This is a genomic window from Chryseobacterium sp. WG23 (genome assembly GCF_024586575.1).
In the GTDB taxonomy this organism is placed as follows: Bacteria; Bacteroidota; Bacteroidia; order Flavobacteriales; family Weeksellaceae; genus Chryseobacterium.
The window spans coordinates 173,015-230,685 of record NZ_JALCZE010000008.1; the positions used below are offsets into that span (position 1 = coordinate 173,015).

The 57,671-nt window shown below is 36.2% G+C and carries 48 protein-coding genes and 1 tRNA gene (2 of these 49 running past the window's edge); 31 read left to right on the forward strand and 18 right to left on the reverse strand.

Annotated elements, in window-relative coordinates; all coding sequences use genetic code 11:
* On the forward strand, positions 1–77 hold the 3' portion of the coding sequence (locus MP477_RS13880; RefSeq protein WP_202270897.1) for a GlsB/YeaQ/YmgE family stress response membrane protein. 184 nt of this gene lie to the left of the window's left edge; the window shows 77 of its 261 coding nt (coding positions 185–261); its start codon lies off the left edge, out of view; the stop codon is at positions 75–77.
* Between the two features lie 78 nt (positions 78–155).
* Here the strand turns inward: MP477_RS13880 and sppA are convergent, their stop codons facing one another.
* Positions 156–1,910, reverse strand: coding sequence for a signal peptide peptidase SppA (sppA, locus tag MP477_RS13885; protein WP_257190879.1), 1,755 nt, complete (start codon positions 1,908–1,910; stop codon positions 156–158).
* A 20-nt stretch (positions 1,911–1,930) separates the two neighbouring features.
* Between sppA and folK the strand changes: the two genes are divergently transcribed.
* The 6 genes from folK (at position 1,931) to fmt (ending at position 9,779) form a co-directional block, all read left to right on the forward strand.
* On the forward strand, positions 1,931–2,347 hold the full coding sequence (gene folK / locus MP477_RS13890) for a 2-amino-4-hydroxy-6-hydroxymethyldihydropteridine diphosphokinase (protein WP_230040791.1): 417 nt from the start codon (positions 1,931–1,933) through the stop codon (positions 2,345–2,347).
* A gap of 17 nt (positions 2,348–2,364) precedes the next feature.
* Positions 2,365–3,477, forward strand: a complete 1,113-nt coding sequence (locus tag MP477_RS13895) for an OmpA family protein (RefSeq protein ID WP_257190880.1) — start codon at positions 2,365–2,367, stop codon at positions 3,475–3,477.
* Between the two features lie 44 nt (positions 3,478–3,521).
* The gene (locus tag MP477_RS13900; protein WP_257190881.1) at positions 3,522–5,045 is read left to right on the forward strand and encodes an OmpA family protein; all 1,524 of its coding nucleotides are present in this window, start codon (positions 3,522–3,524) and stop codon (positions 5,043–5,045) included.
* A 219-nt stretch (positions 5,046–5,264) separates the two neighbouring features.
* The gene (locus MP477_RS13905) at positions 5,265–6,701 is read left to right on the forward strand and encodes an OmpA family protein (RefSeq protein ID WP_230040797.1); all 1,437 of its coding nucleotides are present in this window, start codon (positions 5,265–5,267) and stop codon (positions 6,699–6,701) included.
* A gap of 77 nt (positions 6,702–6,778) precedes the next feature.
* Positions 6,779–8,686, forward strand: coding sequence for an ATP-dependent DNA helicase RecQ (locus MP477_RS13910; protein WP_230040799.1), 1,908 nt, complete (start codon positions 6,779–6,781; stop codon positions 8,684–8,686).
* Between the two features lie 148 nt (positions 8,687–8,834).
* Positions 8,835–9,779: a methionyl-tRNA formyltransferase gene (gene fmt, locus MP477_RS13915; protein WP_257190882.1), complete on the forward strand. Its 945-nt coding sequence runs from the start codon at positions 8,835–8,837 to the stop codon at positions 9,777–9,779.
* Positions 9,780–9,862: 83 nt separating this feature from the next.
* Here fmt and MP477_RS13920 read toward each other — a convergent pair whose 3' ends face one another.
* The 3 genes from MP477_RS13920 to MP477_RS13930 all read right to left on the reverse strand — a co-directional run bounded on the left by MP477_RS13920 (position 9,863) and on the right by MP477_RS13930 (position 12,730).
* Positions 9,863–10,444 (reverse strand): Crp/Fnr family transcriptional regulator, encoded by a 582-nt coding sequence (locus MP477_RS13920; protein ID WP_257190883.1) that lies wholly within the window; start codon positions 10,442–10,444, stop codon positions 9,863–9,865.
* 92 nt (positions 10,445–10,536) lie between these two features.
* Positions 10,537–11,658 carry a 3,4-dihydroxy-2-butanone-4-phosphate synthase gene (gene ribB / locus MP477_RS13925; RefSeq protein ID WP_047490331.1) on the reverse strand — a complete coding sequence of 374 codons (1,122 nt, stop codon included), beginning with the start codon at positions 11,656–11,658 and terminating at the stop codon, positions 10,537–10,539.
* Positions 11,659–11,722: 64 nt separating this feature from the next.
* Positions 11,723–12,730, reverse strand: coding sequence for an LLM class flavin-dependent oxidoreductase (locus MP477_RS13930; protein ID WP_230040804.1), 1,008 nt, complete (start codon positions 12,728–12,730; stop codon positions 11,723–11,725).
* Positions 12,731–13,197: 467 nt separating this feature from the next.
* On the opposite strand from MP477_RS13930, the gene MP477_RS13935 reads away from it, so the two are divergent.
* Entirely contained in the window at positions 13,198–14,019 is an 822-nt protein-coding gene (locus tag MP477_RS13935; RefSeq protein ID WP_257190884.1) for a M12 family metallopeptidase, read from the forward strand.
* A gap of 40 nt (positions 14,020–14,059) precedes the next feature.
* Here MP477_RS13935 and MP477_RS13940 read toward each other — a convergent pair whose 3' ends face one another.
* On the reverse strand, positions 14,060–16,186 hold the full coding sequence (locus MP477_RS13940; protein ID WP_257190885.1) for a helix-turn-helix domain-containing protein: 2,127 nt from the start codon (positions 16,184–16,186) through the stop codon (positions 14,060–14,062).
* Between the two features lie 82 nt (positions 16,187–16,268).
* Between MP477_RS13940 and MP477_RS13945 the strand changes: the two genes are divergently transcribed.
* The gene (locus MP477_RS13945) at positions 16,269–16,721 is read left to right on the forward strand and encodes a hypothetical protein (RefSeq protein WP_257190886.1); all 453 of its coding nucleotides are present in this window, start codon (positions 16,269–16,271) and stop codon (positions 16,719–16,721) included.
* A gap of 184 nt (positions 16,722–16,905) precedes the next feature.
* On the opposite strand, the gene MP477_RS13950 is transcribed toward MP477_RS13945, so the two are convergent.
* Positions 16,906–17,442 carry a gamma carbonic anhydrase family protein gene (locus MP477_RS13950; RefSeq protein ID WP_230040812.1) on the reverse strand — a complete coding sequence of 179 codons (537 nt, stop codon included), beginning with the start codon at positions 17,440–17,442 and terminating at the stop codon, positions 16,906–16,908.
* Between the two features lie 167 nt (positions 17,443–17,609).
* Between MP477_RS13950 and MP477_RS13955 the strand changes: the two genes are divergently transcribed.
* From MP477_RS13955 to hemH, 3 genes are read left to right on the forward strand one after another with little or no spacing between them, the layout of a single operon-like run.
* The gene (locus tag MP477_RS13955) at positions 17,610–18,488 is read left to right on the forward strand and encodes a NifU family protein (RefSeq protein WP_257190887.1); all 879 of its coding nucleotides are present in this window, start codon (positions 17,610–17,612) and stop codon (positions 18,486–18,488) included.
* Between the two features lie 10 nt (positions 18,489–18,498).
* Complete coding sequence (locus tag MP477_RS13960; protein WP_257190888.1) at positions 18,499–19,026, forward strand: NADPH-dependent FMN reductase; 528 nt, start codon at positions 18,499–18,501, stop codon at positions 19,024–19,026.
* A 15-nt stretch (positions 19,027–19,041) separates the two neighbouring features.
* The gene (gene hemH / locus MP477_RS13965) at positions 19,042–20,076 is read left to right on the forward strand and encodes a ferrochelatase (RefSeq protein ID WP_257190889.1); all 1,035 of its coding nucleotides are present in this window, start codon (positions 19,042–19,044) and stop codon (positions 20,074–20,076) included.
* Between the two features lie 75 nt (positions 20,077–20,151).
* On the opposite strand, the gene MP477_RS13970 is transcribed toward hemH, so the two are convergent.
* From MP477_RS13970 to MP477_RS13980, 3 genes are all read right to left on the reverse strand, one after another.
* Entirely contained in the window at positions 20,152–22,101 is a 1,950-nt protein-coding gene (locus tag MP477_RS13970) for a M4 family metallopeptidase (protein WP_257190890.1), read from the reverse strand.
* A gap of 343 nt (positions 22,102–22,444) precedes the next feature.
* Positions 22,445–24,403 (reverse strand): M4 family metallopeptidase, encoded by a 1,959-nt coding sequence (locus MP477_RS13975; protein ID WP_257190891.1) that lies wholly within the window; start codon positions 24,401–24,403, stop codon positions 22,445–22,447.
* Positions 24,404–24,778: 375 nt separating this feature from the next.
* On the reverse strand, positions 24,779–26,005 hold the full coding sequence (locus MP477_RS13980; protein WP_257190892.1) for a DUF5103 domain-containing protein: 1,227 nt from the start codon (positions 26,003–26,005) through the stop codon (positions 24,779–24,781).
* A 70-nt stretch (positions 26,006–26,075) separates the two neighbouring features.
* On the opposite strand from MP477_RS13980, the gene MP477_RS13985 reads away from it, so the two are divergent.
* A complete protein-coding gene (locus MP477_RS13985; protein ID WP_257190893.1) occupies positions 26,076–26,714 on the forward strand; it encodes an MBL fold metallo-hydrolase in 639 nt (212 codons plus the stop codon).
* 115 nt (positions 26,715–26,829) lie between these two features.
* On the opposite strand, the gene MP477_RS13990 is transcribed toward MP477_RS13985, so the two are convergent.
* From MP477_RS13990 to MP477_RS14000, 3 genes are read right to left on the reverse strand one after another with little or no spacing between them, the layout of a single operon-like run.
* Positions 26,830–29,286, reverse strand: coding sequence for a TonB-dependent receptor (locus MP477_RS13990; protein ID WP_257190894.1), 2,457 nt, complete (start codon positions 29,284–29,286; stop codon positions 26,830–26,832).
* 24 nt (positions 29,287–29,310) lie between these two features.
* Positions 29,311–30,792 (reverse strand): trehalase family glycosidase, encoded by a 1,482-nt coding sequence (locus tag MP477_RS13995; protein WP_257190895.1) that lies wholly within the window; start codon positions 30,790–30,792, stop codon positions 29,311–29,313.
* A 1-nt stretch (position 30,793) separates the two neighbouring features.
* On the reverse strand, positions 30,794–32,023 hold the full coding sequence (locus MP477_RS14000; protein WP_257190896.1) for a sugar MFS transporter: 1,230 nt from the start codon (positions 32,021–32,023) through the stop codon (positions 30,794–30,796).
* A 123-nt stretch (positions 32,024–32,146) separates the two neighbouring features.
* On the opposite strand from MP477_RS14000, the gene MP477_RS14005 reads away from it, so the two are divergent.
* Positions 32,147–33,001, forward strand: coding sequence for an AraC family transcriptional regulator (locus tag MP477_RS14005; protein WP_257190897.1), 855 nt, complete (start codon positions 32,147–32,149; stop codon positions 32,999–33,001).
* Positions 33,002–33,303: 302 nt separating this feature from the next.
* Here the strand turns inward: MP477_RS14005 and MP477_RS14010 are convergent, their stop codons facing one another.
* Complete coding sequence (locus tag MP477_RS14010) at positions 33,304–33,858, reverse strand: thioredoxin family protein (RefSeq protein WP_230041200.1); 555 nt, start codon at positions 33,856–33,858, stop codon at positions 33,304–33,306.
* 319 nt (positions 33,859–34,177) lie between these two features.
* Between MP477_RS14010 and MP477_RS14015 the strand changes: the two genes are divergently transcribed.
* The 4 genes from MP477_RS14015 (at position 34,178) to MP477_RS14030 (ending at position 41,068) form a co-directional block, all read left to right on the forward strand.
* Positions 34,178–34,774, forward strand: a complete 597-nt coding sequence (locus MP477_RS14015) for a TetR/AcrR family transcriptional regulator (protein WP_230041201.1) — start codon at positions 34,178–34,180, stop codon at positions 34,772–34,774.
* A gap of 363 nt (positions 34,775–35,137) precedes the next feature.
* Entirely contained in the window at positions 35,138–36,298 is a 1,161-nt protein-coding gene (locus MP477_RS14020; RefSeq protein WP_230041202.1) for an efflux RND transporter periplasmic adaptor subunit, read from the forward strand.
* Positions 36,299–36,339: 41 nt separating this feature from the next.
* Positions 36,340–39,522: an efflux RND transporter permease subunit gene (locus tag MP477_RS14025; RefSeq protein WP_257190898.1), complete on the forward strand. Its 3,183-nt coding sequence runs from the start codon at positions 36,340–36,342 to the stop codon at positions 39,520–39,522.
* 133 nt (positions 39,523–39,655) lie between these two features.
* On the forward strand, positions 39,656–41,068 hold the full coding sequence (locus tag MP477_RS14030) for an efflux transporter outer membrane subunit (RefSeq protein WP_257190899.1): 1,413 nt from the start codon (positions 39,656–39,658) through the stop codon (positions 41,066–41,068).
* A 77-nt stretch (positions 41,069–41,145) separates the two neighbouring features.
* On the opposite strand, the gene MP477_RS14035 is transcribed toward MP477_RS14030, so the two are convergent.
* Both MP477_RS14035 and miaA read right to left on the reverse strand, forming a co-directional pair.
* Complete coding sequence (locus MP477_RS14035) at positions 41,146–41,778, reverse strand: histidine phosphatase family protein (protein WP_257190900.1); 633 nt, start codon at positions 41,776–41,778, stop codon at positions 41,146–41,148.
* Between the two features lie 146 nt (positions 41,779–41,924).
* Positions 41,925–42,836, reverse strand: a complete 912-nt coding sequence (gene miaA / locus MP477_RS14040) for a tRNA (adenosine(37)-N6)-dimethylallyltransferase MiaA (RefSeq protein WP_230041206.1) — start codon at positions 42,834–42,836, stop codon at positions 41,925–41,927.
* 94 nt (positions 42,837–42,930) lie between these two features.
* Between miaA and MP477_RS14045 the strand changes: the two genes are divergently transcribed.
* The 3 genes from MP477_RS14045 (at position 42,931) to nadA (ending at position 45,542) form a co-directional block, all read left to right on the forward strand.
* Positions 42,931–43,788 (forward strand): YicC family protein, encoded by an 858-nt coding sequence (locus tag MP477_RS14045; RefSeq protein ID WP_230041207.1) that lies wholly within the window; start codon positions 42,931–42,933, stop codon positions 43,786–43,788.
* A gap of 71 nt (positions 43,789–43,859) precedes the next feature.
* A complete protein-coding gene (gene gmk / locus MP477_RS14050; protein ID WP_257190901.1) occupies positions 43,860–44,426 on the forward strand; it encodes a guanylate kinase in 567 nt (188 codons plus the stop codon).
* A gap of 96 nt (positions 44,427–44,522) precedes the next feature.
* Positions 44,523–45,542: a quinolinate synthase NadA gene (nadA, locus tag MP477_RS14055; protein ID WP_257190902.1), complete on the forward strand. Its 1,020-nt coding sequence runs from the start codon at positions 44,523–44,525 to the stop codon at positions 45,540–45,542.
* Between the two features lie 76 nt (positions 45,543–45,618).
* On the opposite strand, the gene MP477_RS14060 is transcribed toward nadA, so the two are convergent.
* From MP477_RS14060 to MP477_RS14070, 3 genes are read right to left on the reverse strand one after another with little or no spacing between them, the layout of a single operon-like run.
* Positions 45,619–45,816, reverse strand: a complete 198-nt coding sequence (locus MP477_RS14060) for a hypothetical protein (protein ID WP_230041210.1) — start codon at positions 45,814–45,816, stop codon at positions 45,619–45,621.
* 42 nt (positions 45,817–45,858) lie between these two features.
* Positions 45,859–46,029 (reverse strand): hypothetical protein, encoded by a 171-nt coding sequence (locus MP477_RS14065; RefSeq protein ID WP_157969924.1) that lies wholly within the window; start codon positions 46,027–46,029, stop codon positions 45,859–45,861.
* A 52-nt stretch (positions 46,030–46,081) separates the two neighbouring features.
* The gene (locus tag MP477_RS14070) at positions 46,082–46,276 is read right to left on the reverse strand and encodes a hypothetical protein (RefSeq protein WP_257190903.1); all 195 of its coding nucleotides are present in this window, start codon (positions 46,274–46,276) and stop codon (positions 46,082–46,084) included.
* 344 nt (positions 46,277–46,620) lie between these two features.
* Here MP477_RS14070 and thrA point away from each other — a divergent pair, with 344 nt between their 5' ends.
* The 10 genes from thrA to MP477_RS14120 form a co-directional block, all read left to right on the forward strand.
* Complete coding sequence (gene thrA, locus MP477_RS14075) at positions 46,621–49,071, forward strand: bifunctional aspartate kinase/homoserine dehydrogenase I (protein WP_257190904.1); 2,451 nt, start codon at positions 46,621–46,623, stop codon at positions 49,069–49,071.
* Between the two features lie 14 nt (positions 49,072–49,085).
* Entirely contained in the window at positions 49,086–50,012 is a 927-nt protein-coding gene (locus MP477_RS14080; RefSeq protein WP_257190905.1) for a homoserine kinase, read from the forward strand.
* A gap of 24 nt (positions 50,013–50,036) precedes the next feature.
* Complete coding sequence (gene thrC / locus MP477_RS14085) at positions 50,037–51,341, forward strand: threonine synthase (RefSeq protein WP_257190906.1); 1,305 nt, start codon at positions 50,037–50,039, stop codon at positions 51,339–51,341.
* A 4-nt stretch (positions 51,342–51,345) separates the two neighbouring features.
* The gene (gene folB / locus MP477_RS14090) at positions 51,346–51,714 is read left to right on the forward strand and encodes a dihydroneopterin aldolase (protein WP_257190907.1); all 369 of its coding nucleotides are present in this window, start codon (positions 51,346–51,348) and stop codon (positions 51,712–51,714) included.
* 35 nt (positions 51,715–51,749) lie between these two features.
* Positions 51,750–53,114, forward strand: coding sequence for a DUF4403 family protein (locus tag MP477_RS14095; protein ID WP_257190908.1), 1,365 nt, complete (start codon positions 51,750–51,752; stop codon positions 53,112–53,114).
* Positions 53,115–53,153: 39 nt separating this feature from the next.
* Entirely contained in the window at positions 53,154–53,663 is a 510-nt protein-coding gene (locus tag MP477_RS14100; RefSeq protein ID WP_230041217.1) for an RDD family protein, read from the forward strand.
* Positions 53,664–53,721: 58 nt separating this feature from the next.
* Positions 53,722–53,792 (forward strand) — tRNA-Cys (locus tag MP477_RS14105).
* 1,383 nt (positions 53,793–55,175) lie between these two features.
* Positions 55,176–57,257, forward strand: a complete 2,082-nt coding sequence (locus MP477_RS14110) for an outer membrane beta-barrel family protein (protein ID WP_257190909.1) — start codon at positions 55,176–55,178, stop codon at positions 57,255–57,257.
* A 128-nt stretch (positions 57,258–57,385) separates the two neighbouring features.
* Entirely contained in the window at positions 57,386–57,604 is a 219-nt protein-coding gene (locus MP477_RS14115) for a hypothetical protein (protein ID WP_230041219.1), read from the forward strand.
* A gap of 66 nt (positions 57,605–57,670) precedes the next feature.
* Position 57,671: a 1-nt sliver of a radical SAM/SPASM domain-containing protein gene (locus MP477_RS14120; RefSeq protein ID WP_230041220.1), read on the forward strand. Its footprint extends 1,352 nt past the window's final position; just 1 of its 1,353 coding nucleotides falls inside the window; only part of the start codon is in view: it crosses the right edge, with 1 base visible at position 57,671; its stop codon lies off the right edge, out of view.

Genomic DNA, 57,671 nt, shown 5'->3' on the forward strand with positions numbered 1-57,671 from the left:
CAAGAAGCTGGATCTTATCTATTGGAGGAGCTTTAATCATTCTCTGGATTTATGGAATGGCTACAAAGAAAAGCTAATATTCAGCCAATACTTATTATAAAATAAAATCCCGGAACTGAAATCAGATCCGGGATTTTGTTTACAATATAATTTAGTTAGTCGATTCTAATCTGGTAAGGCATTGTCATCTTTACATCAGCCTGAAGTTTTTTATCCGTAATCTGCTGTAAGATTTCATAGTTGGCTTTTCCTATCTTATTTTTGATCAATTTCGCAGAAACATCGTCTTCATTCAGATCATTAAATATCTGTTCAAAAGGAGACATTCTTTTAGGAAATGAATCTACATGGTAAGACTTTAATCCTGCTTTCTGTGCCGCAAACTTTATGGCATCACTAAGTGTTCCCAAATCATCTACCAAACCAATCTGCTTAGCACGTACTCCACTCCATACTCTGCCACCGCCAACACTGTCTATCTGTTCAAAAGTCTGTTTTCTGTTTTGCGTTACAAAATGCACAAATCTCTTGTAAGTGCCTTCCACTCCCCTTGTCATCATATTCACTCCATAAGGCGTCACTCCGTTCAGCCCGGAATAATACATAGAGTTAGCATTAGTTGCAACAACGTCTGCACGAATTCCGTTTTTATTCGCAATATCTTTAAAATAAGGAATCACTCCAAAAACTCCAATTGAACCGGTAAGTGTATTAGGCTCAGAATAAATTTTATCCGCAGCCATCGCTACATAATATCCTCCGGAAGCAGCATAGTCTCCAAAAGAAACAATAAGCGGCTTTTTCTTTTTTAGCTGCTGAAGTTCAAATAAAATCTCATCCGAGGCATTCGCACTACCTCCTGGAGAATTGATTCTTAAAACAACCGCTTTCACTTTTTCATCATCCTGAAGTTTTTTGATGTATTTTACATATTTTTCAGCATAAATATCATTGTATCCGTCACCATTGTTAATAGACCCGGAAGCATATAATACCGCTACTTTTTCTCCTGATTTATCATCATCTGAATAAGAGCTTATATAATTAGCCAATGAGACCTTATTTAATTTTTCTTTGTCTTTCAGGCTTAGCTTAGACTTGATCATATCATCATATTCTGTCTTTTGAACAAGTTTATCTGCAAGCTTGTATTGTAATCCCAATTCAGGAATCATTCCGTATAAACTGTCAACAACCATTTTAAACTGAGCAGTATCAATTTTTCTTGAAACAGCCATTTTACCGGATGTATTTTTCCAAAGATCATTCAAAAGTGTACTTAGCTGCTCTTTGTTCTCCGGAGAAATATCATTCCTTAAAAAAGGTTCTACTGCTGATTTAAATTTACCATGACGTATAACTTCGATTCCTATCCCGTATTTATCTGCAAAATCTTTAAAGAAAGTAACTTCTGTGGACAATCCTTTCAGTTCAATACCACCGGCAGGATTCAGATAATACTGATCAGCTACTGATCCCAAATAATAAGAAGATTGTGAAACTCCATTTCCGTAAGCATACACAAACTTTCCACTTTTTTTGAAATCCTCAATAGCATTTCTGATATCATCAATCTGGGTAAGCCCGGCATTTAAGTCATCCACTTCAATACTGATCCCTTTAATATTATCATCCGTTTTCGCTTTATTGATTGCTTCCAACGCATCATACAGAAGAACACTCTTGTTCTGGTTGCTAATTCCGAACAATCCACCTTCCTCTTCAGTAGGGCTGTCTATGATATGTGTTTTTAAATTAATCGTAAGGACCGAGTTCTTTTTTACCGTCACAGACTTATCATTCCCCATAGAACTAAACACAAGCATCATAATGAAAAAGATGAAAAATAAAGCGCAAAGTATCACAATTGCAACTATATTTGCCAAAACATTTTTAAAGAAACTTCTCATAAATCAATCAATTTTCCAATATGTCGCAGCAAAAGGTGGTTTTGTTACTAGGAAGTAACCTTGGAGATCAAAAAAAAAATGTAGAGCTTGCCTTACAGAAAATTAGCGATGGTGGAAACAACATTTCACAAATTAGCGAATTTTTAATGTCCGAGCCCGTAGAATTTGTCAGTTCCAATATTTTTTGTAATATTGCAGCAGTAATATTCACTCATCTTTCGCCAATTCAACTGCTTGATTTTATTAAAGATATTGAAGTTGAAATGGGAAGAGTTAATGATTCAAAAGTATCTGGAGGCTATGCAGACAGAATAATAGATATTGATATCATTACCTATAATGAATTAAATTTTATATCAGAAAGATTAGAAATCCCTCATAAAAAACATCTTTTTGAAAGGGAATTTTCCAGAATATTATTAAAAGATTTTATTTAAAACATAAAACATACTGTATGAAATTAGGTTTATTATTATTGGCTACACTGCCAATTGCAGCTTATGCGCAAGACAACAGTACTACAGTTAATTCTTCAACTGAGTACCCTAATACTTTTTCTTCAGGTTCCGCTAATGTACAGCCATTCGACAACAAAGCCAGACGATTCAATGACTGGTCAATTTCTGTGGGAGGAGGTGCAGCATTTATGGTCCACTCGGATCTTACATCAATCAATAAAGACAAAACGAATTGGGGTTACAATGCTTACGTAAGCGTGGATAAGCAAATTTCACATACTTTCGCTTTAAGCGTAATGTATATGAGAGGAGAAACTAAGCAAACAGGTCAGCTTCCAGGTGCAGCAGGCCAGCTAGCAGGTGTAGGTACTGCTACAACCCAGTTTGATCAAATATCTTTATTAGGGGATATCAACTTCTCAAATTTATTAAGAAGAACTGACAATCATTCTCCTTACAGATGGGCATTCCATGGATATGCGGGAATTGGGGTTCAAGCATTCAGAACTTCACTGCATGACAATGATGAATTCAGATGGAGCAATAGTCCAAAAAGAGTTCCTCTATTTATCAAACAGGACATTGACATTAACTCTATCTTCTATCAGGGAGGTTTCGGAGTTAAATACAAGGTTTCAAAACTTATTGATGTTGAAGCAAGAACGATGTACCTCATAAGTGGTGATGATGAATTTGACGGTGGCGGATGGGCTGATGCCAATGATTATGATCCAGCGTCAAAAAATTCAAAATACAACATGCTTAATGCAAAAAGATCCGATAATGCATGGACAGTCAGCTTAGGAATGTCTTTCAAACTAGGAAAACACACTTCCCACTTAGCATGGCATGATCCACTTCAGGAAGGATATTACAGACTCAACGTTTTAGAAAATGCTACAAATGATCTTGTGGTATGTGAAAAAGGAGATGCTGATAATGACGGAGTATGCGACGATTGGGACAGACAACTTGATACTCCTGCAGGTGCAAGAGTAGATGGTGCCGGTGTTGCTCTGGATATGGACCTTGACGGAGTTATAGATTTATATGATAAATGCGTAACGGTTCCGGGACCTGTAGAAAACAACGGATGCCCAACCAAATAAGTTGACGAGCGTTTTATCAAAAAAATATCAAATAATAATACACGATGAAATTTAATTTAGCAATTGCTGCATTGGCACTGGCAATCCCTAGTGCTATATATGCGCAAGACAGCATTGCAGTTTCTAATGGAGAATATCCCAATACATTCTCTTCAGGATCTGCCAATGTTTCCCCATTTACCAACAAGTCTAAGAGATTTAATGACTGGTCGATTTCAGTAGGTGCAGGTGTTCCTCTCCTTCAATCATCAGATTTGACGTCTATTAAGAATGGAAATGGTAAAAACCTTTTCGGATACTCTGCTTATGTAAGTATCGATAAAGCCATTACCCATGCTTTTGGCCTGAAGCTACAATATGACAGAGGAGAAACAAGACAGGGTTGGTTCAATACTAAAGATGCCGCTCCCGATGCTGCGGCTGTAGGGGCAAGAACTCAGTACGATGCCATCTCTATCTTAGGAGATATCAACTTTTCTAACCTTTTAAGAAGAGTAGATAACCATTCTACTTACAGATGGGCTCTTCATGGATATGCAGGGGTAGGTACCATTGCTTACAGAGCATATCAGAAAAACAGCAAAGGACAGAGCCTAATGACTGAAGTAAAACCTTTTAAACTAGGTTCTATGTTTATGCAGGCCGGTACAGGTCTGAAGTTCAAAGTGAACAACAGAATCGACCTTGAAGGTAGATTGATGTATGTGATTACCGGTGATGATGAATTTGACGGTGGCGGTGATGCATACAGTGCTATCAACAAGCGTTCTGAGCAGGTTTCAGATAATTTCTTCAATGCTACTTTAGGACTTTCCATAAAGCTAGGAAAACACGAATCTCACTTAATGTGGCATGACCCACTTCAGGAAATCTATTACAAACTTGACGTTCTGGCTAACAAAAACCAGGATATTGAAGTATGTAAAAAAGGTGATGCTGATAACGACGGTGTATGTGATGACTGGGACAGACAGCTTGATACTCCTGCCGGAGCGAGAGTGGATGGTGCCGGTGTTGCTCTTGACACAGATCTAGATGGCGTTATTGACCTTTACGATAAGTGTGTAACGGTTCCGGGACCTGTGGAAAACAACGGCTGCCCTGTAAAGAAGGATAATAATCAGACAGCAGTAGAAGTAGAGAAAACACTTAAAGATATCTACTTTAACTTCAATAAAGCTACGATAAGACCTGAGTCTAACAGTAAATTAGATCTTGCAGCTTCAATTATCAAAGAAAACGGAGGTAATTATTTACTGACCGGTCACACAGATAGCAAAGGAAATGCAGCTTATAATCTTAGATTATCTAAAGAAAGAGCGGCTGCAGTAGTAGGTGCTCTTGAAAACAGAGGTATCAGCCAAAATGTACTGAAATCAAGAGGAGTAGGTTCTGCAGAAGCTACAATTCCTGCATCAGCTTCTGATGCCGAAAGATTAGCAGACAGAAAAGTTACTGTAAAATTTATAGAAGCTTCTGAATGGAATTCTATCCAAAAGAAAGACTATGAAGATGCTCCGGTAAAAAAATCAGTAAAAAAAGTTACTGGTAAGAAAAAGAAAAAATAATTTTTTATAACAAAAAAAAACCGAAAAGAATTCTTCTTTTCGGTTTTTTTTTCGATTTTGGATTTTTTTACCTATCTTTATATCATTTTCAGGGCTAAAACTCTGTTAATTGCAAATAATAATTAGTTAATTTTTAAGCAATTTAGAAAAAAATTAACATAAAATTAGTTTTTAATAAATAAAATCATTTAAAATAACTTAACTTAAAAAAATAACACTATGAAATTAAGTTTAGCAATTGTTGCTCTGGCATTAGCTATACCAAGCGCCAGCTATGCACAAGACTCAACGGCAGTTTCAACAGGAACGTATCCCAATACATTTTCTTCGGGATCTGCCAACGTTTCCCCATTTACAAACCAATCGAAGAGATTTAATGACTGGTCGATTTCAGTAGGTGCGGGTGTTCCTCTTCTTCAATCATCAGATTTGACGTCCATTAAGAATGGAAATGGTAAAAACCTTTTCGGATACTCTGCTTATGTAAGTATCGATAAGGCCATTACTCATGCTTTTGGTCTGAAGCTACAATATGACAGAGGAGAAACAAGACAGGGTTGGTTCAATACTAAAGATGCTGCTCCCGATGCTGCAGCTGTAGGGGCAAGAACTCAGTATGATGCCATCTCTATCTTAGGAGATATCAACTTCTCTAACCTTTTAAGAAGAGTAGATAATCATTCTACTTACAGATGGGCTCTTCATGGATATGCAGGGGTAGGTACCATTGCCTACAGAGCATACCAGAAAGACAGCAAAGGACAGAGGTTAATGACTGAAGTAAAACCTTTCAAACTAGGTTCTATGTTTATGCAGGCCGGTACAGGTCTGAAGTTCAAAGTGAACAACAGAATCGACCTTGAAGGTAGATTGATGTATGTGATTACCGGTGATGATGAATTTGACGGTGGCGGTGATGCATACAGTGCTATCAACAAGCGTTCTGAGCAGGTTTCAGATAATTTCTTCAATGCTACTTTAGGACTTTCCATAAAGCTAGGAAAACACGAATCTCACTTAATGTGGCATGACCCACTTCAGGAAATCTATTACAAACTTGACGTTCTGGCTAACAAAAACCAGGATATTGAAGTATGTAAAAAAGGTGATGCTGATAACGACGGTGTATGTGATGACTGGGACAGACAGCTTGATACTCCTGCCGGAGCGAGAGTGGATGGTGCCGGTGTTGCTCTTGACACAGATCTAGATGGCGTTATTGACCTTTACGATAAGTGTGTAACTGTTCCCGGACCTGTGGAAAACAACGGTTGCCCTACCACTACTACCGGACCTGTAGTAGAAACTGAAACTAAACTGGAAGGTATTGAATTTGATTTGAATTCTGACAGAATTTTACCATCAAATACTCCAATCTTAAATAATGCTGTTAACTATATCAATTCTTCAAATGGTTCTTACAGTGTAATTGGTGCTACAGATACAAGAGGTACTGATGCTTATAACCAAAAGTTATCTCAAAGAAGAGCTAATAATGTGAAGAATTACCTGATTAAAAACGGTGTTCAAAATGGTAAACTTAATGCAGTAGGAAAAGGTGAAAAAGACCTTAAATACCCTGAATGTGAGCCAGCTACAAAATGCCCTGAATGGAAAAACAGAGCGAACAGAAGAGTATACTTCGAAGCTAAATAATAAACTTATTAAGTATTATATGAAAGTCACGCATTGCGTGGCTTTTTTTGTTATATTACTTTCCTTATTTTTACCCTATGATTTCTCCGCAAGATTTTCAAAAGCTAAAGTATGATACTCTTAAGTATTTCTGGGGTTATAGCAACTTCAGAGATTCTCAGGAAGAAATTATCAATTCTGTTATTAACGAAAAAGATACACTGGTCTTACTACCCACAGGGGCCGGAAAGTCTTTATGCTATCAGCTGCCGGCATTGCTAAAAGAAGGAACATGCCTCGTCATTTCCCCACTGTTGGCATTAATGAAAGACCAGGTAAATCAGCTTAAATTCCGAAATATAGAAGCAGAATACCTGTCTTCAGAATTGGATGAATATGATGCGGAAGCTATTTATGGCCGATGTAAGGAAGGGCTGACAAAACTGTTGTATGTATCTCCGGAAAGGCTTACCAATACTCAGTTTTTACAGAATATTCAGGATATTCAGCTCTCGTTCATTGCTGTGGATGAAGCCCACTGTATTTCAGAATGGGGACAGGATTTCCGCCCCAGTTATCAGAATATAAAAGACTTCAGAAAAAACAATCCTGAAATTCCCTGTCTTGCCCTAACAGCTACAGCAACTCCAAAGGTGCTTGAAGAAATTAAAAACAAACTAGAACTTAGAAAGCCCTCCGTATTTCAAAAAAGTTTCAAAAGAGACAATATCAAAATTTTCACTGAAGAGGTTGCTGATAAATTTCAACGTATTTTTGATATCCTGAAATACAATACAGATTCAGGAATCATCTATGTAAGAACAAGAAAAGAAGCAGAACTGTTAGCCGAGTTCCTGAACAAAAATCAGTTGAAAAATGTAGATTATTTTCATGCAGGCTTAACGACAAAAGAGAAAAATACCAAGCAAAATATCTGGAACAGAAGTGATAATCATGTTCTTATTTCTACAAATGCCTTTGGAATGGGGATTGATAAAGATAACGTACGTTTTGTGATTCACTATTCCCCTGCTGCTTCTCTGGAGAACTATTATCAGGAAATAGGAAGATCAGGAAGAGATGGAAAAGACAGTTTTGCTTTTATGCTTTGGAATAAACAGGAGCTGCTGAACTTTGATCAGATCTTAAAAAACCAGATTCCCAATAAAGCTGAATTTTTAAAAATTATCAGTTATCTCTACTCTATTTTTCAGGTTGCCGAATTTGAACAGCCAGAAAAAACCTTTCAGCTGAATACTGTGGGAATACAGAATTTCACAAGACTGTCTAAGGCAAAAATTAATAATGTTCTTAATTTCCTCCACAATCAGGAAATCATTTATTATAATGATCATAAAAGCCTTTCTTCACTGGAACTTTTTATGAAAGCCGATGAAATAGATCAGCTGCCACAGAAAGACGCCTATTTTATTGAACTCCTTTTCCGGACTATATCCGGTCTCACCACTCATAAAGTAATGTTCAGTGAACAGCAGGTAAGCAACAAAATTGAGGTCAGTGTTCCTTTGATCAAAGAACGCCTGAAAGAACTTCAGCAGAAAAACTACCTGGAATATATAGATGGTGCGCTTGCCAGCATCAAGTTTTTAAAACCCCGTGACGAAAGAATCATCAATCATACCTACTGGAAACTTTTTGAGCATATTCAGAGAAATAAAATCCAGAAATGGGAGGAAATGAAATTTTACGTGGAAAATAAAGACTATTGTAAGATGAAGCTTATCCTCTCCTATTTTGGTGAAAAAAATTCAAAAAACTGTGGTCAGTGTTCTGTATGCGAAAAGAATAAGCAATCTATTTTCGGAAAAAATATTTCTCAGCAAATTATCAATCTACTGTCCAAGAGATCAGCAACCATTGAAGAACTTTCGGTACAGCTAAGCTACCATTCTAAAGAAAACATTTTAGAAAACCTGATTTACCTGCTGGATGCCGGAAAAGTAAAAATGCTTAATTTCAGAACATATGCACTGAATCATGAGTGATGAGGCGGATAAGACCGGAGACAAGAGATATGGAGACTTAGAGACTGGAGACCTAGAAGATGGAATAAGATTTTTTTGCCAGGCTGGATAGCGTTTCTTCTATCTAATTCAAACCTGCAACTATCCGCGAAAAACTTATCTTTGTGCTATGAAATCATTGAAAGTTGTTTTTTTAGGAACTCCGGAATTCGCAAAGACTTCTTTGGAGGCTATTCATCAATCTCATCATAACGTTGTAGGTGTTGTAACCGTTGCAGATAAAGCAAGTGGACGTGGGCAGAAAATTCACCAGTCACCTGTAAAAATATATGCTTCTGAAAATAATATTCCTGTTTTCCAACCTGAAAAATTGAGAAATCCTGAATTTTTAGAGGAACTTAGAAATCTTGAGGCTGATGTTTTTGTGGTGGTTGCTTTTAGAATGATGCCTAAGGTTCTTTTTGAAATGCCAGCTATGGGAACATTTAACCTTCACGCCTCTTTATTACCTGATTACAGAGGAGCAGCTCCCATCAATTATGCCGTAATTAATGGCGAAGAAAAAACTGGAGCCACTACATTCTTCATCAACGAAAAAATAGATGAAGGGAATATTCTTTTGCAGGAAGAACTTAAAGTTTTACCTGACGAAAATGCAGGAGCTTTGCATGACAGGCTGATGGAAATGGGTTCAAGACTGGTGGTAAGAACATTGGATGGACTGGCTGAAAATACCATTGAGGAAAGACCCCAGCCACAAGTAGAACATCCTAAAAATGCTTATAAAATATTTAAGGAGGACACCAAAATCAATTGGAATGCTCCTTCAAAGACCGTTCATCAGTTTATCCTTGGAATGTCTCCATATCCTGCAGCTTTCACCACTCTAAAAATTGGTGAGGAAGAAAAAGGATTAAAAATATTCGGGGGTAAATTTGAAATCTCAAATCACGGAAAACCTTCCGGAACTTTAGATATTTCAAAAAATGAGTTTAAAATTTATACCCAGGATGGAGTGTATTTTCCACAAGAACTTCAGTTGGAAGGAAAGAAAAGAATGACTGTAAAAGACTTTCTGAACGGCTTCAGAAATTTTGACGAAATAACATTATAAGCCTGGCTATATATTAAAACTTCAATCACAAAAGGCTTTATATTTTGTTTGAAATAAGATGGTAAGCCTTTTGTGGTTGAAGACTAACTCTTACTTACAATTTTTCTGCGTATTCGGCTTATAAACTCCGGAGTTACTCCCAAATATGCTCCAATCTGTATATTGGTAAGACGATGAGCTGTTTCAGGATATTCCTTAAGAAAGTCCAGATAACGTTCATCTGACGATTTGCTTAGATTATCAATAATCCTGCGTTGTAACGCAATAATTGACCTTTGAAACTTCAGTCTCATTAATTTTTCAATTTCAGGAATTTCAAGATAAAATTTTTCTTTATCTTTCTTTGAAATAAGAAGAATTTCACTGTCTTCAATAGCCTGAATATTGAGTTTTGATGGAACACCTGTAATAAAGCTGTCAATATCTGAAAGCCACCAGCCCTCAATTCCAAAGTACAGTATCTGTTCTGCGCCATGGGGATCTGTATGGGAAACTTTAAAACATCCATTCACTACAAACCCTTCAAATCCACAAATCTCCCCTTCTCTTAAAAGAAAATCCTTTTTCTTTATTTTCTGAAGATGAAAAGCATTACAATACTGATTCAGTTTTTCATCTGAAATATCTACATAACCTCTGATATGTGTTTTTAAAGACTTTGTCATGGTTTAAAAATAAAAAAAGGTTTAGAAAAATCCTAAACCTTTTTTGTTCTTCAATATTTTCTCAGCAAAGCTGATACTCTATTGATCATCTGTTATAACTGAACCAGCTCAGTAACTTCTACGTCATATCCTCCAACCTGAGGTTTGATATTAGGGTTTTGAGTGATTACTTTAAACTTATTAATTCCTAAATTCTTTAAGATCTGCGTTCCAATACCGTAATCTCTGTAGTTGTATGCTAAAGTAGGGTGTTGCTCCTGCCCGTCCTGATAATTCAGGAACTGCTGAAGTTTTCTCAATGTATTTTCAGAGTTGGAAACATTATTGATGAAAATAATAGCTCCTTTTCCTGCTTCATTTACCATACCGGTTACTTTTTCCAATAAAGGTTTTTCTCCGTTATTTAATCTAGTCAATACATCAAAATAAGAATCTGAAGACTGTACTCTTACTAAAACAGGCTCATCTACCGTCCATGCCCCTTTTGTCAAAGCAAAGTGGATCTGGTCATTCGAAGTTTCTCTGAACGCGTAGAAATCAAAATCACCGTAATGCGTTTTTACCTTTTTCTCTTCAAGTCTTTCAACCAGATTTCCTTTTTTAAGCTGATAATGAATTAAATCTTCAATAGAAACAATTTTCATATCATGCTTCTGAGCGAATGCGTGAAGTTCCGGTAAACGAGACATTGTACCATCTTCATTCATAATCTCACAGATTACTCCCCCTTCTTTCAATCCTGACAGATGAGTAAGGTCAATAGCAGCTTCAGTATGTCCTGCTCTTTTCAAAACGCCTCCTTTTCTTGCACGAAGCGGGAAGATATGTCCGGGTCTCATGAAATCCGTAGGTTTAGACTTTTCATCCATTAAAGCCAAAATTGTTTTAGCTCTGTCACCGGCAGAAATACCTGTAGAAGTTCCATTACCCAAAAGGTCAACAGATACGGTAAAAGCAGTTTCTTTAGGATCACTGCTTCTGCTTACCATGACCTCTAATCCAAGCTCATCACATCTTTTTTCAGGAAGAGGCATACAGATCAGTCCTCTACCGTGGAGGGCCATAAAGTTGATAATTTCCGGAGTTGTCAGTTCAGCAGCACAAAGAAAGTCACCTTCATTTTCTCTATCTTCATCATCTACTACTATGATTATTTTACCATTTTTAAGGTCTTCAATAGCCTCTGGAATAGTATTTAATTTAATATCGGACATTTTTACTTTTTATTTTTGCAAAGATACTTATAAAAATAAGCATCTGCCAATTAATATGAATGGTTTATTGTGCTTGAGATAAAGAGTTGACCGCTTCTCTTATGATTTCGTAAGATCTCAGTCTTTTCTGATGATCGTAGATATGAGAATTGATAATTAGCTCATCGACGTTGAATTTATTCTGGAAATCCTGAATTTTTTCCTGAATTTCCACCTTGTCTCCTATAAAAGTATACCTCAGCTTCTGTAAAACCATAGATTTTTCCATGGGTGACCAGATGTCATCCATATCATCTACCGGCGGTGCAAAAGGCTTTCTGTCATTTCTTACAATATTGATAAATGCCTGGAATAAGGTAGTAGAAAGCTTATGAGCCTCTTCAGAAGTTTCTGCTGCAACTCCGTTCACACAAGCCATTACATAAGGCTGACCTAAATATTGAGAAGGTTGGAAATGTTCCCTGTATATTGTAAAGGCCATTTCCATTTGCTCAGGAGCAAAATGCCCGGCAAATGCATAAGGCAGTCCAAGTTCTGCCGCCAGCCATGCACTGTCTGTGCTTGATCCCAATATATAAATTGGTATATCAAGGCCTTCTCCCGGAATAGCCCGTACCATCGCATCAGCATTTTCTTTGGAAAAATACCGTTGAAGCTCTATAATCTGTCTTGGAAACTGTTCATTAATAATCGCCGGATTTCTTCCCAATGCCTGAGCCGTTAATCCGTCTGTTCCGGGAGCCCTTCCTACACCCAGATCAATCCTTCCCGGAAAAAGAGACTCCAGGGTTCCGAATTGCTCTGCAATGATCAGAGAGCTATGATTGGGAAGCATAATTCCTCCTGAACCCACTCTTATTTTTTTTGTTCCATTGGCGATGAAACCAATTAAAACTGAGGTAGCAGAACTCGCAATACTTTCCATATTGTGATGTTCGGCAAGCCAGAATCTTGTATAGTTTAAGTTTTCAGTATGAGTAGCTAAAGATAAGCTATCCTGAAATGTATCATGAATGCTTTTTCCCTGCTTTACCGGAGCAAGGTCTAAAACAGAAATTTCAAAATTTTTCATAATTATAAATTGGGGCTTAAAAAACCAAACAAATTTAAAACATAAAAATTGCATTAGTTACTTTTTGTAATTGATAAGTCTGATCGCCAAGTTCAGGCAAAAACTATTGAAATTGAAGCTCTGTTTGATTCCTTTTGCTTACACAGATAAATACATTGCTTAAATAAATTTCAAATCATGAAAACAAAAATCATGTATATCGAAAACAAATCCTTGGGTCATCATGGTCCGGCATGAATAGGTTTTGTAAAATTTTCAAAATACGCAAAGAGTTACTATTCACACAACAAATAGTAAGAAAAAGGGATTGGCTGTAGTCAAAACCTTTTCTGTTTAATATTTCAATTAAAAATAAACAATTCTTACAAAAACAAATATTTCAATAAAAATAATTCATACATAAGAGAAATAAATTATTATATTAGTACTTAAATAAAATACACTTAAACACCACTAAAAATATTTTTATGAACAAAAAACTGACAAAAAAGACTTTCTTTATAGGTCTTATTATTGCTGCTACTTTAGCGTCTTGTAGTAAAAACAACGATGAGATTACTGCGGAGGCTCAAAACAAGGCCTTACAGCTCGAAAATGTTAAAAATGGACGACTGGAAGGGCAAGATATTACATACGAAAGGAAGAATGGAATGAATTTTTTCCAGGGAGATATTGTACTTTCCGACCAACAGCTGGCAGGAGACAACTCACTTAATAAAGGAGGCGCCAGTTTCTCAAGATGGCCGGGAGCTAAAATTTACTATAGTGTTGCCAGTAATATGGGCTCTATCAATGCTAATAAAATCACTACAGCGGTTAATGAGTATAATTCCAAAACCAATACCCAGTGGATTCCGCGCACCAATCAGGCTAATTACGTAGAATTTATTTTCGGAAGTTCATCAGGATCAGATGGATGGGCCCATATCGGGTATCAGGGTGGAAAGCAAACTATTTCTTTGGATCAATATATTTCTGTGGGATCTGTTATCCATGAAATGGGACATACTGTAGGACTTTATCATGAACATGCACGTAAAGACAGAGATCAGTATCTGAGTATCCAGTGGAACAATATTCAGGATGGGCAGGCTTATAATTTTAATAAGTATAATTCCGGAACAGATATAGGTCCTTTCAATATTAATTCGGTGATGATGTATTGGCCTAATTCCTATTCTAAAAACGGACAGCCTACTATTAAGAGGGCTAACAATACTACTTTTACCTACAACAGAACAGGTTTTACAACCGGAGATATTAATACAATCAATACGATGTATCCCTAGTTTTTACAACCAAGATATCAATTAAAAAGGAAAAGAATTCTTATGAATTCTTTTCCTTTTTATAATTATAATGATTGATCAGAATCCTGATCTCATTGAATTCAAAATTACTTGGCAATACATTCTTCCATTCTGTCAAAGTTTCTTGTGGATTTTTATAAAACTCTGTTTCAAAAGCTTTGATTTTATCGGAAGTAATTACTCTTGAAATATCCAGCAGCCCCTGTTCAGCAAATTTCGCAAGATGTCCGATTACGGTTTCTTTTACCAAACCTCTTTCCAAGGCAATTTCTCCGATGGTTTTCCCCTGTTCAAATAACTGAAAGGTTAAAACCTGTGAAGGCACTTTAGCAATTTTCAGATTGATTTCTTTATTATTTTTCTCCTCTAAAAGTTTCGTTTCAAGAAGGTGAATATCTTTCAGGCTATTCAAATATTCTTCTATATCTTCCAGCCAGTTTCTGAATTCATCGTTATATTGCTTTAAGCCTTTTGCTCCTTTTATTTCAGCATAAAACTCTTTTAACGGATTAAAAATTTTATCCCTGGTTTCCACGAAGAAAAAGTTAACAGCTCCTTTTGTTTTGCTTTCAATTTCAGACCATTCTTCTTTTTTCTCAATGAAATTATTAACCTTCTGGAAAATTATCCGCTCTAATTTTTCAAAAATCTTTCCAAGGTTTACGCTTTCATGTTTCAGCTGAAGGTACAGCTGATTGGTTTTAACATGGTCTAAATTTTTGGTAACAACAGACAGTTTATTCCAGTCTTCCACTTCTTTCAAAAACCATACACAATCTACCGTACGAAGTACTTTTCTGATGCTGTAATCATATTTTTCCTGATTCAGAATTGATTCAATATGGTCATTGGCCACAGTATCTGTATGGAAATGCAGAATCCTGTTATCTTTAAAAATAACTTCAGGAGTAATTTTTGATTTTAAAACAATTCCTTCCAATGTTCTGCAACGGGATAATGCTACATATACCTGACCGGCAGTAAAACTTTTCCCTGCATCAATGATCACCTTATCAAAGGTTAATCCCTGGCTTTTGTGGATGGTAACTGCCCAGGCTAGCTTTATCGGAAACTGCTCGAAACTCCCTAATACTTCTTCCTGAATGGTTTTATCGGTATCCAGAAAATATTTTTTCTGCTCCCAAGTCTCCCTTTTCACAGTGATTTCAAGTTCGCTTTCATCCAGAACAACCCGGATTTCATTTTCGTCCAATCCGATAATCTCACCCAATTTCCCATTGAAATATCTCTTTTCCCCGGAAATATCATTTCTGATGAACATAATCTGTGCTCCAATTTTCAATTCTAAAAATTGTTCATTAGGAAACTGATTTTCTTTAAAGTCTCCTACAAGTTTAGCTTCATAGGTTTGTGCATCCACTTTTATTTCTGCCAGCTTTTCCTGGTTGATCTCATCAGCCATTTTATTATGAGAGCACAAGTAAACGTAAGATTCTTTTCCTATATTGAAGTCAGGATCATACCTTTTATTCAGGTAATCAAAATCTATATTTGCCACATCCCCATCACGGATAGCATTCAGAATTTCTAAGAACTCTTCATCAGACTGCCTGTACACTTTCGTCAGCTCAATGGTCACTAAAGGAATATCTTTAATGGCATGGCTATCAAAAAAGAATGGTGAATTATAGTACATTTTTAGAATATGCTCATCCCTCACTACCGGCGGAAGCTGATAAAGATCTCCGATGAACAGCATTTGTACTCCTCCAAACCTTTGATTATTTCTTCTGATAAACCGTAAAGAAAAATCCATCATGTCCAAAACATCTGCTCTTAACATGGAAACCTCATCAATAATAATGATCTCAACTTCTCTTAAAAGCTTAAGTTTATCCTTTCGGTATTTAAAATGGGGCATCAGGTCAGCTATATTATTAGCCAAACTGGTATCTATCCTTTCTGTGGTAGGCAGAAAAGTTCTTAACGGCAATCCAAACATAGAATGGATGGTAACTCCCCCTGCATTGATTGCGGCAATACCGGTAGGTGCCACTACCACATGTTTTTTCTTTGTCCGTTTTACAAAGTCATTAAGAAATGTAGTCTTTCCTGTCCCTGCTTTTCCAGTTAGAAAGACACTTCGGTTCGTGTGCTCTAATAAGTCAAAAAAATGATTGTTCATCGTTGTCAAAAATACGGAAATGAATTTGATTTTCTTACCTTGGCATAAGTTTTGAAAATTCTTATAAAGAACAATGTCTATAATGAAAAAAAAATTTATCCTTATTCCTCTGCTAGTATTATGTACTACATTTACTCTTACTTCATGTAATACCTCGAAGAATGCAAATACCAATCTTCCGAAAGATATTTCTGAAAGACCTGCCGATCAGGACAGTCAAAAATACGACCAGGCTTTATTGGATAAATTAAAAGCATCCATTGAATCTGAGGTTTCAGGTGAAAAATGTACTGATGTGAATGAATGGGCATTTGCTCCAATGGGACTAAAGTCGTGCGGCGGACCACAGCAGTATATTGCTTACCCCAAGAAAATAGAAGTCTCTATCTTGTCGAGAATCAATGAATACACGGAAAAGGTCAGGATTTTTAATGAAAAATATAATATTGTGTCTGATTGTATGATGATCCCTGCTCCTACGTCTCTTAAATGTGTCAATGGAAAGATAAGGCTCATCACTCCGGATAACAATTAAAAATAAAGCAAAGGTTCTATACTCAAATCATTACAAATTCTTTTTAGGAATTTTTATACTAGGATGATATACAAAGCTCCATCAAAATATGGAGCTTTGTTATATATTGATGTAAAGATAAATGAAGTTTTGGTTTCAGAAGAGAAAATTATTCCATCCTGAAACCCGCAACAGATATCCTCGATTATAATTCGTAATCTTTTACATTTTCCTTATACCACGAAGAGTATTTTACATAATTATCTGCAATCCTGTTTACCTCTCCTTCCAGTAACTGGGCATTGATATCTTTAATTTTCCTGGCAGGAACGCCCCCCCAAACTTCTCCGGATTTAATATGAGTTCCCTGGGTCACTACAGATCCTGCACCTACGATGGAATTTTCTTCCACCAGGCAGTCATCCATTACAATAGCTCCCATTCCGATCAGGACATTATCTTTGATTGTACATCCATGAACAATAGCATTATGGCCAATGGAAACATTATTTCCGATATTCAAAGGATGTTTCTGGTAGGTACAGTGCAGCATTGCATTATCCTGAACATTTACTTTATCTCCCATTTTAATATAATGCACATCACCTCTGATTACTGCGTTATACCAAACACTGCAGTCTCTTCCCATGGTAACATCTCCTATAATGGTTGCTGTTTCTGCTAAGAAAGTATTCTCTCCGATCTGTGGTATTTTCCCTAAAAGTTCTTTTACAAGTGCCATAGTTTTAATTTGAAATTTAAAAAATAAGTTTGGTTGAAAATTATAATTTACCTCATTTTTATTTAGAGTATCAAACTTCTAAATTAAAGCGATAGCAAAAATCTAACTCCTAACTTTCAGCTTCTAACTTCTAATGCGTATTTTTGTATCTCAAATTTAACGAAAAAATGCGTACCGTACTTATAGAACCAACTGAAAATCCAAAAGTGATGAAATTTGTAGCAGATTACAATCTCATCCCGGGATCTTTAGAATTGGACCGAAACTCAGATATTTCAGAAATTCCTTTAGCACAAGAACTTTTCAATTATCCTTTTGTGGAAAGAGTTTTCATTACCGCTAATTTTGTAGCTGTAGCCAAACAGGATACCATAGAATGGGAACATGTTGCTGAAAGTCTGAAAAATGTGATTGAAGATGAGCTATTGGCAAACCCAAGAATTTATCTTCAGAAGAAAAAAGAGATGTATCAGATTTATTCTGAAATGACTCCTAACCCCAACGTGATGAAATTTGTGTCAAGCAAATTACTGATGGATGGTTTTGTAGAAGTAAAATCAAGAGATGCAGCCGCTGAAGTTCCTTTAGCTGAAGCTATCTTCAAAGAATTTGATTTTGCTACTGAAGTTTTTATTTCTGATAATTTCGTGGCTGTTACCAAAGATCATTCTGTAGAATGGCATCAGGTAATGATGACTGTTCGTGCCCATATTGCCGAATATCTTCAGAATGGAGGTGAAATATCAAAGGCTGAACCTCAGAAACATGAAAATCCTGTTGAAAAAATCATCAACAGAGATTATACGGATGATGAGCAAAAGATCTCTGATATCCTGAATGAATATGTTGCTCCTGCAGTAGAAAATGATGGCGGAAAAATTTCTTTAATGGAATATGATGAAGCGAGCAAGACTGCAAAAATGCTTTTACAGGGCGCTTGCTCAGGATGTCCAAGTTCTACGGCTACTTTGAAAAACGGAATTGAGAACATTTTAAAGCAATTTGTTCCCGATTTGGTGGAAAGAGTGGAAGCTGTCAACGGATAACAGAAATAAAATGCCTCCCGGAAATAAAATTGTAATAATTATTGGAAGTGCTTCAAAAAACTCCAGTAATCAGAAATTGATAGAACAGGTGCTGGAGCAGCATCCGCATGTTAATTTCAAAATGATTGAAGATCTTTCTGCTCTTCCTCATTTTGATACTGCATTAACGGATCGCCATACTCCGGAAAATATAGTAAGAATCAGAGAAGAAATTCAACATTCAGCGGGTGTTTTATTCTGTACACCGGAATATATTTTCAGCATTCCCGGGAGATTAAAAAATCTTTTGGAATGGTGTGTTTCCACGACTGTTTTTTCTGAGAAACCTGTAGCAGTCATTACTGCTTCAGCAAGTGGAGAAAAAGGTCACGAAGAACTATTAATGATTTTAAAAACTCTCGGAGCAACAATAGCAGCAGATCATCAGCTGCTGATAAAAGGAATAAAGGGGAAATTTAACAGTGATGGCTCAGTTGAAAATAATACCTTTGCCAGAGTCTCAGAATTAGTAACAGATTTTAACAGGTCTGTTTCATAATTAAAATAAAAAATATTGGATAAAAAAGGAATTTTACTGGTAAATCTTGGATCTCCAAAGTCTACAGCGGTAAACGATGTAAAAGAATATCTTGATGAATTTTTGATGGATGAAAGGGTAATTGATTACCGTTGGATCTTTAGAGCCCTTCTTGTTCGTGGGATTATTTTAAACACAAGACCTGCAAAATCTGCTGAAGCTTATAAAACAGTTTGGACAGATAAAGGGTCTCCTCTTATCGTTATTACTGAACAGATTCAGAAGAAACTTCAGAAAGTGGTAGATGTTCCTGTAGAAATCGGAATGCGATATGCTGAACCGAGTATTGAAACCGGTATTCAGAAGTTAGTGGATCAGGGGGTTTCTGAAATTGTTCTTTTCCCACTGTACCCTCAATATGCTATGAGTACAACCGAAACAGTCATTGAAAAGGCAGAAGAGGTAAGAAAAAAGAAATTCCCAAAAGTAAAGATCAATTATATCCAGCCTTTCTATAACAGGGATATTTATATCAACTGTCTTGCGGAGAGTATTAAAGAAAAGCTTCCTGAAAACTTTGATGCACTGCAGTTTTCTTATCATGGCGTTCCTGAAAGGCATATCTATAAAACAGATCCGTCCAAAACCTGTAAAATTGATGACGCCAACTGTATCAACAGTCAGGTAGACACTCACAACGCGTATTGCTACAGACATCAGTGTTATAAAACCACTGAAGCTGTGATTGCTAAGATGGGCCTTCCAAAAGAAAAAACTATTGTTTCTTTCCAGTCAAGACTGGGAAAAGACAAATGGATTGAGCCCTATACGGATGAAACCCTGGAAACTATTCCGAAAAAAGGAGTAAAAAACCTTGCAGTGGTTTGTCCTGCTTTTGTTTCAGATTGCCTTGAGACTTTAGAGGAAATTTCCGTGGAAGGAAAAGAGCAGTTCATGCATGGCGGGGGTGAAAATTTCCACTATATTCCATGTCTGAATGATGAAGACCGGTGGATCGAAGTGGTAAAAACACTTTGCGAAGAAAAACTTAATGATTTCTATTTGGTATAATCTCACTTCAATAAAAATATAGAAAAGGCCACAAGCAAATTGCTTGTGGCCTTTTTTAATCGACTATACTAAGGATTATTTTTTAATCAGATTTCCTGCATTCTGACCATTCACGGTTACAACGTATACACCAGGCAGGATATTAGGAAGTTGTATATTTATTCTGTTTTCTCCGTCAGTAAGATTCACTTTTTCAGAAAGCTCTCTTTTACCTGTTAAACTCACTACTTCTACCACTCCATTTCCGGCTTTCGTTTCAAATTCCACCATAAACCTGTCTGTGGCAGGATTCGGGCTGATTTTATATGGAGAAACTTTTGATGCAGAAGCAATAAGTCCTGCCGGAGAAGTGCCTCCTCCAACACCTACGGCATTCCAGGCATTGGTAACCTGTGTTACTTCATTACTTCCGGCTCCATATAAATCTGCCGCTGCCTGCAAAGAATACGTTCTTGCATTGGCATACGTAGAAGTAGACGTAAGATAAGTAGTCAATGTTCTGTAAGCAACTGCCCCTGCCTTATCCAATCCGATTGCAGAAACATTATAAGCAAACCCCTTGTCATTAGTTCCCGTTCCACCATTTACTAATAAATAATACCAGAAATTAAGAACTCCTGAATTTGTGTGAACTCCACATTGATCATTTAAGTTACTAGGCTTTCTACATCCTGAAACTGAAGCATCTTTCCAGTAAGTTCCCATATAGGTATCCGGTTGATTGTAAGCATTAGGGTTGGCCATATCTCTGATTGGATAATTGAAATCTTCTCCTACCTTCCAGCTTGCCTGTGCAGGTCTTGCCCAGAGCTCTATTGTATTACCAAAAACATCAGAAAAACCTTCATTTAATGCTCCTGATTCTCTCTGATACACCAGGTTTGCCGTTTTCTCAGTCATACCATGAGTGATTTCATGTCCACAAACATCAATAGCTGTTAATGGCATGTTCCCGTTTCGGGAATCTCCATCCCCATAAAGCATTCTTGATCCATCCCAATAAGCATTGAATAAATTCAGTTTGTAATGTACATATGATTTTATTGCAAAATTATTATTGTCAATACTCTTTCTGCCATATTTTGTGAAATAATAATCCAGTGTCATTTCCGCACCCCAATGAGCATCAGTAGCATATTGATCTTTATTAGTATTAACATTATTCCATGCATTATCAGTATCTGTAAAATCTACAGCTGCTGAAAAGTCAATTCCTTTATTCAAATTATAAGTTTCCACTGCGGTTCCACCATTTCTTCCAGTTTCTCTTAATCTATAGCTTCCGTTATAAGAATCAGCTATGATATTCCGATTTCCGCTATAAACGGTTGTGCCTGTTCCCGGGGTATTTATCTCATGGATGATTGCATTTGTTCCCAATATCTCACCGTTCTTAGCATCTACAAAAACATATTGTCTGCTTTCAGGCTTTTCTGCATAGATATCAAATTTATAAGCAAGCTTTACATCGGATAATTTTTCATCAGAAGGATTAGAGTAATAAACAAGCTCTCCTTTCGGGGCAAAAGTGGCATTAGGATCATTTGATTCTTTTTTAAGAAACTCTTCCTCTTCTTTATTCTGCCATTTATAAGATTCAGCTCCTACAAACGACAATGCATTTTGCAGAGCTACAGCTTCAGAAACATTGGCTTTTTTCGCTATACCGGCAGGAACTTTAAGAATCCATTTTCCTGATTCTCCAACAATTTTACCTCCTTTAGTCTGTACGGCCATCATTCCGTATTCTACAGGAATTCCGTCAATTGTTTGTTGAAATCTATGGGTTTCAAAGCCCAATGCATCTTTTTCTAATCCAAGTTTGCGGGCTTGTCCCGATGAAAGCCTTTGAGAGGCTTCATCAAATAAAACAGGCTGGCCTTTAAAATCGGGGCCATTTTTATCAAATCGCATAAATTCTGCGTGTAATCCGCTTTTACCCGGAAGTAATTTTGATGGTGTGTTTTGTCCAAAAACAAAAGAGCAGGCAGCAACGCTTGCCACTAAAATAAACTTTGTTCTCATAATAATATCTGTTAAATACAGGAACGAATTTATATATTTCCAACAACAAAAAGACATATTTAATAATTAAAATACAATTCATATTGCAAACTATTAAATAAAATACAATTATGATTTTATGAAAAAAGGAATTAATTAAAGATAATTTTATCATTAAGAAATACTTTAATTGATAATATTAATACAAATCAAAATTTTGTGAATTAAAACTTTAATTATGTACTACATTGTATTTTACACCTCAAATAGACCCCTATTTTCTTAAAACTCAGCATTCATGAGGTTTTACAAAAAAATAGGCTATCTCATCAGAGACAGCCTATTTTTTTAAATATATTAGAGATTATTTTTTAATCAGATTTCCTGCATTCTGACCATTCACGGTTACAACATATACACCAGGCAGGATATTAGAAGGAAGTTGTATATTTATTTTGTTTCCTCCATCAGTAAGGTTCACTTTTTCAGAAAGCTCTCTCTTACCTGTTAAACTTACTACTTCTACCACTCCATTTCCGGCTTTCGCTTCAAATTCCACCATAAACCTGTCTGTGGCAGGATTCGGGCTGATTTTATATGGAGAAACTTTTGATGCTGAGGCAATAAGTCCTGCAGAAGAAGTACCTCCTCCAACACCTACGGCATTCCAGGCATTGGTAACCTGTGTTACTTCATTACTTCCGGCTCCATATAAATCTGCTGCTGCCTGCAAAGAATACGTTCTCGCATTGGCATACGTAGATGTTGAAGTTAAATAGGAAGTCAACGTTCTGTAAGCAACTGCACCTGCTTTATCCAACCCGATTCCGGAAACATTATAAGCAAATCCATTATCATTGGTTCCTGAACCTCCTGTTACTAATAAATAATACCAGAAGTTAAGGACTCCTGAATTGGTATGAACTCCACAATAATCGTTTGTTGTTTGTCCCGGTACAGCGCAGCCTGTAGTGGTAGCATCTTTCCAGTATTTTCCTTTATAAGTATCCGGCTGGCTATATGCATTAGGATTCGCCATATCTCTGATCACATAGCTAAAGTCTTCTCCTAAAGTCCAGCTGGCCTGGGTAGGTCTTGCCCAGCGTTCGATAGAATTTCCAAAGATATCGGAGAATCCTTCATTTAATGCTCCCGGTTCTCTCTGATACACAAGATTAGCTGTTTTAGAAGTCATTCCGTGAGTGATTTCATGACCACAAACATCAATCGCAGTTAACGGTTTACCTCCATTTGTAGTGGAACTTCCATCCCCATAAGTCATTCTGGAACCATCCCAGAAAGCATTGAAATAATTGGTTGAATAATGAACATAGGATTTGATCGCAAAATTATTGTTGTCAATACTTTTTCTTCCAAATTTTGTATATAGATAATCTAAAGTCATCTCTGCTCCCCAATGGGCATCTGTAGCATACTGATCTTTATTCGTGTTAACATTATTCCATACATTATCAGTATCTGTAAAATCTACAGCTGATGAATAACTGGTCCCTTTTTTCAAATTATAGGTTTCTACAGCTGTTCCTGCATTTCTTCCGGTTTCTCTTAATCTGTAGCTTCCATTGTAAGAGTCAGCTACGATATTCCGATTTCCGCTGTAACCGGTAGTAGCCGTTCCCGGAGTATTTACTTCATGGATGATGGCATCTACGCCTAACACTTTTCCATTCTTAGCATCTACAAAAACATATTGCCTGCTCAATGGTTTCTCTGAATAGATGTCAAATTTGTATGCTAATACTAAATCATTCAGCTTTTCATCAGTAGGATCTGAATAATATACCAATTCACCTTTCGGGGCATAGCTGGCATTAGGATCATTTGAATCTTTTTTAAGAAAATCTTCCTCTTCTTTATTCTGCCACTTATAAGCGTCTGCTCCTACAAATGACAATGCACTTTGTAATGCTATATTTTCGGAGATATTTGCTTTTTTCTCAATTTTTTCAGGGACTTTAAGAATCCATTTTCCTGATTCTCCAACAATTTTGCCTCCTTTAATCTGTACGGCCATCATTCCGTATTCCACAGGAATATCATTTACGGTTTGTTGAAATCTGTGGGTTTCAAATCCCAGGGCATCTTTTTCAAGTCCCAGTTTGCGGGCCTGTCCCGATGAAAGCCTTTGAGAAGTTTCATCAAATAAAACCGGACCTCCCTGAAAAGTGGGTGCGTTTTTATCAAACCTCATAAATTCTGCGTGTAATCCGCTTTTACCCGGAACTAATTTTGATGGTGTGTTTTGCCCAAAAACAAAAGAGCAGGCAGCAACGCTTGCCACTAAAATAAACTTTGTCTTCATAATAATTTTTGTTAGTGTGAAAAACGAATTTATAAATTTTCATCAATAAAATGATTAATTTAATGAATAAAATTCAATAGATACTATAAATCGATTAATAAAACACAATAATGATTTTATAAAAAAAGGAATTAATTAAAGATAATTTTATGATTAAAAAAGGTTTTAATTAATAATATTAACACAAATCAAATTTTTGTGAATTAAAATTTTAATTATGTGTTACATTGTATTTTACCGCTCAAATAATCTAGTATTTTTCAGAGAAATCAGTATTCATATGGCTTTACAAAAAATAGGCTATCTCGTCGGAAATAGCCTATTTTTTTTTAATATACTGGATATTATTTTTATTTCTCAAAAGCAAAGAATTCTTTACCGTTTATTTCCAATTGGAGTCCTAAATTCTCCATATCCCATCAGACCGTCATAGTTTCTTCCGAATGGAGCATAATATAAAAATGCCTGATACAGGTTTTCTGTCTGCCAGAAATTTCCGTTTATTTCTCCAAAATTTAGAGATCCGTCACTTTCTTTAGTTGCCAGAACATAGTTATAAAATCCTTGCTTCAGAAAAATTTTAGCTACATATTGTTTACTGGCGGCATCATACTGCATCTGATTTTCTTTGCCCGGCTTATATCCGTTAAATCCTCCAAGAATATAAATGTCTTTATCTACAGGATCAGAATCCAAATAAAAGTAGACCCATGAATAGTCTGCTTCTCTTTCAGCATCTCTTTCTCTTCCTAAGTCATTTCTTCTGTAATACCATGCTCCGTTTACGTCGGGCTGATATTGATAATTTAAAGGGAAAGCCCAAACCGGATGCAAATACGTCTGGTTTACACCGTCTTTTATTTCTACAGTACGAACCATATCCGCAGGGGTATTCATATTTTTATTATCAAAATAATAAAATTCATTATCTCCCGGAAAACTGAGGTTCATCTGCTGAAAAAGCAACTGATTTCCTAAAACAGTACTTGCTTTCAAATTCGAAATGGTCGTATTTGGGTTGTTATTCTGCATCACATTCAGTGTCATAGAATTAACATTGGAAGAAAGATCACCGCCGCTGGGCACTGCTTTTACCTCTACTCTTTGATTGATATTAGGTTTTTTGGCATCTGCTATTCTTGAAATATTGAGAGCTAATGAAGCGGCATCTTCTACCAGATAAAAACGTCTTTTGAAAAGTGGTTTATCTGCAGAGTCTTTATAAACAATCAGCTCAAAGTTACCTGAAATTTTCGCTTGTATTTTATCATTGGGAAAAGTCAGTTTATAGTGAGTATAAGCCTGTAATGTATTAAAAGAATACTGGAACTGATCAAGAAGGCCATTCATGCTTCCTGTGGCAAACTCTGTAAAAAACAGGTTATCGTCATTCCAGTTTCTGTCGTAATGTTTGATCGTGTATCGATAAATTTCACTGGCATTGGTAAGGTCATCAAAAGTTAACACCAGTTTTTCATCTGAATTAAATTTAATGACAGGAGTTTCGTCATTCGTTTGTGGGTTGAATAATTGGATACTCTGGATATTTTGTCCATACACCAATCCGCCCAAAGAGAGTAAAAGTATTCGCAAAGTTTTCATTATGACGAAGATAACGAAAAATCGGCATTTTCTTAATAATATCGTATTTTTGAAATAAAAATATTCGGATATGCTTCAGATTCAGGGTTTCGTTTTCAATTTTGCGAGCGAAAATACATATATTGTCTACAACGAAAATAAAAACGCCTGGCTTATTGATCCGGGAAATATGAACGGACAGGAAACTCAGGCCATTGAAAAATTCATCACAGAAAATGGCTTACAAATTCAGAAAATCCTTCTGACTCATGCTCACATTGATCATGTTTTGGGACTTCAGTGGGCTTCTGACACATTTAAAGTACCGGTTAATATGCACAAAGAAGACCAGGAGGTTTTGGATATGCTTCAGGCAAGCGGATTAAGATTCGGAATGAGTATAGATCCTGTAAAAGTAGAGATAAACTATGTAAAAGAAGGTGACGAGCTGGATCTTGATGGAGAAAAGTTTAAGATCTATCATGTTCCGGGGCATTCTCCGGGAAGTGTAGTGTATCACAATGAAAATCAGAAGTTCATGATTTCAGGTGATGTTCTTTTTGAAGGCAGCATTGGAAGAACAGATTTATACAAAGGAAATTATGAGCAGCTTATCGACGGTATCAGAACTAAGCTTTTTGTTTTACATGATGATACTCAGGTATTTTCCGGACATGGAAACCCTACTTCAATCGGTTTTGAAAAGCAGTATAATCCATTTTTTAATTAGATGGGTACGGTATTCGGGTCAGCGGGTACAAACATCTGCCCGGTCTGTGAGAGCCTATAAAAAAAAGAAACCGCCAGAAAAATCCTGACGGTTTCACGTTATAAAGAAATAGAGTTTAAAAATCTAAAGTAACGGATGCCCTGGCTGCAGCTCCCATAATAGGTCTGGCCATTCTTATATTGGTACCGGTAACTGTTTGAGATCGTGGATCTCCTTCTGTAATTCCAATAGTATTAAAGATATTAGTTCCATCTACTGCAAAACGGATTTTTCCTAACTGATAAGACATTCCTGCGCCAAATTCTGTAAATGACGGCAGAATATTATCATCTGTATTTCCCTCATTCTGATAACGCTTACCATAATAATTCATACTAACATAGGTCCTCCATTCTTTCGTAATATTGACTGCTGGAGAAATATTGAAATAGAACTTAGGAATTCTTCTTACCAAATTACCATCATAGTCAAAGGTAGATCCATCATTATTTCTTCCTGTAAAATCTTTATATTTTGGATTTTGAATTGTTCCATTAAATGTCACCTCAAGAATATTATTGAATAGTCTTGTATACCCTTCAATTTCTACTCCAAAATTGGTTGTATTAGCAAATTTATTTTCAGAAGTTCCGTCGGAGAACACATCTGTAAACGAAAGGTTTTTAAGAGTCGAATAAAAAGGAATCACTGCAATATCAAAGGTACGCGAATAGTATTTGTATCCCACTTCCAACTGATTGGTCTGCACAGGCTTAATCTGGCTCAGGTCTGACATATTATTATAATAAGCTTCCTCATTTGGAGATCTGAAACCACTGGAAAAACGGGCATATACAGCATTTTCTCTATTAATCTTATAATTGGAGGCCAATGTATAAGAAACCTTATTAACATCGTAGTACCAATAGGTATATTTATTACCCAGTACTGCCATATTATCATCTGCCGTCGTAGTATTAAAACCATTTGTGCCATCTACCGTCAAACCAGAATTATTTAGGTTCGCAGTGGTTGTATTTACCCCATATCCTTTATAAAAATCGCGGCTGTAACGCATTCCTCCATTGAAACTCCATGCATCCGTAATATTATAATCCAGGTTCAGATAGAGATCGTTCAAACTTCCCTGAATTTGAGAATCTCTAATTAAGAAAGACATGTCCATTACGCCGTTATATGTCTTGGAGTATCCTACATCAGACGGATTAAGTGAAGGGTTTACCAGGTTCAACAATTGAGGTCTATCTGTAGCCGTAGTCAAAATATTACTCCAGTTCCAATATTGATGAGACTTCCAGCTCGACTTATAAAACCCTGCTGTTACATTTCCTTTGTCAAATTTATAATTAAGCTGTAAGTCATTCACAAAATTATTCATCTGCTTGTCGATGGCCCAGAAACCTAGTTTTTGGACATATTGAGGATTTACAGCAGTTCCGTTACTTACAAGAGAATATTGATAATTACTCATTCCTAATCCACCATCTTTTGGATCGTCCTTAGCAAAATTAGAAGCCAATTTCGGAGCTCCTGCAGGAAACATACCCGTATAATTCATATTGATATTGGTATATCTCGTCTTATTTAAAACACTGAAATTATTTCCCAGATCATATTTAAATTCTGCCCCTACTACATCCACTTTCGGGTGAATTCCATCTTCCAGATTTCTATTAAAAAATCCTCCTCCGGCCTGAGGGATATTCAACTGACTGATTGCCCTGTAGCTATAGGTTCCATAGTTAGGATCAAAGCCCGGAAATTCTTTTAAGGTATTCCCGTCCTGAATCAGAGGAATTGGGAGATAAAATGTATTTCTGTCGTCCAGTTTTTTATAATATACTTTCACATATCCTTTATCAAAGACATATTTCAGATTCATCCTGATCTGGCCTCCATTATTGGCTTTGAAACCGGTTTTTCTGATTCCGTCATCCGTTCTGTAGAAACCTCCTATGTTGAAGAACAATTGATCTTTTACCAATGCTCCTCCCACATTGAGGTCTGTACGCATTAATCCGTAAGTACTGGTTTCAATTTTCGCTGTTCCTTTAAAATCGTTGGTTCCTTCTTTAGTAATAAAGTTGATCAGTCCTCCGGGAGAATTATTGGCATAGATAGAACCTGACCCTCCTCTTAAAGCTTCCAGGCGTCCTACAGTATTATCTACACGGAAAAAATTATCAGCATTGGCAAATTGAAGCGCCCCATCTTCAAAAACCGGAAGACCATCCTCCTGTACCTGCACAAATTCATAAGCTCCCGCAGAAGGAATTCCTCTTGCAAAAAGGTTATTGCCTACCTCACCACCGGAGGTTTCTACTGCAAACCCGGGAACTCTTTGCAGCAAAGCAGCAGCACTGATAGGATTCTGTTTTTGAATTTCCTTAGCACTGAAAGTAGAAATCGCGGTACTGGATTCTATTTTTTTCTTTGGATTAGAATTTCCGGTAATAACGATCTGGTCGATGGAAGAGACTTTCGCGGAGTCCTGCGGTGTTTCCTGAGCATACACATTATTGAAGTACAATGTAGCTGTGGCGGCAATTAAAAAGATTGATTTATTTTTCATAGCCCTATTTTTTTGTTGTTAGTTTCAGTTTTGTTGTAATTTTAAATACACTCCATTCGTCCAACCGAATCCATCCTGATTGGGGTATTCCCCTCCACCTGCAATTGTTTCTGTATCTAATGCATTGTATTTTTCCATAAGTTTTCCGGTATTGTTGTAGACTCTTTCTACATTCGAACACCAGTTATTTTTTATTTTTTCAGCCAGCTCATTACACCCATAATTCTTCATAGCTTGAAAACCCAGCCACTGATAAGGAGCCCATGCATTGGGTAAATCCCATTGCTGTCCCGATTTTTTTGTTGTGGTAACCAACCCTCCCTGATACAGGAATTTTTCAGCAATAATTCTGGCAACTCCTTTCGCCTGTTCCCCATCTGCCAATCCCAGAAATAAAGGGTAAAGAGCAGCAATATGCTCAGACGGTGTTTTTGTGTTTTTTTTAGTATGATAATCCTTATACGTCATCGCTTTTTCATCCCAGAAGTATTTATTGATCATCTGTCTTCGCGTTGCTGCTCTTTCAGTAAAATAATTTTCCTTTTCAGTTAGATTCTGAAGTGCTGAAGATTTTGCCAGTGTGGTTTCCAAATGCCATAAGAGGCAATTCAGATCTACCTGAGCAAGGTTCAGCGTTTCTATAGTCTGTATATGTTCTCCGTCTGCAAACCATCTGCTGGAAAAATCCCAGCCGGATTCACAGGCGCTTCTTATATTTCTGTAAAATTCATCCCCGGAAGCATTTTCATGATCCTCAATATCGATCAGGTAACTTTCAGGACGTGGTGTATTTTCCGTATCATAATAACGGTTTAAAATATCACCATCCTTGGTTTTCACTACTCTTTTGATACATGAACCACTCTCCAGCTCTTCTTCACCATTCATCCAGAAAGCATATTCTTTTTCTAAAGTATCATGATATTGTATATAGATTTCATTATGATGGGTAGTTTCAAAAAGCAGATCCAGCATCAGCGAAAAATACGGAGGCTGGGAACGGCTTAAGAAATGAGTTCTGCTTGCATTCGGAACAAACCCTACATGCTGGATCAGATAAGCACAGTTTTCCACAATATTCTTCATCATTTCCACTCTCCCGGAAACCTGCAATCCAAGCATAATAAAATAGCTGTCCCAATAGAAAAACTCATTAAATCGCCCTCCAGGAACAATATAAGGTTTTGGTAATTTCAAGAGGGTTCCTTTTTCTTCATAGGCCGTACGGGTCAGTTCGTCCCATAATTTTTCAATATGCTCTTCAATAGGAAGATGATGTTCTCTCTGAACAGAAATTTTTGCCCCTAGAAAATCAAAATGGGCCATCACAAAATCTTTCAGTATAAAATCTTCAGCTTTTTTTGCCTCTTCATACTTTTTATTGATTTCATTGATCAGAAATAATGGAACCGCATCGGTCATCATTTTTTGATCTTCAAAAATCTTAGCCTTCTGTACCTCATCAAAAAGAGTCTGAATTTCCTTGATGTAAAGTTGATTACTCATTTTATTTTTTAGGATTTATTTTTAATTTATTCATGAAAATGGCTGACGTGATCAGGAGTGAAAGCGGAATTAATGAAAGGTAAAATGCCTGCTGCCCACTAAATTCCTGAAACACAAAACCGGTAATAATTGAGCCTATAGTTCCTCCGATTGCTGAAAACACAACAATAAGTCCGGACATGGCACTGTGTAAGTATTTCGGTATGGAAGCCAGAATTACAGAATTAATACTGGGATAAATAGGAGCCAGCAAACCACCCATTAACGGGAACAGATACACCACAAGAGGTGCATTCAGCCAATTAGTATCGGTACCAATATGAATATGATGGGTTAATGGCAATACCAAAAGTAAACTTACGGCAAAGCCAATTACGCAAAATGAAACAACATAAATCCAGCTAAACTTTTTCGAGAAGAAACCTGATAAAAACCTTCCCAAAGCAAAAGCCCCGGCTAAAACAGCTCCCGCCTGAATGCTCATTGAAGTTGGCACCTTTAAGATCTCTTTATAAAAAGTAGGTGTCCATGTCTGAAAACTCTGTTCTACCAACACAAAAAGGAAGGCACATAGTAAAAAGAACAATACTTTTTTATAACTGAATAAACTTGCACTGTTTTTTAAGTCGCCTATCAGATCTGTTTTATCACTTTTTGTCTCCTTCTCGTTCAGTTTTGAAAAGAATAAAAACAAAAATGAAAGTGTAGAAAGCGCTCCTAAAACCCAGTACACATTAAGCCAACGGGTAGATTTAGGATTATGATCATCAATATATAAACTGAACAGAAGATTTCCTGCCAGTACTCCAATCATAAAAAAGCCTTCCAGAAATCCCATAAAACTGGAATGTTCCTTATCGGTTTCTGTAACCAGTCCAATAGACGTAAAAACTGATATTTTAATAAGGGCAAAAGAAATCCCTACAATGGCAAATAATACTTTAAAGATCCAAAAACCACTTGCAAAAGGCATTACAAAACACATGCAGCTCACCATAAATAAAGCAGCCAGCATTGAGTTTTTGATCCCTATTTTCGGAAGAAATGAAGCCAGGATAAATGAACAAATGGCAATCGGAAGATCTTTAAACCCTTCCAGGATACTGGCAGACGATTTTGAAATTCCAAAATTCTGCTGAACCTGGAGAATAACTGTTCCCACAGAATTCAAAAGAATTGCGAAAACAAAATAATTTAAAAATAATACAGCCTTTATATTGAAATTTTTCATTCAGATCATTTCTTGTCGGCTAAGATAGAAGCATTTGTGTTAACGATAATTTAACACAGTAAATCAATATTTGAACAATATTAATATAATTAGTATTTTTAATGATTAAATATGATTAATTAAATGAAAGTTACTTTTGAAAGAGTCATTCCCAATGAGAAAAGCTCGTTCCGTACTATTCATAATAATTCCCCTATTTCGGAATTCAAATGGGAATATCATTATCATCCCGAAATTGAGCTGGTCTGTGTAATTTCCGGGAACGGAACCCGCCATGTGGGTTATCATAAAAGTAATTATACCCATGGAGATCTCGTTCTTATCGGATCCAATATTCCCCATTCCGGATTTGGTTTAAATTCCATTGATCCCCATGAAGAAATTGTACTTCAGTTTAAAGAAGAAATTCTTCAGTTCCCTGAACAGGAAGTAGAAGCCAGATCTATTAAAAACTTACTGGAACTTTCGAAATATGGCATTCACTTTCATCACAAAGTAAAAAAAGCAGTGCTTCCAAAACTTAAACTCATGCTTGAGTCTGATGGTTACAAAAGATATTTAATACTTCTTGATATTCTTTTCGAACTCTCTACATGTAAAGACTATGAGCTTTTAAATAAGGAAATCATGCCTTACACCATCATTTCAAAGAATAAAACCCGACTGGAAAATATTTTCACCTATGTAGAGCATCATTATGATAAAGAAATTAATATTGAAGAAGTAGCAAAACTGGCGAACCTTACTTTACCGGCCTTTTGCAATTTCTTTAAAAAAGCAACTCAGATCACTTTTACAGAATTTGTAAACCGATACCGGATTAATAAAGCCTGTCTTTTGATGGCTCAGGATAAAACCATTTCAGAATGCAGCTATAGCTGTGGTTTTAATAATGTGACCTACTTCAACAGGATGTTTAAAAAATACACAGGAAAAACACCTTCAGAGTTTATTAAGAACTATTCTCAAATAAGGTGAAATGTATAATAAAATTAATATTTTACAAACATAGGATGACAAATATTGCGCTTAGTTTACCCACATACTTTGTCATTCCGCAGGAATCCAAGCATAAAAATTCTCGCAGATTGAACTGTTGCTTGCGTTATAGGGTGATATAATTACGTTACTATCATTGTGCACCCGTTAAATCTGCGAGTGAAATAATAGCAGCACAATACACCTGAGAAATCTAAGAGAAAATAAAAAAGCTGTCCTTAAAAAGAACAGCCTTTATATCATGATACATAAGAAATGGCAATTAAAAGCCAATAACCTATTTATTTCCATTTAATATTACATCCCATGCTTGGTCTCTGAATTTCTTCCTGTGCTTCACCAGCCAAAAGATTTTCAAAAGCAATAATTAAATCTTCTCCGGTTACATCTTTATTATTCCCAGGTCTTGAATCATCCATCTGACCTCTGTAGACAAGGTCCAATTTATCATCAAAGAAATAAAAATCCGGTGTACATGCCGCTTCATAAGCTTTTGCTACAGCCTGGCTTTCGTCAAATAAATAAGGGAAATCAAAATTCTTTTCGATTTGGAACTCAATCATTTTTTCAGGAGAATCAGCAGGATATTTTTCAATATCATTCGCATTAATGGCAATGAATTCAATTCCTTTATCATTATAATCTTCATATAGTTCGTTGATCTTATCGATCACATGAAGAACAAATGGACAATGGTTACACATGAAGATCACTAATGTACCTTTTTCGCCTTTCAGATCTTCTAAAGACTGTATTTCATTCGTTTTTGATGGGTTTGGAAGCTCAAAAAAGGGAGCTTTGGTTCCTAATGCCAACATATTTGAGGGAGTATTCATACCTTATTTCTTTGTTCACAAAGATAAAAATTTCTTTTATTAATAAACTGCGTTCTGAATAAGACATTTTTATTTTTATTTAATAGAGGATGGAAGTTATATGCCACTTAAAAACTCTTGATCATCAATTGTATTGATTTTCACTTTACTTATTTTTTATAAGATTTTTAAATTACATTCAAAAAGAGGTCTCTAGCTCCCATTCTTACAGCTTTGAGCTACTTCTATCAATATCTATTAAATGTTAAAATTAAAATAACATTTGGAAGTTATGTTCAAAAGTTTGTAGTTTTGCTAACACTGTTAGTAAATAAATATCATGGGCCTACATGAACGCCGTCAAAGAGAAAAAGAATCCATCCGTGCAAATATTTTGCAGGCTGCTTTCACATTGGCGAAAACTGAAGGCTGGGCTTCACTATCCATGCGTAAAATAGCAGATGCTATTGAATACAGCGCACCGGTAGTCTACGATTATTTTGAAAATAAAGAGGCCATCCTATTTGAAATTTCTTTAGATGGCTTTCACAATTTACATATAGAATTATTAAAAGCTCAGAAGAAACATGACAGTCCGGAGGATCAGCTTGTGGCTATTGTAGATGCCTACTGGAATTTTGCTTTTAAAAATAAAGAATACTACCAGCTTATGTTTGGTTTGGGAATGCAGTGCTGTGGAAAAGGCCAGATGAAAAAAGAATTTTCATCTTTTCAGGAAATGATTTATGAATGTACCTATGAAATTATCAAGAAAAACGGATCCAATCCGGATAATGCATGTCATATGTCTCATGCCCTGTTTTCAGCAGTTCACGGAATGATTTCCATTATGATGATGCGTACGGCAGATATCCCGTCTACTATGAATAAATCATCTTTAGATGAAACTGTTTCGTCTTTTATCAGATCTTTATAGATTTTTTTTGAGCTAAAAATTAACACCGTTAGGAAATTTAACACTGAATTAATATAAATAATTCATTCAAACCTGATAAAAACTAAAATTATTATGTAAAACTTATACAATTTAATCGGTAAAAGTAAGGATTTTTTCTTTAAACATTAACACCGTTAGCAAAATTAACACACTTACACCTCACACCTTCATACATTATATATATTTTAAAAATTCAATTATGGGAACATTCAACTTTATCGGACATTAAAAATTATGTAATTTTTTTTGAACAAATTATTAACACTGTTAGGAAAAAAAACAGCATTTATTACAAGGAATATTACTTAAATCTAACACTTCATTAAAAAAATTAAACTCAAAATGAAAATACCTGGAAAAACAAAGTTTATTGTACTTATCTCAAGTATAATTCTTTTACAGAGTTGCACCAAGGCTGCCGAAGGATCTAACGCCGCACCGCCAGCACCTGAACTTCCGGTTTATACCGTTATCACCTCTCCTGCCACCACTTATCAGGAACTTCCTACTGCTTTAGAAGGAAAAAACAATGTAGAAATCAGATCTCAGGTAGATGGATATCTTGATAGGATCTATGTAGAAGAAGGAGCTTATGTAAGAGCCGGACAGCCTTTATTTAAAATAGACTCCAGAAGCTATGGTGAACAGATGAATATGGCACAAGCCAATCTCCAAGTGGCCCATGCTAATATACAGAAAGCAAAAGTAGAAGTTGACAGACTTCAGCCATTGGTTGCTGCAAAAGTAGTGTCTGATGTACAGCTTAAAACAGCGAAAGCCAACTATGAAGCTGCGGTTGCAGCGGCAGCCCAGGCCAGAGCATCAGTAGGAAGCGCAAGGATCAATGTAGGATTTACAACTATTACAGCACCGGTAAGCGGTTATATTGGAAGGCTTCCTTATAAAAAAGGAAGCCTGATCTCCAGAACAGATCCTAATCCATTGACTTTATTATCAGACATCAGTGAAATTTATGCCTATTTCTCTTTAAGTGAACTTGATTTTATTGCTTTTCAAAATAAATATCCAGGTGCTACTTTAGAAGAGAAACTGAAAAATATGCCAATGGTAGAACTGGTAATCGCCGATAACAGTATCTATCCTCAAAAAGGAAAACTAAGTATTGTAGACGGGCAGTTTGATAAAACAACCGGAGCTATCAGCGTACGGGCAGTTTTCCCTAATGCACAGGGATCTTTGAGAACCGGAAATACGGGAAGGGTACGTATGCCTCAACTATTATCCAATGCTGTAGTTATTCCACAGGAATCTACTTTTGAAATTCAGGACAAAACATATGTCTACATCTTAGGAAAAGACCAGAAAGTAACAAGCAGACCGATAAAGATTTCCGGAAAAACAGACAGCTATTACTTCATCTCTGAAGGTCTTCATTCCGGAGACAAAATCGTCTACACCGGAATAGGAAGCTTAAAGGATGGAGCTTCGATCAAGCCAAAAGCAATTTCGTCTGACAGCTTATTGAAAGCAAAACCTTTATAGTCCTTTTCCGAATACAGAAGACTTAAAAAAATAAACTTCTTATGTTAAAACAATTTATAGAAAGACCGGTACTTTCAACGGTCATCTCCATAATACTTTTGTTATTGGGAGCCTTGTCTCTCTTTAATTTACCGATTGCCCTCTTTCCGGATATTGCTCCGCCAAGTGTTCAGGTAACGGCTTTTTATCCGGGAGCGAATGCCGAAGTAGTGGCTCGTTCTGTAGCTACCCCCATTGAGGAAGCTGTGAATGGAGTTGAGAATATGACTTATATGACCTCCAATTCCAGTAATGACGGAACCATGACACTGAGTGTTTTCTTCAAACAGGGAGCTGATGCTGATAATGCAGCAGTAAACGTACAAAACCGTGTATCAAAAGCAATGAGCCAGCTTCCTCAGGAAGTAGTACAGGCCGGAATTTCAACACAGAAAGTTCAAAACAGTATGATTATGTTTATGGGACTTACCAGTGATGATCCGAAACAATACGACGAGCTTTTCTTACAAAATTACCTGAAGATCAATGTCATTCCCCAAATACAGCGTATTCCGGGAGTAGCACAGGCTCAGGTATTTGGAACAAGAGATTATTCCATGAGAATCTGGCTGAAACCGGATAGACTGGCAGCCAATAATCTTTCTCCTCAGGAAGTTCTCGCTGCAATCAAAGACCACAACCTTGAAGCGGCCCCAGGCCGTCTTGGACAGGGAAGTAAAGAAACTTACGAGTATATCCTTAAATATAAAGGAAAGCTGAACAAAAATGAAGATTACGAAAGTATCGCCATTAAAGCAAATAATGACGGATCATTCCTAAGATTAAAAGATGTTGCAAGAGTAGAATTTGGTTCTTATACTTATACTGCAACAAACAGAGTAGACGGAAAACCGGTTGCAGGATTTGCTATTTTACAAACTGCCGGTTCTAATGCCAATGAGATCCTTACAGAAATTGAAAAACAGGTTGATGTATTGAATACTACCCTGCCAAAAGGGGTAAAGCCAATTATCATGTATAACTCCAAGGACTTTTTGGACGCTTCTATTCATCAGGTTGTTGAGACATTGGTGATCGCTTTCATTCTGGTATTTATTGTGGTGTATATTTTCCTTCAGGATTTCAGATCTACGCTTATACCGGCTATTGCAGTACCGGTTGCTATTATCGGGACGTTTTTCTTCCTGCAGCTGTTCGGTTTCAGTATCAATATGCTTACATTATTTGCTTTGGTACTGGCCATTGGTATTGTAGTGGATGATGCCATTGTAGTAGTGGAAGCCGTCCATTCTAAAATGGAACATACAGGCATGCCCGTGGAACAAGCTACCATGAACTCTATGAGTGAAATTTCCGGAGCTATTATTTCCATTACATTGGTGATGTGTGCTGTATTTATTCCGGTAGGATTTATGCAGGGCCCGGCAGGGGTCTTCTACAGACAGTTTGCTTTCACTCTGGCAATTGCCATCCTGATTTCTGCAGTAAATGCATTGACATTAAGCCCCGCTTTATGTGCCATGTTCTTAAATGATCCTCAGGGTGAGCATGGTGAACATGGTCATAAAAAAGGTTTTGGAGCGAGATTCTTCAATGCATTTAATGTGAGCTTTAACAATATGACCAGAAAATACATTTACAGTCTTAAGTTTTTAATTAAAAATAAATGGGTGGCTGTAGGAGGTCTTGTCCTTATTACAGCGGTAAGTATTTTCCTTATTAAAAAAGCACCCTCAGGATTTATTCCGACAGAAGATCAGGGATTCGTATTATATGCCGTGAACACACCTCCGGGAAGCTCACTGGAAAGAACTCACAGAGCAACTGCACAAATTGATAAAATCATTAACGGCGAAAAAGCAACCAATCACCTTTGGGTAGCAGACGGGATGAACTTCATCAGTAATGCCAATGCTTCTCCTTATTCTGCAGGTTTTATCAAGCTTAAAGATTATGACAAACGTGGGGATATGAAAGATCCTGACCAGATTGCCGCAACGTTGACAGGAAAGGTAAGCCAGGTAAAAGATGCCAACGCATTCTTCTTCAACTTCCCTACTGTACAAGGTTTCGGTAACGTTTCCGGTTTTGAATTCATGCTTCAGGATAAGACAAACGGTACTTTTGAACAATTGGGAACCACCACACAGGCATTCATCGGAGAACTGATGAAACGTCCGGAAATTGCATTTGCCTTTACAACGTATGCCGCCGGAAACCCACAGTATACTATTGATGTAGATACAGACAAAGCCAACCAGCTTGGAGTTTCTATAACTGAATTGATGCAGACTATGCAGATTTATTATGGAAGTAGCTTTGTCTCGGATTTCAACAGGTTTGGTAAATATTACAGAGTAATGGCCCAGGCAGATATTCCTTATCGTACGGATATTAACTCTTTAGAAGGAATTTATGTTAAAAATAAATCCGGAGAAATGGTTCCTGCCAAGACCCTGGTTACTTTAAAAAGAACTTTTGGCCCTGAAACCGTAACAAGAAATAACCTTTTCAATGCCGTAACTATTAATGGAACGCCAAAACCTGGATACAGTACCGGTGATGCCATTAAGGCTGTAGAAGAGGTAGCACAGAAATCCCTTCCCAGAGGCTATGGCTATGAATGGACAGGAATTACCCGTGAAGAGATTAAAACAGGTGGACAAACTGTATTTATCTTCCTTTTAAGTATCCTCTTTGTATACTTCCTGCTGGCAGCTCAGTATGAAAGTTATATTCTTCCGTTTGCCGTTATCCTTACCATTCCTACAGGAGTCTTTGGGGTATTTGCCTTCACAGGATTAGCCGGAATTGATAATAACATTTATGTGCAGGTGGGGCTCATCATGCTTGTAGGGCTTTTAGCAAAAAATGCCATCCTGATTGTAGAATTTGCTGTTCAGAGAAGAAATGCAGGAAAATCACTGATTGAATCGGCTCTTCAAGCTTCAAGATTACGTTTAAGACCCATCTTAATGACCTCTTTTGCCTTTATCGTGGGTATGCTTCCATTAGTATGGACACAGGGTGCTTCTGCAAAAGGAAACCATTCCATCGGGTACAGTACTGTAGGAGGAATGCTTACAGGAGTTATTTTCGGAATTTTCATTATCCCGGTAATGTATGTGATCTTCCAATATCTGCATGAAAAAATGCCAAGCAGAAAAAAGAAAAGACTTCAGAAAAAACTACAGCAAGAGCAGGCTTTACCAGCTGTTCATTAAAATTATTGACAAATCTTAGGGATATAGAAACAATAACGTAACAAAAGGGTACACTTTAATTATTTTAAACTACAAGCTGTACCTCTATAAACTGTCCCTAAGAATTTTGTATCCTTTAAAAGCCTATTAAACAATGAAAAGAGTAAAAAATATTATATTAACGTTTGCGCTGGCTTTAGGCTCTGTTTCGTGTGTGTCCAAACTGGCATACACAGAACCGGACCTTCCGCTTCCGGAAAAGTTCCAGTATACAGCAACTGCTGATACGGCAAGCATTGCCAACCTGGAATGGAAAGAATTTTTCAGTGACTCTATTTTACAGGGGTTGATTGAAAAAGGAATTAAAAATAATTATGACCTTCAGATTGCATTAAAGCAGGTTGCCGCTTCACAGGAAAAATTGAAACAGGCAAAATATATGCAATATCCTGATGTGGGTTTTGGAGTGTCCGGCCAGATTTCTAAACCATCCAAAAACAGCATGAACGGGCAAAGCTTAAATTTATTTTTAGGACAAAGTCATGTTGAGGATTATAATGCAGCATTCAACCTTTCATGGGAAGCTGATATTTGGGGGAAGATCAAAAACCAGCAGGAAGTTTCAAGAATGCAGTATCTGCAGACTTATGAAGGCTCAAAAGCTATCCAGACCCAGGTTGTAGCAGCTATTGCTCAGGGATATTATAACCTGCTGATGCTTGATAAACAACTGGTAATTGCAAAATCCAATCTGGAATTGAGTAGTAATACATTGCTGATTACCCAGAAAATGTGGGAAAGCGGTGATACTACTTCTTTAGGGGTACAACAGTCTGCAGCGCAGAAGCAGGCAACAGAACTGCTGATTTCTCAATTGGAACAGAATATTGCTATTCAGGAAAATGCTCTAAGTATTTTGGTAGGAGAAATCCCTAGTAAAATAAACAGAACGATTGAAATGGTTGATACATCTTTACCACAGAATATAACTACCGGTCTTCCGGCAGCTATGGTAAGCCGCAGACCAGATGTACGCCAGCAGGAGCTTGTTTTACTGGAGTCCAATGCTTTTGTCGGAATTGCACAGGCCAATATGTATCCTGCCTTAAAGATTACAGCTAACGGAGGGGTCAATTCCTTCAAATTTGATAACTGGTTTCAGATTCCGGCATCATTATTCGGATCTGTTTTAGGAGGAATTACCCAACCTATTTTCCAGAAAAGGCAACTGAAAACGGATCTCGAAGTAGCCAAAATTCAAAGAGAAAAAAATGTTTTGGCCTTCCGCCAATCGGTATTGAATGCCGTGGGTGAAGTTTCTGATGCCCTGGTTTCTAACGAAAATTTAAAAATCCAGGAACAAAAAGCAGCGGAACAGTCTACTACATTAAAAGACGGAATTAAAAGTGCACAGCTTCTTTATAGAGGAGGTTCAGCCAATTATCTCGAAGTAATTACCGCACAGGGCAACTCACTTCAGGCAGAGCTGAATCTGGCTTCCATTAAAAGACAGAGATTAAGCAGCATTGTAGATTTATACAGAGCGCTTGGTGGCGGTTGGAAGTAGTAAATTAAATTATATTGTTATCATGCAGTCCTCTTTCAGGACTGCATTTTTATTTAAACCCATAATGTTCTGACAGATCAGGGTGTGCTTTGACCATATTTTTTTTGAACTGCAAATACGGATCCCGCTGTAGCAGAGTTTTTTGTAATAAATATATTATCAAACTGGGTTTCACTAATTGTCACATTCAATGTGTTATTACTCAATACTTTTACCATATCAGGAACTGTATTTGAATGCCCAACAATAACTACAACTTTCCCCTGATTTTGGGCAAGAATGCTGTTGATAAATAATTGAGTAGCAGCAATGGTAGTAGCTGGTGTATATTCTTTAATCGTAATTCCTTTGCTCACCGCTAATGGGCTGGCTGTTTGCCGGGTGCGGTTATATGGGGTGGTATAAATATTATCTATATGAACATTTTCCAATAAGCGCTTTAATTCATCTGCCCTCAACTTCCCGGCACTGGTAAGATTAGGATCAGTTCCAAAATTTTCTTTTTCTGCATGTCTCAATAGAATGCATACCGTTTCTGTACTGCTGATTTCTGACGGAAGAGGAATTCCTAATGGATTCTCAATTCGCATAGCTGTATTCGCAATGCGGTTTTCTGCGGTACCTTGTTGATTTTCCTGGCTGGAAACTCTTTCACAACTTGTGAAAAAGACCATAATAAATGCCAATCCTGAAATAATTAATTTCTTCATAATGGTGTTAAATTGTGTTTTTAAAAATCTCTTATGTATTAGTAAGGAAATTTAATATAAAAAACACATATAAAGCTAATTACGAAAAAAAATAATGATTATATCAATGATATATTAAGTATTTCTCTAAAATCAATATTATCCCATTATATATTTTGAATAGAAAGATATTCAATTAAATTATTGAAATCATTTTGGCTGTAACCTAATGATAAATAGTAGATATCATCTGCTTTTCTATACCAGGTCAGCTGGCGTTTAGCATACCTGCGGCTGTTTTTTTTAATTTCAGATACCGCAAAATCCAGATCCCATTCTCCGTCAAAGTATTTGAATAATTCAGCATAGCCTACCGTATTTAAAGCTGTCAGCCCTTTGAATTTTTCAAGCCCTTTCACCTCTTTCAGTAAGCCTTTCTCCATCATTATATCTACCCTGCGGTTGATTCTGTCATACAATTCTTCTCTTGGAGCCTCTATTCCAATTCTGATCACCTTAAAATCTCTGGAATCCTGGGAAGTGGCAATCAGTTCAGAATATTTTTTTTGAGTCTGCCAGATCACATCAATGGCACGAAGAAGTCTCCGGTGGTTGTGAATATCCACTACTTCAAAATACTCCGGATCAAGCTCTTTTAAAATCTCCTGAAGCTTTTCTATACCTTCCTGCTCCATTATTCCCTGAAGCTTTTCCTGGTTTTCAAGATTAGCTTCCGGCAGATCATTTAAGCCTTCAATCACTGCTTTTTCATACATCATACTGCCACCCACAAGAATTACGGTATCGTGATCTTTAAAAAGTTCATTAAGTTTTTGCAAAGCATCTTCTTCATATTGCCCGATAGAATAATATTCTTCAACGGAAAGATTCCCTATAAAATGATGAGGAGCTTCAGCCAGTTCCTCTTCAGAAGGAGAAGCTGTCCCAATTTTCATTTCTTTAAAAAACTGTCTGGAATCACAGGAAACAATCTCTGTATTGAAATATTGAGCCAGGTCAATTGCCAATCTTGTTTTACCAATTCCGGTGGGTCCTACTACAGAAATCAAATTTTTCATCAGTTCACATTCATTATTTTATCGGTCAGATAGAATCTTTACAGATTTCACAGTGCTAATTTAAATGTTTATCTTTGTAGAACAATAAAAAACTATGATTTTATCAATGACTGGCTTCGGTAGAGCCGAAGGTGTTTTTGAAGGAAAAAAAATAACAATAGATATTAAATCATTGAACAGCAAGAGCTTTGATTTAAATATCAAGATTCCTTTACGTTATAAAGAAAAAGAATTTGAAATCAGAAAAATTCTTAACGATAGAATTATCCGTGGAAAGGTAGACTGCTACGTTAATCTGGAGAACCTGGAAGAGTCTAACGATGTAAAAATCAATAAAAATTTAATTGATTCATACATCAATGAACTTAAAACCATTACTTCAGACGGGCCTGATTATGAATATCTTAAAATGGCAGTAAGACTTCCTGATGCCATTACTTCAAGACCTGATGAACTTACAGATGGGGAATGGGAAGCTTTGGCAAAAATTGTCAGTGCAGCTATTGACCGTTTTGAAGAGTTCAGAAAAACTGAAGGAAGCATTTTACATGAAGAATTAAACAGAAACATCCAGAATATTGATAAATATCTTGGTGAAGTGATTCCTTTTGAAGAAGAAAGAATTATCAGTGTGAAAGAACGTTATCAGAAATCTTTGAAAGAATTTGAAAATGTAGATGAAACACGTTTCTACCAGGAAATGGCTTACTTCACAGAGAAGCTTGATATTTCAGAGGAAAAGGTAAGACTTACCCAACATTTGAAATATTATAAAGAAGTAATGGATAATGAATCTTTCAATGGAAAAAAACTGGGCTTTATTTCTCAGGAAATCGGAAGAGAGATCAATACATTAGGTTCAAAAGCCAATCATGCCCAAATTCAGAAGCTTGTGGTTATGATGAAAGATGATTTGGAAAAAATTAAAGAACAGACGTTAAACGTATTATAGACGATAGACCTATAGACATGAGATGAGAGATTTGGTCTCCTGTCTCTCATCTAAAAATCTCTAAAATCTAAATGGATAAAGTAATTATATTTTCAGCACCATCCGGGAGCGGAAAAACTACATTGGTAAAGTATTCTTTGGAAACATTTCCGGAGCTGAAGTTTTCAATCTCCTGTACAACAAGACAACCGAGAGGAAGTGAGGTTCATGCAGTAGATTATCATTTTTTAACTCCTGATCAGTTTAGAGAGAAAATTGCAAAAGGAGCTTTTGTAGAATATGAGGAAGTATATACTGATAAATATTACGGTACTTTAAAATCTGAGGTAGAAAAAATCTGGAATCAGGGAAAAGTTGTTATTTTTGATGTAGATGTAAAAGGAGGGATTTCTTTAAAAAAATATTTTGGTGAGAAAGCACTGTCTATTTTTATAGAACCCCCTTCCATTGAAGAATTGGAACGAAGATTGATTTCAAGAAATACAGATGATGCTGAAACCATCAAAACCCGCGTAGCAAAGGCAGAAGAAGAAATGTCCTATGCAAAGGATTTTGACAAGATCGTCATCAACAGTGATCTTGACCAAGCTAAAATAGAAATAGAAAGTTTAATAAAAAGTTTTATAGAAAGAAACTAGAATGTAGACATAGAAGTCAGTTAAAAATATGTGGATCACTTTTTACAGACTACAATCTACCTATACCTTCTATAAAGAAAAAAAATTGAGGTTGATATGAGTACCGAAACATTAGAAAAAGCTAAATCTGCAATTCCTGTAAAGGGATTTCTGGATATAAAGGATATAGCAATTCCTCAGGGTGAAGAATTGGTAAAAGCCATTCTTAAACTTAAAGAAGAGAAGAATGCTGTCATTCTTGCCCACTATTACCAACCGGGAGAAATTCAGGATATTGCTGATTTCCTTGGAGATTCTTTACAGCTGGCAAGGCAGGCTAAAGATACAAATGCTGATATGATTGTATTCTGTGGAGTGCATTTCATGGCAGAAGCTGCAAAAATTCTGAACCCAACTAAAAAAGTAGTTCTTCCAGACACTATGGCAGGATGCTCTTTGGCAGACGGATGTTCCGGAGAAGGATTGAGAAAAATGCGCGAGCAGCATCCCAATGCCTTAATTGCTACTTACATCAACTGTAACGCAGAAACAAAAGCGGAAAGTGATATCATTGTAACAAGTTCAAATGCGGAAACCGTAATTGAAGCATTACCGACCGACCGGCCGATCATTTTTGCCCCGGATAAAAACTTAGGAAGATACTTATCTAAGAAAACCGGCCGTGATATGATCCTTTGGGATGGAAGCTGTATAGTACATGAAGCATTTTCTATGGAGAGAATTGCCAAGCAATTAGCGGATAATCCTGATGCCAAACTGATAGCGCACCCGGAAAGTGAAGAAGCCGTACTAAAACTGGCTCACTTTATTGGTTCCACATCCGCTCTATTGAATTATGTAGAAAAAGATGACTGTCAGAAATTCATCATTGCCACAGAAGAAGGAATCCTTCATGAAATGAGAAAACGTGCTCCTCATAAAGAATTGATCCCGGCATTAGTTTTCGATGAAAGCTGTAACTGTTCGGAATGTTTCTATATGAAACGCAATACAATGGAGAAACTGTATTTGTGTATGAAATATGAACTTCCGGAAATTCTTATCGACGAAGAATTAAGATTAAGAGCATTAAAACCCATTGAGGCGATGCTTGATCTTTCAAAAAGCATAAAATAAGCAAAAAGCACTGTTGTCACAGTGCTTTTTTTATATTCGTCGTCTATCCGGAGATAGTAATTAAATCAGTTTTCAGTTACCAATCTCCAAAACAATAAATACTTACTCTTACACAATTCCTTTCTTTGCAGTATTCGGGTAAGGCAAAATAATTATCGCAAGTTTGGTTGTATTCAGGACCAGGGCCATACTTATTTTGAGTAGGACATCCTGCACAAATAGATGAATCGGCACCTTTAATATTCTTCAGTTTATTTCTTGATAACTTTTTCATATGATATTCATTTTAATAGGTTAAGCTTACAATATTTTTTGTTTATAACATAGGTGCATAACATTTTCCTCCAGGTTTTAGCCAGCATCCCCATCTACCGCCTCCCATAAAACATACAAACTGTTCACCACCACATGCTTCAATCTGGATTTGTGTTGCACCACCATTAATCATTTTTTTCTCGTCTCTTGATAATTTTTTAATTGTTTTCATAATGTTATTATTTAATGATTTGTAAAAAAAGATAGGCATTTCTTATATTAAATTAATGAGGATCAAAGCACTCATAGCTTACCAACACTCTACCTTTGCAGCACTCCGGTAACCCGTGATAGTCGCCACAGGATTTTGGCTGGTCAGGTCCATACGGTCCATCAGGACAGTATTCATTACAAACACCAATACCTCCGCCATTCACAGACTTTAGATTTTGTCTGTGGATTTTTTTTAAATTTCGCATGCTTATTTTTATTATGGTTAATACACTAAAAGTAAGATTTTTAATTAGTTAAATCTAATATTTTAACAAATATTTCTCCAAAAAAGGAATTAAAATAAACTATCTGAAATAATTTGCCATTTCAAATTAATTTGTACATTTGTCTTGTAAATGAATTTATTAAGAAACATATCTGATATTTCTGCTCTGAAATTACCTATTTCAGGCATATCTTCTGTTTCTACATTTACAACTACAACAACTACCCCATAACGGGGTAAATTTTCACATATTATTTCCGGTACCTGTACTCTTTTTTCTAAAGAGTAAACATTTTGTTTTATCCAACCTTAAATAAATAATTGATGAAAATTTTAAAATTTGGCGGAACATCAGTCGCCACCTCCCAAAATATTTTGCTGGTAGAAAATATTATAAAAAGAGAATCATTGCAAAGCAGAGCAGTCGTTGTAGTATCCGCACTTCATGGTGTAACGGATCAGCTGATTAAAGCAGCTGAATATGCCTCTCAAAAAAATGAAAATTACTTGCAGCTTATCAAGAATCTTGAAGAGAAACATTTAATCTTGGTCAAAGAGCTTATCCCTGTTTTAGAACAAAGTTCATGGCTGAGTTTTGTTAAAAAACATTTTAATGATCTGGAGGATTTTTATAATGGCATTTTTGTATTAGGTGAATTTACCCCCAGAATAAAAGATAAAATAGCTTCATACGGAGAATTTTTATCTTCAAATATTATTGCAGCAAGACTTCAGTCTGAAGGTTTAGACTGCCTGTGGATGAATGCTGGAGAACTGATTAGAACCGACAGCAGTTTTACCAATGCTAAAGTACATTTTGATCATACAGGAGACAATCTGAAAAAATATCTCAGCGAACATCAGAATCAAATCATTATCTGCCCCGGTTTTATTGCCCGTGATGAAAAAAACAATACAACAACGTTAGGGCGGGGAGGTTCCGATTACACTGCTTCTATCATTGCTGCGGCCATTCAGGCTGATGAACTTCAGATATGGACAGACGTAAACGGAATGATGACTGCCGATCCCCGTTTGGCATCCAATGCAAAACCTATTGCAGAAATCTCTTATCATGAAGCAATGGAACTTTCCCATTTCGGAGCTAAAGTGCTATACCCACCTTCCATCCAACCTGTGATGATAAAAAATATTGATCTTAAAATCAAGAATACTTTTGATCCTGATGCCCGGGGAACATTGGTATCCCATCATCTAACAGCTTCGGAGAATGATGAAAAACAAATTGCAGTAGGAATATCAAACATGAGTAGTATTGCTCTTCTTACTTTAGAAGGAAGTGGAATGGTAGGTATCCCGGGGATTTCTGCAAAGCTATTCCAATGCCTGAGCCATGAAAAGGTTAATATCATTCTTATTACCCAGGGTTCTTCGGAACATTCTATCACCATAGCCATTAATGAAAAGGATATTTTTTATGCAGAAGCTGCCATCAACGCTTCTTTTGCAGATGATATTAATCTAAAAAGAATTGCTCCGGTAAAAATAGAACCCGGGCTTTCTATTATTGCCCTGATAGGAGAAAATATGAAAAGCAGAAGTGGTGTGAGTGCTAAAATGTTCGGGTGCCTTGGAAATAATGGCATCAATATAAGAGCTATTGCACAGGGCTCCTCGGAAAGAAATATCAGCATAGTCATTTCAGAAAATGACACCAAAAAAACAGTCAATATCCTTCATGAAGAATTTTTTGAATCTGAAATAAAACAAATCCACCTTTATATCTGTGGAACAGGTAATGTAGGTTCCAAACTGATACAGCAGATTTATAATCAGAATCCTTATCTGAGAGAAAATTTCCTGATTAATTTAAGAATTGCCGGGTTGTCCAATAGCCGTCACATGATATTTTCAGATCAGGGAATAAGCCGGGAGGAATATTCGGACTGGAAAGAGCAGGGTGAAAAAGCTTCTGCCCAAAGATTTGCAGAGGAAATTATATCCCGTAATCTTCGGAATTCTGTTTTCGTAGATGTTACAGCAAGCTCTAAAATCCCGGAAGTCTATGAAAGCCTGTTAAAAAGGAGTATTAATATTGTTGCCTGTAATAAAATAGCAGCCTCATCAGATTTTGAAACCTATAAAACATTAAAAAATGCAGCGAGAAACCACAGTTGCAGTTTCTATTTTGAAACGAATGTAGGGGCTGGGCTTCCGGTTATAGGCACTATCAGTGATTTGATCAAGAGTGGTGATAGAATTACATCAATTCAGGCCGTACTCAGCGGAACATTAAATTTTGTCTTTAATAATTATGATGGAAGCAGAACTTTCTCCGAGGTGGTTGCACAGGCTCAGAAAGAAGGATACACAGAACCTGATCCCAGACTTGATCTTTCAGGAACTGATGTAGCCCGCAAGATTTTAATCCTCGCCAGAGAAGCCGGATATCCGCTCCAATTTGAAGAAATAGAAAATACCAGTTTCCTTCCTGAAGAATGTATGCAGGGAAGTGTAGAAGATTTTTATGAAAAGCTTACAAAACATGAAGACCATTTTAAAAATCTGCTTAATGAATCCCGAAAAGCCGGCAAAATTTTAAAATATACTGCCGAGTTTAAAAACGGAAAAGCCAATGTAGGGTTACAGCATGTAGCTCCGGAAAGTGACTTGTTTCATCTTTATGGCAAAGATAATATAGTCATTTTTCAAACGTTACGATATTCCGAACAGCCATTGGTGGTAAAAGGAGCCGGGGCTGGGGCTGAGGTAACGGCAAGCGGTGTTTTTGCAGATATTATGCGCTCAATTTAAAAAAAACAGAAATTATGAAAAGAATACGATTAAAAATACCTGCTACAGTGGCCAATCTGGTTTGTGGGTTTGATATTTTAGGAATGGCTATACATGATCCTTATGACGAAATGGAGCTGAGAATATTAGATGCTCCCGACATTATTATAAAACATGAAGATCTCTTCGGACTTCCTGAAGAACCTTTAAAAAATGTGGCAGGCATTGTATTGCTGAAGATTCAGGAACACTTTAACCTTTTTCATGGTTTTGAAGTGATCATTCGTAAACATATAAAACCGGGAAGCGGGCTCGGCTCCAGTGCGGCAAGTGCCGCCGGAGCTGCCTTTGGTGCCAATGTGTTATTAGGAAATATATTATCTGCGGATGAGATGATTCATTTTGCCATGTTTGGAGAAGAGCTTGCTTCGGGAGTACGTCACGCAGACAATATTGCCCCTTGTATTTATGGTGGAATCACATTGGTAAAATCCACCCATCCTCTCGACATCATCCCGTTGAATACTCCTGAGCTTTTTGTAGCCGCTGTACATCCTCAGGTTGAAGTAAAAACATCGGACTCGCGACAAATCTTAAAGAAAAATATCTCTTTAAAAAGTGCTGTTGAGCAATGGGGAAATATCGCCGGGTTAATAGCTGGGATTCAGAATAACGATTTCTCTCTTATTGGCAGAAGCCTTAATGATGTTATTATAGAGCCTGTCAGAAGTATTTTAATTCCAAAATTTGATGAAATTAAAATGAAAAGTATAGAAATCGGTGCCTTAGGAGGTGGAATTTCAGGGTCAGGACCTTCTATTTTTATGCTGGCCGAGAAAAAAGAAACAGCAGAGGAAATTGCCCTGATGATGAAGTCTGTTTACGATGAAGCAGGGATTGAAAGTTTGGTATATGTATCCAAAATAAACCCTTCAGGGATTGAAATCATTGAAAAAGTATAATTAAGAATATAGAAGATAATACAGATGAACTATTATAATTTAAAAGACAGCTTAGAAAAAGTTGATTTCAGAACAGCAACTATAAAAGGCCAGGGAAAAGAAAAAGGATTGTTTTTCCCCGAAAGCATTCCTCAGTTTGAAGAGGAGTTTATTCAAAATCTTCATCAATATACTCATGAAGAAATTGCTTACAGGTGTATGAGAGATTTCGTGGGAGATGAAATTCCCGAGGAGATATTGTGGGAAATTGTTTCAGAAACGGTCAGTTTTGATATTCCTTTGAAAAAAATTAACGATAAAATATCCATTTTAGAACTTTTTCATGGTCCTACTTTAGCATTCAAAGATATTGGAGCCCGATTTATGAGCCGGTGTCTTTCCTATTTTTTAAAAGATCAGGGAAAAAAAGTGACGGTACTTGTTGCCACTTCAGGAGATACAGGAGGTGCCGTTGCTCATGGTTTTTATAAGCTTCCGGAAATTGATGTAGTTATCCTTTATCCCAAAAACAGAGTAAGCCCGGTTCAGAAAAAACAACTCACAGCACTTGGTGAGAATATTTCAGCACTGGAGATCAACGGAAGTTTTGATGACTGCCAAAGCCTGGTAAAACAAGCATTTTCAGATAAAGAAATTAATGATCATTTATTTTTGACGTCCGCCAATTCTATCAATGTGGCAAGATGGCTTCCCCAACAGATGTATTACTTACTCGCCTTAAAACAATGGAACCAATATGAAACTGAAAAACCTGTAATATGTGTTCCCAGTGGAAATTTCGGGAATATTTGTGCCGGGCTTCTGGCTCATTTCCGGGGGCTTCCGGCGGAGCATTTCATCGCGGCATGCAATGAAAATGACACAGTTCCGGATTATCTGAATACTCAAAATTTTATCCCTCAAAAAGCAATAGCTACCCTATCCAATGCAATGGATGTAGGAGATCCCAGTAATTTTGTGAGGATCTTAGAGCTTTTTGATCATCAGTTTGATCATTTAAAAAATAAAGTCTCCGGATATTCAGTAGATGACCAGCAGACTTTAGAAACTATTGCTGATGTTTATAAAAAATATCATTACATTCTTGAACCTCACAGCGCCGTTGCCTTCACCTCACTGGAACAGTACTTAGAAGTAAATCCTGGCAAGAAAGGATTTATTCTCGGAACTGCACATCCTGTAAAATTTCCTGAAGCCGTAGAAAAAGCTACTGCTGTAAAAGTGGAAATTCCCGAAGCATTGAGTGACCTTATGAAAAAGGAGAAAAAAACTGTAGAAATAAGTTCGGATTTTGAAGAATTAAAGCGATTTTTGCTTAGTAAAATTTGAGACAATGAGTAAAATATATCTTGAGGATGTAAAAATATATGCCTACCACGGTGTACTCCCGGAAGAGAATATTATAGGAACATATTATATTCTAAACCTGGAGCTTCACACTGATCTTTGGGAAGCTGCGGAATCCGATAATCTGAATGACACCATAAGTTATGCAGATATCAATGACATTATTCATACCGAGATGAAGATCAAATCAAAACTTCTGGAACATGTGGCAGGAAGAATAATATCTAAAATCCATGACAACTTTCCTCAGGTTGACTACATCAGACTCAGAGTAACCAAAACGGCTCCTCCTATGCAGGGAGAGATGAGAGGAGCCAGCATTGAGCTTGAAAAAAGTTTTAAACCGGGAAATTAAAATTCTTATTTTCGTTTCATAAAAAAGATAGACCGTTGAAATTCATTAAAATATTATTTTTAGTAGCATGTATCAATGCTTTTGGCCAGGCCAGCGTTGATAACCAATTAGCCAGTTACAATTTTCCAAAGATCAAATCCAGTATTACAATGCCGGTAACGATCCCTCTTTCGGAACTTAGTAATATGATCAATGCTTCGGTAAAAGAGCTTGTGTATCAGGATGACTCTTATACCGATAATAATAACGACCAGTTTAAAGTAAAGGTATGGAAAACCAGGCCTATTCGTCTGGTAGGAGGAACCAGCCAAAACTTATTAATTGAAGTTCCTTTAAAAATATGGGCAGAAAAAGGCATTGGAACATTAGGCGTGTATACGTATCAAAATACAACCTTTGAAACGGTGATGTCTTTTAATACGACCGTAAGCTTAAAAAATAACTGGACCATTACCACCAATACACAGCCCAATGGCTTCAGATGGGTTACAAAACCTGTCCTGGATTATGGAAGAATACAAATTCCTATCACACCTATTGTTGAAAAAAGCCTCCGGGAACAACAGCAAAAATTCTGTAAAACCATTGATCAGCAAATGGCTACCCAGCTGAACTTTCAACAATATGCATTAATGGCCTGGAATACTTTTCTACAGCCGTTCAATATTTCTGAGGAATATAATACTTGGCTGAAAATAAGCCCTGTTGGGGTCAATATCACTCCTTTAAAATTCTACGGGAACCAGATCAATGCCACACTTGGAATGGATATTTATTCTGAAACTTTTACAGGAAGTAAGCCTGTGGCCTCTCAACCTGTAACTGCAGTAACGAATTTCAACTTCTCTCCTACTGTTGCAGATAAATTCCTTTTGCAGACTACAGCCAATATCCCTTTTACAGAAGCCAGCAGCATGGCCAGAAAGACTTTCTTAAATAAAGAATTTGACATACGGGATTCTAAAGTAAAAGTAACAGACATCAGAGTCTACGGTGTTGATAACCGGGTTATCCTCGAAGCCCAAACCGACGGCTACATCAAAGGAACAGCTATCATTTCAGGGATTCCGGTGTATGACGAAGCAAAAAGAAAAATTGTTTTATCAGAAACCAAATTTAAACTGAAAACCACCAATATCCTGCAAAAAACAGCTTCCGTATTATTTCAGGGGAAAATTGTCAAAATGATTGAAGAGGAATACGGTATCCCAACTCAGGAACTGGAAGAAGCATCCAGAAAAAGTATTGAAGATGCTTTTAACAAAGAATATTATAAAGGGTTAAAGATGAATGGAAAAGTTTTTAATCTTAAACCCAGTAAAATCCTGCTGAACAGCACAGGAATTACCGCTGTAATTGATACAAATGCAGCATTAAAACTTCTTGTCAACGGATTTTAAACTTCAAATAAAATTAATTATAAAAACTAATAACCAACTATGAGAAAATATTTAGTAATTGTGGATAGAAACAGATCCCAAAAGTGGACAAGGTTCGCTAATTTTGTTATTGACAGGCTTGTCATTACTTTGGCATTTCTTGCTCTTGGGTTTATTTCATCCCTACTATATCAACTTGCAAACATTGACTTTTTCATCAAAATTATTTATAAAATGTCACAAATGAATAGATTTGTTGATATACTGATAACCTCTTTAATTTATTTTATATACACCTTCCTTATTGAATACTTTACCAAAGGAAGATCCATCGGTAAGTATATTACAGGAACTAAAGTTATTTGTATTGATGGTACAGAACCTACCTTCAATGATTATCTTATCCGGAATATCTCCAGAATTGTTCCTTTTGATGCCCTCTCTTTTTTAGGTGAGAATGGCTGGCATGATAAATGGAGCGAAACAAGAGTTATTAACATCAAAAATTATCAGACTGAAATTCAAGCAAAAAGCGAAATTGACAGTCTTGGAAAGAAAGAAATTGCCTGAAAACTTTTGTTCATTAAGAAATTTCACTATATTTGCACACCTCAAAAATGGTAAAAATGGTACTTTGGCCGAGCGGCTAGGCAGTGGTCTGCAACACCATCTACAGCGGTTCGAATCCGCTAGGTACCTCTTCAAAAACCTCTAAATTTTATTTAGAGGTTTTTTTATGATTTAACGAGTATATTTAAAAATTTACGCTTTTTCCATATTGTAAAATTGTTATCTTTTAACATTCAGAAGAACCTGAAGCATCAATGTTTTCAAAAAAAAGCCTCCCGGAAAGAATGGGAGGCAGATAAAAGATAAATATGGATGATAATAATGTTTTATAAAATTAAAAAAGATTGAGAGAGGTAATTATGAGTATAATCATAAAATTAAAAACCCCGGACTTCTCCGGGGAACAATTCAAATAAACGGGCGATGAAAAACTTGTTATCGAAATTACAATACTTTATAGTACTGCTTTTATGAGTAAGGTCATAAAATATGGAAACAAAAAAACCTCCCATTCAGGAGGTTAACAATAACTTAAAATAGGTTTTGAAAACTCTATCTTCCTCCAAAGATATCAATTATTATTCTTATAATCCATGATCTTAATCATCAAAAAAAGAAAAACCTTGCAAACTACCGACAGGCAAAGTATTAATTGGCAGAAATATAATCTTCAAAGCATCAAATATAAAAATTATCCTATTTTTGAAGCATGACCAGGGTCATAATAGCAAATTCCTGATCTATAAAATTCAACTTCTTACATTTTAGCTTATTCTGATTAAGCTATACTGATCATTTCTTGTAATTCTCTGTTGATAGATCAAGCATCGTATTAATTCAAGCTACACACCAGATAAATCACCTGCTTCGAAATTTTAAATTTTTGTGATACTTATTTTTTAATTCAAAAATGAACCGTAGATGTGTGCACAGATTGTCAAAAGTACTTATTGGGGGAGAAATTAAATATTACTAATATGTTATTAATTTATTTATTTTACTGTAAAATCAATAAAATATTTACAGCGCATAAATCGGTTTAATAGACATATGGTTATTTAACAATAAAAAATATATCATGCTATTTTCATCTTTCCAAAACAATCAGCTACGTTTTTTTGTACTTCCAATGTAAAATTTACAGCCATATTTATGGTTATTTTTTGTAAATACAGAGCCAAATTTTCAAAAAACAACATAAATTTTCCTTGATATTTTTTTATTTAATAGAAATTTAAAAACATAACAAAAACAACACAACACACTCATTTACAGATAATTAAAATCAATAAACTTATCAAAAGGCAGGGATAAATTCATGAATTTATAAAGCATTTCCTTGATAATCATTCAAGCTTACAGCATATTTGTCTAAAGCAAGAATGTAGTGAGATTTTTTTATCTGCCTCATATCAACATCAGAAATAACTAATATCAATGAAAAAAACAATCTCTACTCTTAGTATTATATTTTCGGTTTTTATGTTTTCACAACAGAAAAAAAATGATTCTGTGAACAAGATAGTCGAAAAGCAAATACAGGAAGTCGAGATCAACATGAAGAAAAAACTTATAGAAAGAAAGGTTGACAGACTGGTTTTTAATGTTGAGAACTCAATAACAGCTTCCGGCTCTGATGCCGTAGAGGTTTTGAAAAAAACACCGGGTGTTGCCATTCAGGGAAACACTATCGGTATTATTGGCAAAAGCTCTGTTTCTGTTATGATAGATGAAAAAATGGTTCAGTTATCAGGAGAAGCCCTGATGAACTATCTAAGAGCCACCTCATCTGAAAATATAAAAAGTATAGAGGTGATTACCACACCTCCGTCAAAATATGATGCTGAAGGGAACAGTGGTATTATCAATATTCAGCTGAAAAAAGCAAAACAGAATTCCTGGAGTAACAGTACAAGGACTACTTATACACAAACCAGCTATCCTGCATTATCCCTGGGGAATACATTTAACTATAACAAAGACAGATACTCATTTTCAATCATGCTGGATGCTAAAAAAGGAAATGAAAATGTAACCGAGAGATCAAATATTGAATATCCATCCTATTTATGGATGAGTAAAGTGAAAAGAAAGGACAGCAAAGATGTTCAGAGTGTAAAAGTATCAGCGGACTATCAGATTTCAAAAAAATCAAGTATTGGAGCGATTTTTCAATTTTATAATTCCACACCGGACGTCCAGGAAACGAATATTGTAAACCTACTTAGCAGACAAGGTCAGGAAAATAAAATTTTATCAACGCTTGCTGAAACAGATGTGAAAAACTGGAACAATTCATTAAACCTGCATTTCACACACGATCTTGATTCTTTAGGAAAAAAATTCTCTGTTGATTTGGATTATTTCAAATTTAAGGAAGATAAAAACAGGCTTTTTGACACGCATGAAAACAATGTGTTACAATTATCAGCACAGAATCTAGGGCAACAGGATATCAATAACTTATCAGCTAAGATTGATTTTATCCACCCTGCAAAGTTTGCAAATTATACTTATGGAGCGAAGTTAACTTCAACAAAAAACGACAGTTCCATAAAATTTATAGATCAGACGACTGGAACTCCTGTAGTAGATCCGTTACAGACTGATGCTTATCAATACAGAGAAAACATACAGGCTGCCTATTTTGATCTTGCTAAAAGCTTTGGAGAAAAATGGCAGATAAAATTAGGGGCAAGAGCAGAATATACCCAGACTACGTCTAAATCTGTCACCAACAATACGGAATATAAAAATGATTATTTTAAAATTTTTCCAACGTTTTACATACTTAGAGCTATTAATGAGACTAATACCATCAACCTGAGCTATAGTAAAAGAATAAACAGACCTTCGTTTTGGGAATTAAACCCTTTTAAGTGGTATTTCAATGCCAACTCTTATGCTGAGGGGAATCCTTTTTTACAGCCAGCAATCAGTCATAATTTTGAACTGACACATACTTATAAGGAAAAATTATTTACTTCATTTTTCACCCAGCTAAAAAGCAACGGGTTTAGTCAGGTCCCTTATGTCAAAGATGATTTGACTCAGGTTTTTACAAGGTTAAATTATTATAAAAGCTATGCCTATGGAATTTCACAGAATTATGTTTTCAATAAATGGAGCTGGTTAGAAAGCAATGCCCAATACAATATTTATTATATAAAAACCAAGATTGATGATCAGTATAAAGATGCTGTACCTTCTCAAAGCGGGCTTGGTTTCGCCTTCTCACTAAACAACAGTTTTGTACTTAATAAAAGTAAAACAGTATCGGGAGAGCTTAATTACAATTACAACGCACCCAATAAAGGGTTGATATATAAACAAGGCGGGTCGATGAGGTTAGATCTCGGGTTAAGGTTCTTGTTCCTCAATAAAAACCTGCAATGTTCTATTAGCATAGATGATATTTTAAAAACAAGTAATCCTGATAACACAACATACACCAATGGTATCACCCAAACCTACAATGTGTATGCGGATACCAGAAGACTGAGGCTATCCCTACGATACAACTTTGGAAACAAAAATATTAGGAGTAAAAGCAGAGAAGCAGGAAACAGTGATGAAAAAAACAGATTAAAATAATATGATTTCCGGTTTTGTATGTGCACAATACACGACTACGAATAAATATAACCGTTTGCAAACAAATACCAAAGAAGGTTAATGTATCAAAACTTTACCAAAAACTTTAATTTAAAATTTTAATTAACATGAAAAATTCAAAACTTAAGAACATTTACAGTGCTGTACAATTAGACGCTGTAAATAGAGGTGAAATCATTAGTGTAAATGAGCAATTAGCTATCAGAGGTGGACAGGCTGCAGGATGGCAACCACTGTGTACAGTAAACGTAAACTCTGGTTGTAATATCGGTTGTACTCCAACAACTCCAACCACTCCAACTAAAGAAATCTCTACTATAGAGTAAATTAATTATCCTCCATAACTATTTTCAATAGTTATGGAGGTTTTTAACCCTTTTAAAAACTATACTA

What these genes read in the sequence shown, in the direction of transcription:
- sppA (WP_257190879.1), bottom strand. Translation starts at nt 1,910, where the DNA reads ATGAGAAGTTTCTTTAAAAATGTTTTGGCAAATATAGTTGCAATTGTG.
- folK (WP_230040791.1), top strand. Translation starts at nt 1,931, where the DNA reads ATGTCGCAGCAAAAGGTGGTTTTGTTACTAGGAAGTAACCTTGGAGAT.
- MP477_RS13895 (WP_257190880.1), top strand. Translation starts at nt 2,365, where the DNA reads ATGAAATTAGGTTTATTATTATTGGCTACACTGCCAATTGCAGCTTAT.
- MP477_RS13900 (WP_257190881.1), top strand. Translation starts at nt 3,522, where the DNA reads ATGAAATTTAATTTAGCAATTGCTGCATTGGCACTGGCAATCCCTAGT.
- MP477_RS13905 (WP_230040797.1), top strand. Translation starts at nt 5,265, where the DNA reads ATGAAATTAAGTTTAGCAATTGTTGCTCTGGCATTAGCTATACCAAGC.
- MP477_RS13910 (WP_230040799.1), top strand. Translation starts at nt 6,779, where the DNA reads ATGATTTCTCCGCAAGATTTTCAAAAGCTAAAGTATGATACTCTTAAG.
- fmt (WP_257190882.1), top strand. Translation starts at nt 8,835, where the DNA reads ATGAAATCATTGAAAGTTGTTTTTTTAGGAACTCCGGAATTCGCAAAG.
- MP477_RS13920 (WP_257190883.1), bottom strand. Translation starts at nt 10,444, where the DNA reads ATGACAAAGTCTTTAAAAACACATATCAGAGGTTATGTAGATATTTCA.
- ribB (WP_047490331.1), bottom strand. Translation starts at nt 11,658, where the DNA reads ATGTCCGATATTAAATTAAATACTATTCCAGAGGCTATTGAAGACCTT.
- MP477_RS13930 (WP_230040804.1), bottom strand. Translation starts at nt 12,730, where the DNA reads ATGAAAAATTTTGAAATTTCTGTTTTAGACCTTGCTCCGGTAAAGCAG.
- MP477_RS13935 (WP_257190884.1), top strand. Translation starts at nt 13,198, where the DNA reads ATGAACAAAAAACTGACAAAAAAGACTTTCTTTATAGGTCTTATTATT.
- MP477_RS13940 (WP_257190885.1), bottom strand. Translation starts at nt 16,186, where the DNA reads ATGAACAATCATTTTTTTGACTTATTAGAGCACACGAACCGAAGTGTC.
- MP477_RS13945 (WP_257190886.1), top strand. Translation starts at nt 16,269, where the DNA reads ATGAAAAAAAAATTTATCCTTATTCCTCTGCTAGTATTATGTACTACA.
- MP477_RS13950 (WP_230040812.1), bottom strand. Translation starts at nt 17,442, where the DNA reads ATGGCACTTGTAAAAGAACTTTTAGGGAAAATACCACAGATCGGAGAG.
- MP477_RS13955 (WP_257190887.1), top strand. Translation starts at nt 17,610, where the DNA reads ATGCGTACCGTACTTATAGAACCAACTGAAAATCCAAAAGTGATGAAA.
- MP477_RS13960 (WP_257190888.1), top strand. Translation starts at nt 18,499, where the DNA reads ATGCCTCCCGGAAATAAAATTGTAATAATTATTGGAAGTGCTTCAAAA.
- MP477_RS13970 (WP_257190890.1), bottom strand. Translation starts at nt 22,101, where the DNA reads ATGAGAACAAAGTTTATTTTAGTGGCAAGCGTTGCTGCCTGCTCTTTT.
- MP477_RS13975 (WP_257190891.1), bottom strand. Translation starts at nt 24,403, where the DNA reads ATGAAGACAAAGTTTATTTTAGTGGCAAGCGTTGCTGCCTGCTCTTTT.
- MP477_RS13980 (WP_257190892.1), bottom strand. Translation starts at nt 26,005, where the DNA reads ATGAAAACTTTGCGAATACTTTTACTCTCTTTGGGCGGATTGGTGTAT.
- MP477_RS13985 (WP_257190893.1), top strand. Translation starts at nt 26,076, where the DNA reads ATGCTTCAGATTCAGGGTTTCGTTTTCAATTTTGCGAGCGAAAATACA.
- MP477_RS13990 (WP_257190894.1), bottom strand. Translation starts at nt 29,286, where the DNA reads ATGAAAAATAAATCAATCTTTTTAATTGCCGCCACAGCTACATTGTAC.
- MP477_RS13995 (WP_257190895.1), bottom strand. Translation starts at nt 30,792, where the DNA reads ATGAGTAATCAACTTTACATCAAGGAAATTCAGACTCTTTTTGATGAG.
- MP477_RS14000 (WP_257190896.1), bottom strand. Translation starts at nt 32,023, where the DNA reads ATGAAAAATTTCAATATAAAGGCTGTATTATTTTTAAATTATTTTGTT.
- MP477_RS14005 (WP_257190897.1), top strand. Translation starts at nt 32,147, where the DNA reads ATGAAAGTTACTTTTGAAAGAGTCATTCCCAATGAGAAAAGCTCGTTC.
- MP477_RS14010 (WP_230041200.1), bottom strand. Translation starts at nt 33,858, where the DNA reads ATGAATACTCCCTCAAATATGTTGGCATTAGGAACCAAAGCTCCCTTT.
- MP477_RS14015 (WP_230041201.1), top strand. Translation starts at nt 34,178, where the DNA reads ATGGGCCTACATGAACGCCGTCAAAGAGAAAAAGAATCCATCCGTGCA.
- MP477_RS14020 (WP_230041202.1), top strand. Translation starts at nt 35,138, where the DNA reads ATGAAAATACCTGGAAAAACAAAGTTTATTGTACTTATCTCAAGTATA.
- MP477_RS14025 (WP_257190898.1), top strand. Translation starts at nt 36,340, where the DNA reads ATGTTAAAACAATTTATAGAAAGACCGGTACTTTCAACGGTCATCTCC.
- MP477_RS14030 (WP_257190899.1), top strand. Translation starts at nt 39,656, where the DNA reads ATGAAAAGAGTAAAAAATATTATATTAACGTTTGCGCTGGCTTTAGGC.
- MP477_RS14035 (WP_257190900.1), bottom strand. Translation starts at nt 41,778, where the DNA reads ATGAAGAAATTAATTATTTCAGGATTGGCATTTATTATGGTCTTTTTC.
- miaA (WP_230041206.1), bottom strand. Translation starts at nt 42,836, where the DNA reads ATGAAAAATTTGATTTCTGTAGTAGGACCCACCGGAATTGGTAAAACA.
- MP477_RS14045 (WP_230041207.1), top strand. Translation starts at nt 42,931, where the DNA reads ATGATTTTATCAATGACTGGCTTCGGTAGAGCCGAAGGTGTTTTTGAA.
- gmk (WP_257190901.1), top strand. Translation starts at nt 43,860, where the DNA reads ATGGATAAAGTAATTATATTTTCAGCACCATCCGGGAGCGGAAAAACT.
- nadA (WP_257190902.1), top strand. Translation starts at nt 44,523, where the DNA reads ATGAGTACCGAAACATTAGAAAAAGCTAAATCTGCAATTCCTGTAAAG.
- MP477_RS14060 (WP_230041210.1), bottom strand. Translation starts at nt 45,816, where the DNA reads ATGAAAAAGTTATCAAGAAATAAACTGAAGAATATTAAAGGTGCCGAT.
- MP477_RS14065 (WP_157969924.1), bottom strand. Translation starts at nt 46,029, where the DNA reads ATGAAAACAATTAAAAAATTATCAAGAGACGAGAAAAAAATGATTAAT.
- MP477_RS14070 (WP_257190903.1), bottom strand. Translation starts at nt 46,276, where the DNA reads ATGCGAAATTTAAAAAAAATCCACAGACAAAATCTAAAGTCTGTGAAT.
- thrA (WP_257190904.1), top strand. Translation starts at nt 46,621, where the DNA reads ATGAAAATTTTAAAATTTGGCGGAACATCAGTCGCCACCTCCCAAAAT.
- MP477_RS14080 (WP_257190905.1), top strand. Translation starts at nt 49,086, where the DNA reads ATGAAAAGAATACGATTAAAAATACCTGCTACAGTGGCCAATCTGGTT.
- thrC (WP_257190906.1), top strand. Translation starts at nt 50,037, where the DNA reads ATGAACTATTATAATTTAAAAGACAGCTTAGAAAAAGTTGATTTCAGA.
- folB (WP_257190907.1), top strand. Translation starts at nt 51,346, where the DNA reads ATGAGTAAAATATATCTTGAGGATGTAAAAATATATGCCTACCACGGT.
- MP477_RS14100 (WP_230041217.1), top strand. Translation starts at nt 53,154, where the DNA reads ATGAGAAAATATTTAGTAATTGTGGATAGAAACAGATCCCAAAAGTGG.
- MP477_RS14115 (WP_230041219.1), top strand. Translation starts at nt 57,386, where the DNA reads ATGAAAAATTCAAAACTTAAGAACATTTACAGTGCTGTACAATTAGAC.